Raw genomic sequence first — 42,030 nt, forward strand, 5'->3', positions numbered from 1 at the left:
AATGTCAAGCGTGTATTGACTGGAAAAGACCCTGTGACAGGGGATAAAGCCAATAGATTGTTAGCACTTGGAGGGCTTGCCCTTGATTTGGCAACCTATGCATTTCCAATTGCCAAATTAGGGAAAGTTGGCAAAGTAGCAACAGCCGCTAAAACGATTGACACAGTAGACGATGTTAGTGATGCGACTAGGGCTTATAGCGCCTCTAAGGGGCTGAAAACTGCGGATGCCATTGACGATGTGGGGGATGCAGGGCGATTGATAGATAAAATTGCTTCACAATCTGTTACTGCGGACGATATCATTTATAGTGATAAGTTTAAAAAAGGAGATTATGTAAATCAAGTATCTAGGCGTGGTTGGGATAATCAAATGATAGCTGATACGATTAATAACCCAGTCAAAACGACAAAAGGATATAATAGTTATACAAACAGTAGCGTGACAAATTATTACATTGATGATATTCATTATGTAGCGGTAGACGATAGCAATGGGAAAGTTATTCAAATTGCTGATTTAGGAGACAGTGGGTGGAGAGGACCTGAATAGACAAATGATAAAGAGACCTAAAGGAAAAATCAATGAGCTTATTTATTTGCATACGATTTATTGTGACTCTAAGTATCGCAGATATCCAGCATTAATCGGTTTATTTAATATACTTGAAGAGATTATTCAAGCAGGAGAAACAACAACTTATCTTTCTATTACTCCTTTTTATGCAAATGCGAAGTCAAATTCTCAAGAGGAATTTGACATAGCGCATTTGTATATAGAATGCCGTGATATTGTAACAGTAGAAGAACAGCAGAATTTTGCAAAAGCACAGATGTTTTGGCTTGAGCCAGATTCTGATTATAAATTATTAGAGCAATACGTCACTTTGGAAGATATGCAGAAAAGTCATTTCTTGCTAGAAAGTTCAGATGTTATAGGTTTTCGGAAAAGTATTCAAACTTACATGTCCTTTTTGATGGATAGAGGCATTCCACAAATGATGAAATGGCTATATGAGATACGTGAGTTGGATCCTGAAGACCTTCCATATGGTTATTTTCGCTTTGAAATCTCTTCTAGTTAGAGAATAAAATTTCCTATATGGCCATGGTAGAAACTCCTACCTGAACAACCAGACAGGTCATGACTACCAGTATCTGACCAACCAGTCAGGTTCTGTCACAGGCTTGACCAAAAGTGGTGAGGCAGTAGCGTCAACCAGCTACAATCTCTACGGTGCAACCAAGACCACGACAGATGAGACAGGTAATCCCTTTGCCTACAACGGTGAAGCAAGAGATGTCACAGGATTAGACTACTTACGGGCAAGGTATTATGATAGCAGAGCGGGCACCTTCCTGACAGAGGACAGCTATCAGGGAGAGCTCACTAATCCCCTCAGCCAGAATCGCTATGCCTATGTCCAGAATAACCCTGTCAACTACACCGACCCAAGTGGGCATAGCCTTGTCCTCACCACCATGGATGGAGGAAGAAAACCCGCTTCGAGTGCGTCTGCTTTCATAGCTGGCATAAAGAGGTTTGCCTCTATGATTGTGGCACCGATTAAGACAACTGCTCAGTTTGTTTCCGTTACTGTCCGAGCGGCTGTAGCCACTGTCCAGCATACGATGATGAAAGTTCAACCAAACCATTATACAGATGCGCAGAAAGCGAAGATTAGAAGTGACTATGCATCAGCTGTCGGAGCAAAAGCCGCTTTCCATATTCGTGAAGCAGGCAATCTCGCACTAAACTGGACGAAAGCCTTGGCAGACACGATGCGACATGTGTGTGATCCGAAGAGTACAAAAGGTAAAGATGATGGCAAGACGAAGAGACTGACTGATAGCGAGCTTCAAGACCTAGTCAACAAGGCGAATGCAGGAGATATGTCTGCGGTACATGCTCTAGCTAGGAACTTTAATATCAGTGATGGGGTTGGAACCTCTAAACGGACGAAAGCTCAGATAGCCGCTGATAATCAACAGGTTTGGGATACCACAGTTAAAGCTACTAAGATACTTGGTGGTGAAGTAACAGGTTGGTATAATATCAATCGTGTATGGACTGGAAAAGACCCTGTGACAGGGGATAAAGCCAATAGATGGGTAGCAGCTGGAGGATTAGCCCTTGATTTGGCAACCTATGCATTTCCAATTGCCAAATTCGGGAAAGTTGGCAAAGTTGGTAAAATAGGAAAAGTTGCAACAGCAGCTAAAACGATTGACACAGTAGACGATGTTAGTGATGCGACGAGGGCTTATAGCGCTTCTAAGGGTCTGAAAACCGCGGATGCCATTGATGATGTGGGGGATAGTGTAAAAGGATTAAGAGGCACTAAATCACTAGATGAATTACCTCAGAATGTGCAAGATGCCTATAAAGGGTATGATGGAGTTGGCTGGAAAGGAAATTATAAGGGGCAGACTCCTAAGACAGCAGCTGGAAGGAAATTTGACAATGAAGATTTATATCTTCCAGAATTAGACTCGTCAGGAAACAGAATTACCTATAAAGAGTATGATGTAAATAGCTATATTCCAGGCTCCACGGGACGTGACAGTCAGAGGCTGGTTAGGGGTAGTGACGGCAATGTTTATTATACTTGGAATCATTATGATAATTTTATAAAGGTAGAGTAATATGAATATTTTTAAAACAATTAGCATGGTTGAAAAAAAGGAAATTATTTTTAATATTCCGGAAAAAGCTTGTATACTTACCCTAAATGGCAAGTTGTTACAAGACAAAGATAGTGCTATAAACTATATATGTCAATCTTTCCAGATTGAGAGAAAAGTAACGAATTGGGCAGGTTTAAGAGATGTTTTAAGTGATTCTTATTGGATAAAAAATGATATTACTTATGTATTTTTTACTAATCAGCAATGTATTTTTAGTAGTAACTCAGATTTTAGACAGATCCTATTGTCTATCCTCAAAGATACAGTAAAATGGTGGGATAGAGATGTAGAAAAATATGTTGTTGAAGGTAAGAAAAAGTCATTTAATGTTTATTTGGTTGATTGATTATTAAAAGAAATTCCGTAGTGCTGTAGGCGCTGGAGCTAGTCAGCGAGGACTTTGAAAACGCTTGAAAGCTTTCCTCGTTTTCCGCCCTCATTCTCCTAGCTCCCCGCCCACCTATGGAGTTCCCCTCCATAGGTGTTTGTCACATCACCACGGCATTTTCTAGTTTGTCATCGTAAAGCCTGACAAGGAACGAGATAAAGGGTCAACTCTTAAGCCTATTAGCTATGGGGTTCGTTTAGGTGGTGTTGCCAGTTGGAATGGTACTTCTAGTACAAGTAACCAACCTCAATCTAACGCTTCTGTTGGGCCGAAATCGATGACCGAGGAAGAACTAGACGCATCTAGGAAAGCAACGCTACAACTTCTTAAGACGCTTGGTGGTGAACTCAGTGGTTGGTATAATGCCAAGCGTGTATGGACTGGAAAAGACCCTGTGACAGGGGATAAAGCCAATAGATTGTTAGCACTTGGAGGGCTTGCCCTTGATGTGGCAACCTATGCATTTCCAATTACCAAATTAGGGAAAGTTGGCAAAGTAGCGACAGTCACTAAAAAGATTGACACAGTAGACGATGTTAGTGATGCGACTAGGGCTTATAGCGCTTCTAAAGGTCTGAAAACCGCGGATGCCATTGATGATGTGGGGGATGCAGGGCGATTGATAGATAAAATTGCTTCACAATCTGTTACTGCGGACGATATTATTTATAGTGATAAGTTTAAAAAAGGAGGGTACGCGAATCAAGTTTCTAAGCGTGGTTGGAACAATCAAATGATAGCTGATACGATTAATAACCCAGTCAAAACGACAAAGGGATATAATAGTTATACTAATAGTAGCGTAACAAATTATTACATTGATGATATTCACTATGTAGCGGTAGATGATAGCAATGGGAAAGTTATTCAAATTTCAAAATTATCTGATTTAGACTGGAAGGGTCCTCAATAAAATATGATTAAGAAACCAATAGGAACTATCAATGAATTGATATATTTTCATACAACTTACTATAATTCAATGTATACAAGAAATCTTACTCTAACAAGTTTGTTTCATTTACTTGAGGAAATAATAAAAACAAATACAACAACTAAGTATATTTATGTCACTCCATTTTATATTAACGAAAAATTAGATTTTCAAGAGGAGTTTGACATGGCGCATTTGTATATAGAATGTCGTGATATTGTGACAGTAGAAGAACAGAAGAATTTTGCAAAAGCACAGATGTTTTGGCTTGAGCCAGATTCTGATTATAAATTATTAGAGCAATACATCACTTTTGAAGATATGCAGGCCAGCCATTTCTTGGTAGAGAAATCAGATGTTGTACTTTTTCAACGAGGTATTCAATCTTACATGTCTTTCTTAATGAATAGAGGGATTCCTCAGATGATGAAATGGTTACATCAATTCTATAAGCTAGATATAGAATCAATGCCATATGGTTATTTTTGCTTTGAGGTACTATCAGAATAAGCAGAGAAGAGGAAGGAAATGTTTATTTAGTTGATTGACTATTAAAGAAATTCCGTGGTGCTGTAGGCGCTTGAGCTAGTCAGCGAGAACTTTGAAAACGCTTGAAAGCTTTCCTCGTTTTCCGTCCTCTTTCTCCTAGCTCCCCGCCACCTATGGAGTTCCCCTCCATAGGTGTTTGTCACATCACCACGGCATTTTCTAGTTTGTCATCGTAAAGCCTGACAAGGCACGAGATAAAGGGTCAACTCCTAAACCTATTAGCTTTGGAGGTGGAGGAGTTGCCAGCTGGGATAGTACAGCTGGGCCAAGTTCCCGTTATCACTCAACTACTTCTGGTCAATCTACAAGAAAGAAAGGTAATGCCAGCCGTGTCAGTGACAGTAATTATGGAGTTCGTTTAGGTGGTGTTGCCAGTTGGAGTGGAACTTCTAGTACAAGTAACCAACCTCAGTCTAACGCTTCTGTTGGGCCGAAATTGATGACCGATGAAGAACTAGACGCATCTAGGAAAGCAACGCTACAACTTTTTAAGACGCTCGGTGGTGAACTCAGTGGTTGGTATAATGTCAAGCGTGTATTGACTGGAAAAGACCCTGTGACAGGGGATAAAGCCAATAGATTGTTAGCAGCTGGAGGATTAGCCCTTGATTTGGCTGGATATTTACTTCCAATTACCAAATTAGGGAAAGTTGGCAAAGTTGGCAAAGTAGCGACAGCCGCTAAAACGATTGACACAGTAGACGACGTTAGTGATGCGACGAGGGCTTATAGCGCTTCTAAGGCTCTGAAAGCTGCGGATGCCGTGGATGATGTTATTAATTTTGATATCGTAAAAAATAGTGCCTCTGCTATTAGGAATGCTGGTGGAGAAACTGTTGCAGGACATGCTTTACAGAAACATGCTGGAAGAAATCCACATATTTGGGGAAGAGTAAGCGGAAACTCTGCGAGTATTAATGCACAGGCTATGAAGCAAATTGATGATATTATTGAAGCACCAGGATCTTTTACTAAGATTACCAATAATAGAGGAATTCAATTTTATCAAAAACAGTTACCAGATAAGCGTGGAATTCGCTTAAACTTAGATGGTACTTTTAAGGGATTTATTGATCAATAATAGGGGGACAGCAATGGAAAGATTTGAAATTAGTGTGAAAGGTGTTGTAGCTAAAGATATAGAGAATATTTTAACATTAATGGATTTTAATGCTAAAAATATTATTTCCTGTCACTTTTTTATAGAAAATCGAGATATTTATCACTATGAAAGTATAGACTTTGGTCACTATTTTACTCAACCGGCTACATGCTATTTCCACTTGAAAAATATCTCAATTGGTCCACTCATAGAAGATGTGCTACTAATTATTTCAGGTAGTCTCTCCGCAGTGGAAATCACCTGTGATTTTCCCTATAGCTTGGAACAGTATCGGATAAGTAGTCAAAAAATATTGGAAAAATTACAAGCCTTTAAATCACAGGCGAATTCGGTAGTCTTTGGTTTTGAGCCATTAGACGCTGAGGATATTCTATTAGAGTTATGAAAGGTCAAGGAACGAACAGTCACCAATACACTAATCATTTATCTGGTTGGCTTGGAGATATTACCCTAGGAAATATAAGCCTCAATAATCCAGATTATAAAGCTGACCTAGATGCGGTGAATATTGTAGCATTGATGAAGCAAAATAATAGTGATTATGCGACCGCGAGTACCCAGTATTATGATGGTATTGCAGCAGGAAGATATAATCGAGCTGATCTATTTGTCAAAAACAATGGCGGTTTATCGAATATTAAGCAGACGATTTATGGTACAGTTGGGATTAAAGCTAATAGTGACGGAGATGCGCTTATCCAGTTACGCACGAAGAATCCAGTAGCCTATAACTTTATTGGGCATCTGGTACGACATAAGTCAGACTATAGTGAATAGAAAGGTGACTAGATGAAAAAGAAAACGATGAGAAGGCTGCTTTATATAGTTGCCATTCCGCTTCTGCTTATTCTCTCGTATAAAGTATATATGCACGTAGAGTACGATAAGCAATATAAATCATTAGATAATGTCTTTAAAGAAATGAATTATGCGGAGGTCTATCCGGATGGACTTGTAAAGCTGCCTAGTTTAGGAAAAGTCTTAGGAAGTTATCAAGGCTTGCGCATAGAGGATACTTGGGCAGGATTCAGAATTTCAAATCCCTTATTGGAAAGTCAAGAATACACAAAACTAAATGTCTATAGAGAGGGAATTATGTTATTGGAATATAGACGACAACTATCTGATAACAGTTACCTTTTTATTAGTTGGTATTATACTGAGAATAGTATCCAAGAGATAGTTAGCATCGCTTTTTCTGATATATCAGATACTTATGTTAAACAAGTCATGAAACATGAAGAAATCGTATTTCAAGAAAAAGGGGTCACTAATAAAGAAGATGTTTATAGGAGACGTGCCACTATTTATACTGGGCAGCCAAGTCTAAATAGTAAGTCAGAGATTTTATCTTACCTTAAACCTTATGGAATTAGTGAGGAGTGGCTAAAGAAAAAGTCGGATTTTGTATTGAATGACGTCTTGTTAAAACCTTGGTTTGAAAAAGGCAGCCAACGATATTCTTTTGACAACCTAGGAAATGTTAAGATAGAACGGTTGGATACATTCAAATAGTATTCCGTGGTGCTGTAAGCGCTTGAGCTAGTCAGCGAGGACTTTGAAAACGCTAAAGATTATTACTCGTTTTCCGTCCTCTTTCTCCTAGCTCCCCACCCACCTATGGAGCTACTCTCCATAGGTGTTTTTCACATCACCACGGTATGCTCTAAATACGATACGCTTGGTCAGGTTTAGACCATGATGGTTCCAGACAAGGACGGTAAGGGAACTCTCCAACCTGACCTACACTTATGATCATGACCTGAAAGCTCGGGAGACCTACTCTTATGGACATGGTAGAAACTCGTATCTGAACAATCAGACAAATGAAACCTATTTTTAAACGAAGATTGAGGTCGATGAAAAGATTACGGATGAGGTCTTCCATCCCCGAAGCGACTCGAAAACGATTGATGGTTCGGTAGCTGACCACCAACTGACCTGTTAGATACTGCATGGCGATATTTTCAATCATTATTTTTTCGGTTTTTCATCAAGATAAAATTCCTTGTGTGTAGGCAAATAGCAGAGCAGCTAAAAGCATTTTAGGGTGATAAGACGGGCGACCAAAGTCATGATAGAAGGCGTGGAAGTGACTATCCTCCAAGGTATTCACGACTTTTTCGATAGTAAAGACAATGGTTTTGTGGCAAAATACAAGCAAGTTCTAGTGGTAAAGTCGTTTAATTGATTGCGGACTATTTTGTCCCAGACTCTTTCACGAGCCTAGAAATAGGAAAGCGAGTACAGGTCCAGTGGACTGTTTTGGTGAAAACTTTTCAATCATTCTTGAAAATCTTTATGAAATATGAGAGAATAGGAAAAATCATGTTGTATGGGGTGGAAGATGAGAGACGACATCAAAATCAATGATCGTGCCTTGGCGCTTGAAGACCAGTTAATTGAGACCTTGGAAAGCATTTTTGATCCAGAAATTGAACTCGATATTTACAATCTAGGTTTGATTTATGAAATCAATCTGGACGAACATGGCTTTTGCAAGGTGGTCATGACCTTTACGGATGCAGGTTGTTCTTGTTCGGAGACCTTGCCAGAGGAGCTGATTGATGCCCTAAAGAAAATTGACGGCATTGAAAATGCAGGGATTGAAGTGGTCTGGTCCCCTGTTTGGAAGATGACACGCATCAGCCGCATTGGGCGCATCACCCTAGGTATCAGTCCAAAATAGGCAGAAAGAGTCTAGGACAAAAGATTTTGATTTTTGAGATTCTTTATCATCAAATCTTCAAATTGATAATTTAGATACAAAAAGCGAACAAAATAGAATTCTGAGGGGGAGAAAACTAGTTTTGTTCGCTTTTTTATATTTAGGCTTGGACTTTTGTCCCAACCTCGTGTATGTTTCTAGAAAACCCAGTCAATTGACTGGGTTGTTCTTTATTTCCTTAGTTTTTCCCTGTTTCTTCTGGTTTCCAGAAGTCTGTCACGGCTCCTTTAGACGCAGAAGATACGATATGGGCGTATTTTCCAAGCACTCCTCGTGAATAGAGTGGTGGGAGTGTGGTTTCCGCCTTGCGGCGCTCGATTTCTTCATCGGATACTGCCATGGTAATTTCCTTGGTGTCTTGGTCAACGGTTACCATGTCACCTGTGCGGAGATAGGCGATAGGACCTCCGACCTGCGCTTCAGGAGCAACGTGTCCGACAACGAGACCGTAGGTACCACCTGAGAAACGACCGTCCGTGATGAGGGCCACCTTGTCCCCTTGGCCTTTACCGACAATCATAGAGGAGAGCGAGAGCATTTCTGGCATACCAGGGCCACCTTTTGGACCAACGAAACGGACAACGACTACATCACCGTCTACGATTTCATCAGACAATACGGCTTCGATTGCTTCTTCCTCAGAATCAAATACCTTAGCAGGACCAACATGGCGACGCACTTTCACTCCTGAAACTTTGGCAACGGCTCCGTCAGGGGCTAAGTTTCCTTTCAAGATGATGAGCGGTCCATCAGCGCGTTTTGGATTGTCAAGAGGCATGATGACTTTCTGACCAGGTGTCAAATCGTCAAAGACTTCCAAGTTTTCAGCAACGGTCTTCCCTGTACAAGTGATACGATCGCCGTGTAGGAAACCGTGTTTGAGCAAGTATTTCATGACTGCTGGGACACCGCCGACTTCATAGAGGTCTTGAAAAACGTATTTTCCAGACGGTTTCAAGTCAGCCAAGTGTGGCACTCGTTCTTGGAAATCATTGAAATCTTCCAAGGTCAACTCAACGTTTGCAGCGTGAGCAATGGCAAGTAGGTGGAGGGTCGCATTGGTAGAACCTCCTAACGCCATTGTGACAGTAATAGCATCTTCAAAGGCTTCGCGGGTCATAATGTCAGAGGGTTTCAATCCCATTTTCAGCATGTTGACAACTGCGCGACCAGCTTCTTCAATGTCGGCTTTCTTTTCTGGTGATTCAGCAGGGTGTGAAGAAGAACCCGGCAAGCTCATGCCCATTACTTCAATGGCGGTCGCCATGGTATTGGCTGTATACATTCCCCCACAGCCGCCGGGACCTGGACAGGCATTGCATTCCAAGGCTTTGACCTCTTCAGCAGTCATATCGCCGTGGTTCCATTTCCCGATTCCCTCAAAGACGGAGACGAGATCAATGTCTTTTCCATTGAGATTTCCCGGAGCGATGGTTCCACCATAAGCAAAAATCGCTGGAATATCCATGTTGGCAATGGCAATCATGGAGCCTGGCATGTTTTTGTCACAGCCTCCAATCGCGACAAAAGCGTCAACGTTGTGACCGCCCATAGCTGCTTCGATAGAGTCTGCAATAATGTCACGAGAGGTCAATGAGAAGCGCATTCCGGGTGTTCCCATAGCAATTCCGTCCGCAACAGTAATGGTTCCGTATTGAACAGGCCAAGCACCTGCCTCTTGAATTCCTGTCTTAGCTAGTTTTCCAAAGTCGTGCAAGTGCATATTACAAGGTGTATTTTCAGCCCATGTTGAAATGACACCGACAATCGGATTTTCAAAACTCTCATCAGTCATCCCTGTAGCCCGTAACATAGCACGATTGGGGGATTTGACCATTGAATCATAGACAGCGCTACGATGTTTAAGCTGGTTAAGAGTATCTTTTTCTGGCATAGCAAGTCTCTCCTTTGTCTCTTCTTTCTTCCATTATAGCATATATTTGTGTGAGAAAAAGCCGTTTGATTAAAAAATTAGTAATTTCTGAAAATTCTATCAATTGAATGCTGTAAAAATCCCCTCAATCTCTTATGGACAGCGAGGGAGAATGGATGATGGTGGCTCAGACTGGAGCTTTTGTCTTTGAAAGAAACAGGCTCAGGATGGTCAGGAGCAACAAGCAACCACCGATGTACCAGTAGGGCAAATCCAGAGTGGTTGACCGACCAGATAGATTGATGATTCCTCTGAGGAGAAAGCCCGCTGTCAATACTGCTACTCCAGAATTCCACAGGTTAAAGCTGAGTCTTGAAAGTTGCGGGAAAAGATAGAATGCTAGTAGCAGTAAGCTACCGCCGATTAGGGGGACAGCAAAGAGGTAGTGCATGAAAAAGGACACTTCGCCGTAACTGAGGCTCTCATAGATTCGACTAAAGAGAAAGAGGAAAAGGATCAAACTGAGATAGGTTAGGCTTATTTTTTTGATGCGTTTTACAGATGAATTAGTAACCGATGTAGACAATGTCGCTCACCGCCCTTTCTGAAATCGTTCCACGAGTTGTGGGTTTGTTGATGACTTGCCCGTTGAAATAGAGGGTAGACGAGCCACCACCGTCTAAATTATAGGCAGTATTGGCACCGTAGGATTGTAGGACTTGCGCCAATTGGTAGAGAGTGAGTCCTTGGCTCTCAGAGGTTCGTCCGTCAGAAACTACGATGATATAGTGATTTTCATCGATGATTCCAATCGCGCTGCGAGGATTGGAAGCCATAGCTTGACCGACTTCGGTATCTTGGCCGACTGTAATCTGACCATTTTCAATCAAGCTAGGACCGAAGGTAAGGAGGTTGACAACTCCCTCATCGATCAATGCTTGAGCGCTGATGTCATGTTCGTAAATGATCTTAAAGGAACCGTCCGCATAGATGGCTAAATCGCCATTTTCGGCATCGTCACGCACCGTATCTCGATAGAGGACACCATTTTTGATGACATAGCCCGTAGAATTAGCACCGTAGTAATCGCCGTTAACAGCAAGGATAGCATTGTTGGCGCTAGCAGTAGTAGAGGTTTTAGCGGTGATATTGGTGCCAAAGGTGTTCTGAGCGAGGGCTGTTTTGAGGTAGTGAGGCGAGCTCACTTGAATATCTGCGACATAGACAGTTGTGTCATTGCTTCGAATAGTTTCAACCTCAACCTTGATATTGTCGTCTGTATAGCTGGTTTCAGTAGTTGTAGCCTGAGCAGCAGCCCTTACTTCAGTCTGAGGCATGCTTTGGCTGGTTGCTTGAACAGTTGCAATTGCTTCAGATAAGACGAAGGTCTTGAGCATGGAATAGGAAAATCCGCTTGTCAGCAGGATACTAAAGAGCCCAGCGTAGACAAATGGTTTTTTAAAAAAGTTCATGGGTGATGGGTTTCCTTTCACGAAAGATAAGATGGTGTTGAATGAACCAAGAGATGAAAAAGAGGAGAACGCCAACGACCAACTTGACCAGATAAAGATGGATACCAAGCAGTTGGTAAAAGAGATAGAGCAAGGTTGTATCTGCTAGAAAAAGCCCTAAGGCAAGTGTGAAATAGCCTGCTCCAGTTTTTCTCACGCTGCCGGTATGTTGAAAGACGAAGCGTCTGTTGAGGGAGAAATTGCAGGTGGTGCTGGCTAAGCGTGCCAATGTGTTGGCTAGTAATAGCTGTAGACCAGTCTGGAGAAAAGTCAGCAGCCCTAGTGCCAAAATATAGACGAGATAGTCCACCAGGAATCCGCCAAACGATGTCAACGCAAAGGCAAAGAGATTGCGGTAAATCAAGAGACTGTCTCGAACAGGACGAAAATGCGAGCTGGCGTTGTCGTCTAGATAAATGGTCTGAATGGGAATTTCAGTAATCGGAACATGTTGGCTCAATTCGCTCAGCATGTTCATTTCATACTCATAGCGATTGCCCGAAATAGAAAGTAGGCGAGGCAACAGCGAATGATGAAAGGCCCGCAGTCCTGTCTGAGTATCACCCACTTTTACTCCTGTCTGCAAGTGGAATAAAAAGCGGGTCAATCGATTGCCGAATCGGCTCCGAAAGGGAGTATCCTTGCTAAACTGGCGGCTTCCCAAAATCAGATGTCCTGGTAGATTCATGCTTGCATGGGCAACGCGGTCAATGTCTGTAAGAGCGTGTTGACCATCGGCATCAGCTGTTACAATCGTTGTGGCTTCTCCTAGCGATAAAATATAGTCAAATCCTGTTCTTAGCGCCTGTCCTTTTCCTTGGTTGTGGGAATGGTGGAGGACTGTAGCGTAGTTTGTTGCAGCTTCGATGATGGATTGCGCCGTTCCTGTGCTACCGTCATCAACCACCACAACTTGACAAGTTAGTCGCTCTTTGATTTCCTTGAGGAGAGTGAGAAGTCTACCGTCAGGTTGGTAAGCTGGAATCAAAATCGTATACATAGAATGTCTCCTTCGTTTTGATTGAACTACTATATCGAGTAAATCTAAAAGGAAACTAAAAAAGGTAAAATGTATAAAGCTACTTTAGGAAAGTTTAAGAAAACGGGTAAAGTTGGGAATTTTCTGAAAATTCTATTGACTTTATGATACATTGTGATATGATAGTAGATAAGTACATTTATCTAGTATTTCCAACAGAAAGATGATACGATAGTAGCTATATCTGACGATAGACGAGAGGAGGAAGAGAGTTGAATCAAATTCCATTAGAGGAAGTACGTTCGGGTTCCTATCTAATATTAGATACCCTAAAAAGGTTAGGTGTCGATATCATTTTTGGTTATCCAGGCGGGGCGGTCTTGCCTCTCTACGATGAGATTTATCGTTTTAAAGGTATTCAGCACGTGTTGGCCCGCCACGAACAAGGAGCTACCCACGAAGCAGAAGGCTATGCCAAGTCAACTGGGAAAATCGGCGTTGCGCTAGTGACCAGTGGTCCCGGTGCGACCAATGCCATTACAGGGATTGCGGATGCTATGGGCGACAGCGTACCGATGCTGGTCTTTACAGGTCAGGTCGCAACGCGTGGAATCGGAAAAGATGCCTTTCAAGAGGCAGATATTATTGGGGTTACCATGCCGATTACCAAGTACAATTACCAGATACGGGATGCAGCAGATATTCCCCGTGTCATTACAGAGGCAGTTCATATTGCCACAACAGGTCGTCCAGGACCGGTTGTCATCGATATTCCGAAGGACATTCAGGAAGCAATGGTGGAGTTTTACTATGATGACACGGTGCATTTGCCGAGTTATCAGCCAACCGTTACTCCGAATGGATTGCAGGTGAAAAAGATTTTGCAGCACCTTTCGCTTTCTAAAAAGCCTGTCATTCTAGCAGGGGGCGGGGTCAATTATGCAGATGCTAATAAAGAATTAGTAGCCTTTGCAGAACGCTATCGGATTCCGGTTGTTTCGACTCTTCTCGGTTTAGGAACCATGCCCATTCAACACGACTTATCACTCGGAATGGGTGGTATGCACGGGTCTTATGCTTCCAACATGGCCTTGACAGATGCGGATTATATTATCAATATCGGCGCTCGATTTGACGACCGCTTGACAGGAAATCCAAGCACCTTTGCTCTTCATGCAACGGTTGCGCATATTGATATAGATCCAGCTGAGATTGGCAAGGTCGTAAAAACTCAAATTCCAGTTGTGGGCGATGCCAAGGCAACTCTTGAAGCCTTACTGGCTTTAGAAAGGGTTGAAACCGACCATGAAGAATGGACCAGTCATGTTCTGGATAACAAGCGCCGTGCACCCTTTGGTTACGATGAAGATGACAACTATATCAAGCCTCAGAAGGTCATTGAACTGATTGGTGAGATGACAAATGGCGATGCCATTGTGGTCACCGATGTGGGCCAACACCAGATGTGGGCAGCCCAGTTCTATCCTTACAAACACGCTAGACAGCTGATTACGTCTGGCGGCATGGGAACCATGGGATTTGGGATTCCAGCGGCCATCGGTGCCAAATTAGCCAATCCTCATCGGGAGGTTGTCCTCTTTGTAGGGGACGGTGGTTTTCAAATGACCAATCAGGAACTGGCTATTTTAAATGGCTACGGTGTCCCAATCAAGGTGGTGCTCTTAAACAATCACTCCCTTGGCATGGTGCGGCAGTGGCAGGAGTCTTTCTATGATGAGCGCCGCAGCCAGTCTGTCTTTGATGCAGAGCCGAATTTTAAGCTCCTAGCAGAGGCTTATGGGATTGGCTATGCAGGTTGCACCAATCCAGCTAGGCTGGCAGAGGAGTTGGAAGTGATAAAAGAAAACAGACCACTCTTGATTGAAGTTCATATTTCCAATAAAGAGCATGTGCAGCCCATGGTTCCAGCAGGTAAGAGCAATGCAGAGATGTTGGGGGTGAAGTTCCATGCGTAGAATGTTAACAGCCAAATTGAGAAATTCCTCCGGGGTCTTGAACCGCTTTACAGGGGTCTTATCCCGCAGACAGATTAACATTGAATCTATCTCGGTAGGTCCAACTGAAATTGCTGAAATCTCAAGAGTCACCGTCATCATCGATGTTAAGACGATGGACGAGGTGGAGCAGATTATCAAGCAGCTCAACCGGTTGATTGACGTTGTTCGTGTGCGAGATATTACAGATATTCCCCACTTGGAGCGCGAGGTACTTCTGGTTAAAATCGTAGCACCACCCGCTAAGCGGGCCGAGATTTTAGCGATTATTCAGCCCTTCCGATCCAGCGTCGTCGATGTCGCCCCTCACTCGATTACCATTCAGATGACGGGCGATGGGGATAAGATTGACGCCCTATTACGGGTTATTCAACCCTACGGTATCAAAAATATTGCTCGTACAGGAGCGACAGGATTTAGCAGAGACTAATCCTCCTCAGGTATCAAAATGCTGCTTGGCTAACTAGCTTCATTTTGATTTTCATTAAGTAATAAGAAAAAAATAGAAAAGAGAGAAAAGATGACAGTAAAAATACAATATGAAAAAGATGTAACAGTAGCAGCACTCGACGGTAAAAAAATCGCTGTGATTGGTTATGGTTCACAAGGACATGCCCATGCACAAAACCTACGTGATACAGGTCACGATGTCATCATCGGTGTGCGTGCTGGTAAGTCATTTGACAAGGCAAAAGAGGACGGATTTGAGACATTTGAGGTGGCGGAAGCTGCTAAGCAAGCAGATGTCATCATGATTCTAGCGCCTGATGAAATCCAAGCAGACCTCTATGCAACAGAAGTCGCTCCAAACTTGGAAGCGGGGAATGCCCTTGGTTTTGCTCACGGTTTCAATATTCATTTTGGTTTTATCAAGGTTCCTGCGGATGTGGATGTATTCATGTGTGCGCCAAAAGGTCCGGGGCACTTGGTTCGCCGTACCTTTGAAGACGGCTTTGGAGTACCAGCCCTTTATGCAGTATATCAAGATGCGACTGGTAATGCCAAGCACATCGCAATGGATTGGGCGAAAGGGGTTGGCTCAGCGCGTGTCGGTCTCCTTGAGACAACCTTTAAAGAAGAAACAGAAGAAGATTTGTTCGGCGAACAAGCCGTTCTCTGCGGTGGTTTGACAGCCCTTATGGAAGCAGGCTTTGAAGTCTTGACAGAGGCAGGCTATGCACCAGAACTTGCTTATTTTGAAGTGCTTCATGAAATGAAATTGATTGTAGACTTGATTTACGAAGGTGGCTTTAAGAAAATGCGTCAGTCTATCTCTAACACTGCTGAGTTCGGAGATTACGTATCAGGTCTTCGTGTGATTACTGATCAAGTCAAGGAAAATATGAAAGCTGTTTTGGCAGACATTCAATCTGGTAAATTTGCCAATGACTTTGTGGAAGACTACAGAGCAGGTCGTCCACGCATGGAAGAATACCGTAAGGCAGCTGCCAACCTCGAAATTGAAAAGGTGGGAGCAGAGCTTCGCAAAGCCATGCCATTTGTTGGTAAAAACGATGACGATGCTTTTAAAATCTATAACTAAGAATGTTCAGATAGTAGGCGAAAACAAGCTATCTAGCAAGTGATATAAAGGAAGTGAGGAAAGTTGGTTGTACAAGCTAGATTTTTCTCACTTTATTTTCATGTAAGCAGAAGGAGAAGTTATGTTAACAGCTAAGGACGTTGTCCGTGCTCATAAGGTGTTGAAGGACGTGGTGGTGTATACACCACTGGATTATGACCGCTATCTGTCGGAAAAGTATGGGGCAAAAATTTATCTCAAACGGGAAAATGCCCAGCGTGTACGCTCTTTTAAGATTCGTGGGGCCTATTATGCGATTTCCCAGTTGAGTGAAGAAGAAAGAAAGCGCGGAGTGGTCTGTGCCAGTGCAGGAAATCATGCCCAAGGTGTCGCCTTTACCTGTAATGAATTGAAAATACCTGCAACAATTTTTATGCCGATTACGACACCGCAACAAAAAATTGGACAGGTTCGTTTCTTTGGCGGCGATATGGTCGACATCAAGTTGGTGGGAGATACCTTTGATGCGTCTGCCAAAGCCGCTCAAGATTTTACTGAGCGTGAAAATCGCACCTTTATTGCTCCTTTTGATGATGTCCATGTTCAGGCGGGTCAAGGGACGGTTGCCTATGAGATCATGGAAGAAGCAGAGCGGGAGTCGATTGATTTTGATACGGTCTTGGTGCCAGTCGGTGGTGGCGGTTTAATTGCAGGGGTTGCGACCTATATCAAGGAGAAAAATCCTGCGATTGAAGTCATCGGTGTAGAGGCTGAGGGCGCTCGGAGCATGAAAGCTGCCTTTGAGGCAGGCGGGCCTGTCAAGTTAAAAGAAATTGACAAGTTTGCAGACGGAATTGCCGTGCAAAAAGTAGGGCAACTGGCCTATGAAGTAACACGCAGGCATGTGGAAAATCTTATCGGTGTGGATGAGGGCTTGATTTCTGAAACCTTGATTGACCTTTATTCTAAGCAAGGGATTGTCGCAGAACCAGCAGGAGCAGCTAGCATTGCAGCCCTTGAAGTCTTGAGCGAATATATCAAGGGTAAGACCGTTTGCTGTATCATCTCAGGGGGCAATAACGACATCAACCGCATGCCGGAAATGGAAGAGCGGGCGCTCATTTACGATGGTATCAAGCATTATTTTGTCGTGAACTTCCCGCAACGTCCTGGAGCCCTACGCGAGTTTGTAACCGATATTTTGGGACCAAATGATGATATTACTCGTTTTGAATATATCAAACGAGCCAGTAAAGGGACGGGACCTGTCTTGATTGGGGTGGCTCTCGGGGATAAACATGATTATGCTGGCCTGATTGAGCGCATGGAAAAGTTTGACCCCTCCTTTATCAATCTGCGAGGAAATGAAACCCTCTATAGTCTGCTGGTGTAAGCGTTAAACGATTTTTAAAAATCGAAACTGTTTTCACTTGTGTTTTCTTAAATAAAATAGTACAATATTCTCTAAAAGAAAAGGAGGGATACGTGATGATTAGTATTCTTAGTATCGTGTTTATTCTGGTTGTCTTGTTGGCGGTGGTGATTGTCCTTAGCTCGCTCTATGTAGTGCGTCAGCAATCGGTTGTCATCATTGAACGGTTCGGGAAATACCAGAAGCTGAGCATGAGTGGGATTCATCTCCGACTTCCATTTGGCATTGACCATATTGCAGCGCGGATTCAGTTGCGCCTGCTCCAAAGTGAGATTGTGGTGGAAACAAAGACCCAAGATAATGTATTTGTAACTATGAATGTTGCAACTCAGTACCGGGTAAATGAAAACAACGTGACAGATGCCTACTACAAACTTATGCGTCCAGAAGCGCAGATTAAGTCTTATATCGAAGACGCTCTTCGTTCATCTGTTCCAAAATTAACGCTGGATGAATTGTTTGAGAAAAAAGACGAAATCGCTCTTGAAGTTCAAAAACAAGTGGCAGAAGAAATGTCTACCTATGGTTACATCATCGTGAAAACCTTGATTACCAAGGTGGAACCTGATGCAGAAGTCAAGCAGTCGATGAACGAAATCAATGCGGCACAACGAAAACGTGCTGCTGCTCAAGAATTGGCAGAAGCAGACAAGATTAAGATTGTCACAGCTGCCGAAGCCGAAGCAGAAAAAGACCGCCTGCATGGTGTAGGGATTGCCCAACAGCGAAAAGCGATCGTGGATGGGTTGGCAGATTCGATTAAAGAATTGAAAGAATCCAATATCGGCTTGACCGAAGAACAAATTATGTCCATTCTGTTGACCAACCAATATTTGGATACGCTAAATAATTTTTCACATACCGGAAATAGCACAATCTTCTTGCCAGCAAGTCCTGAAGGCATGGAAGATATTCGTGCACAAATATTATCTGCTCTAAAAGCAAAATAATGCATATTTATTACGCATTTTACTTGACAAGAGAGAGAGGATATAATAAACTAATGAGTGATTAAAAAGAAAGGGGTTTCTCATGACTAGTTATGAAAAAGTGGCCGCAGTTGTCGGTTGGGTACGCGATAAGAAAATTACTGGATACCGTATCAGTAAAGAGACAAACGCACGTGAAATGTCAGTGATTGCTCTTGCACAAGGTCGTGCAAAAATTGACAACATTTCATTTGCTACTGCTTTGGGACTTATCGATTTTTATGACAAAAATCATAAAAAATTTGAGAACTAATTGAAGCGTGAAAAAGAGGAGATGATGTCCCCTCTTTTACTCTTGAAAAACACCAGCTAACAGACGTTAGCTGGTGTTTTTCGCCATTCATAGCTCCAAATGTATACGATATTTGGAGGTGAGAAATAGGGGCTGGAAATTCTTCTCATGTTACGCCTGCTTTACAGATACAGAAGAAATAATCCAGTGGATTGTTTCTTCAACGAGAGTACAGTCGCTTTTTTAATGCGTCCTCATATCTTGTGTAACTGAATTCGGGCTAAAAGCTCGGAAAAAAGATAGGCAGCTGTTCTGTCTTTAGCCAGTTACAGCTGAGAATCCCTTTAGGGATAGCCCTCCTTGTGTTCATCGAACACTACGTCAGGCTCCTATTTTTGCCGTAGCCGTTGCGAATTTTGTTCGCTTACGGATATGGATACCCTTGTGGTACAGTCGCTTTTTAACGCCCTCATATCTTAAGAAACTGAGTTCGAGCTAAGCACTGTGTGAAAAAGATAAATCTTCCTAGAGTTTAATAACTCTTCGTCAGATTTCCTATTTTCACTTTGTGCTTTTCACGCTCTCACATCTTAAGAAAGCGTTGGAGGAATTCTTTTGTACGTTCTTCTTGTGGCTGTTCAAAGATTTGTTGTGGGCTACCTTCTTCAGCGATCAGTCCCTTGTCCATAAAGATGACGCGGTCTGAAACGTCGCGGGCAAACTCCATTTCATGGGTCACGATAATCATGGTGAGACCTGACTTGGCTAGGTCTTGCATGGTTTTGAGTACCTCGCCTACCATCTCAGGGTCAAGGGCAGAAGTGGGCTCGTCAAAGAGAATCACTTCTGGATCGACAGAGAGAGCGCGGGCAATCGCTACCCGCTGTTTTTGCCCGCCTGAGAGCTGGCTTGATTTAGCAGGCCAGTATTGCTCTGTCATGCCGACCTTATTGAGATTTTCTTTGGCGATCTGCTCGGCTTCCGTGCGGCTCCGTTTCAAGACCGTGGTTTGAGCAACAATGGCATTTTCTAAGACATTCAGGTTATTGAAAAGGTTGAACGATTGGAAGACCATGCCCAATTTTTCACGGTAGGTTGTCAAATCATAGCCTTTTGCTAAGACATTTTCACCATGATAGAGGATTTCTCCCTCGCTCGGTGTTTCGAGGAGGTTGATGGAGCGTAGGAAGGTTGATTTTCCGGAACCAGAAGAGCCGATGATGGAGATGACCTCGCCTTTTTTAACGGTCAAGGAGATGTCTTTGAGGACCAGGTTTTGGCCAAAGGCTTTTTTCAAATGGTTGATTTCTAAAATCGTATTAGTCATGAAGCACCTCCGTTTGCATTTGGTTGGCACCAGTCGTGTAGGTGTCCGTATCAAAGCGTTTTTCAATCATGCGCAGGATACGAGTGACCGTAAAGGTCAAGATAAAGTAGATGATAGCAATAACCGTAAAGGTTTGGAAATATTGGTAGGTCTGAGTCGCTACGGTATTTCCTGAGAAGTAAAGCTCTACTACTGAAATCACATTCAATACGGATGTATCCTTAATGTTGATGACAAATTCATTACCAGTAGCAGGCAAGATGTTGCGGACAACTTGCGGTAAGATAATTTTTCGCATAGTTTGGTTGTGGGTAAATCCAAGAGCAGTAGCCGCTTCAAATTGCCCCTTATCGACAGCGAAAATTCCTCCGCGGACGATTTCGCTCATGTAGGCTCCCGTATTGATCGATACGATGAAAATCGCAGCCAAGGTTCGATCCAAATTCAAGCCAAAGGCTTGAGCTGTTCCGTAGTAGATAACCATGGATTGGACAATCATCGGCGTACCACGGAAGATTTCAATATAGATATTGATGAGAATGGCAAGTGCTTTTTGAAGGAAAGCAAGTCCCTTGTTGTTAGCCTTTGGAGCAGTACGGAAAACACCGATTAAGAGACCGATGGCAGTACCGATGATGGTTCCAAGGATAGAAATGAGCAGGGTCATACCAGTTCCACGTAAGAGTTGTTGCCAGTTATTGACTAGGATATTCCAGACTTGGATAGGAAAGAATGATTTGACTTCTTCGCTAGCCGCTTCAATGGGTTGATGTTCAATCATCTCATCCATGAGCGCGAGCTGGTCTTTTTCTGTAAAGGTTTCAAGCACCTGATTGACCTGGGCGATGCGCGCATCGTCCTTGCGCATGCCGACAGCAATTGTGACATCTTCTGCATTGGTTTCAAAAGCCTTGGTCAATTCCACCATGTGAAAGGCAGGGTTGGCTTCCTGAGCTGTGCGAGCCTCGGGGCGTTCTGACACATAGGCATCGATGATACCAGCTTCAAGGGCTTGGCGAATCTGGGAGAAATCTCCCATAGCTGTCTGTTTCTCAACGCCCTGCATTTGGTCGATCAAATCGTAGAGATAGACCCCTTGCTGAGCAGTGATTTTTGCTCCTGTAAATTCTTGAATCGAGCGAGCATCAGCCCACTTGCTATCAGAACGCACAACAAGCGTTGGAATAGAGGTGTAGTAGCTAGATGAAAAGGCAATTTCTTTCTTGCGCTCCTCTGTCGGGCTCATGCCAGCAATAATCATGTCGATTTTGCCAGAAGTTAGTGCAGGGACCAGTCCTTCCCATTTGGTCTTTACCACAAGGACTTTTTTGTCCATTTGTTCCGCAATCTTCTTTGCGACTTGAACATCGTACCCATTCGCAAATTGGTTGGTTCCTTCAATCGGCACAGCCCCGTTTTCACCTGTTTCCTGTGTCCAGTTGAACGGCGCATAAGCAGCTTCCATTCCGACACGAAGATATTCATCTGCTTGAACACCCGTGCTGATAGAGAACACAGCCATGAGCACTGCAAGCAGTATCAATAATCGTTTTTTCATAATCTCTCCTTTTCAAAAAGTAGTTATATTGTATAAAAAATTCAGACAGATTGCAAACTAATTGAAAAAAACTCCATTTTCATTCGGGTTTGTGGTATAATGAAGGGAAATGAAGAAGGAGTAAGCTATGTTTGTTGAGATTCTAAAAGCGATTTTCTTTGGCCTTGTAGAGGGAGTCACCGAATGGTTGCCGATATCGAGTACAGGCCACCTGATTTTGGTGCAGGAATTTGTGTCCTTTAAAAATGTCAGTGCTGATTTTACGTCCATGTTCAATGTTGTGATTCAGTTAGGCGCAATCTTAGCTGTCATGGTCATCTACTTCGACAGGCTCAACCCTTTTCAGCCGGGGAAATCAAGTCGCGAGATTCGCTTGACCTGGCAATTGTGGGCAAAAGTGGTGATTGCAGCTTTACCAGCAGCTATTTTGGGGCTTTTATTTGACGATTGGCTGGATGACCATTTGTATCACTTCATTGTTGTGGCCTTAATGTTGATTCTCTATGGTGTCGCTTTTATCTATGTTGAAAAATGGCAGAAGGCTCGTGAGCCACAAGTTGTCTCTTTGAGTAAGATGTCTTATCAAACGGCCCTCTACATTGGTCTCTTTCAAGTCCTTGCCCTCATTCCTGGAACTAGCCGTTCAGGTGCCACGATTCTGGGAGGGATTCTTCTTGGGACTAGCCGTGAGGTGGCGACCGAGTTTACTTTCTTTTTAGGGATTCCGATTATGTTTGGGGCAAGTCTGTTGAAAGTCCTAAAACTTCTTGTGAAAGGCTTGAGTGTAACGGCAGGTCAGTGGTTGTTGCTCCTTGTTGCCATGCTGACAGCCTTTGGCGTTTCTTTAGTTGTGATTCGTTTCTTGACCGATTACGTGAAAAAGCACGATTTCACCTTCTTTGGAAAATACCGTATTGCGCTAGGAACACTCTTGGTTCTCTACTATTTAGGAACTCTTATCTTTTAAGAATGGAACGCGGCCGAAGCTGCGTTTTTGTATTGTAGCAAAAACCCTCTACCTTTGGAGTGAAGAAATCTCTTTTCTTTTGTAAAAGAGGCTATTTTTTTGTATAATGAATGAAATGCAGGTTCTCAAATCATCGTTTGAGAGGGATGGAAGAGTATGAGGTAATGAGATGAAGATGAAACAAATTAGTGATTCGACCTTGAAAATCACGATTAAAATGGAAGATTTGGAAGAGCGCGGTATGGAAATCGCGGATTTTTTGGTGCCGCAGGAAAAGACAGAGGAATTTTTCTACACAGTGTTGGATGAATTAGATCTGCCAGTAACTTTTCGTGAAAGTGGCATGCTCAGTTTTCGGGTGACGCCAAAGCCAGACAAGGTGGATATTTTTGTCACCAAGTCAGATATTGATCAAAACTTAAACTTCGATGATTTTGCGGATATGGCAGATTTGGATGACATTTCGCACATGACACCGGATGAATTTTTGAAGACACTAGAGAAGACGATTCGGGAAAAGAGTGCAGGAGATGATAGGGCTGTCCAACATCTGGAGCAAGTAGAGGCCGAAGAGACAGAAGCAGAAGAAGTAGCTGTAGAAGACCGCCAGTATATTTACTATATTCTGGACTTTGCGAGTTTGCAAGAAGCAGTTCGATTTGTGTCCCTTCTTGATTTCACCATTGAAGAGTCTGAATTATATAAGATGAACGGTCGTTACTACATGACGGTTCTCATCAATATCGAAAATCGTTCGACGCGTTATCCAGACTACGTCTTGTCACGTATGTTAGAGCATGCAGATGACACGTCCATTTCGCGTGCGGTACTTCAAGAGCACGGAGTTCTGTTGCTTCCTGTGGGTGCGATTGAAGAGCTTGGGAAGGTGAGCTTAGTATGATTCCCTTTGCTTTGCAGTACATCATTGTCATTGTACTTACAATGATGGTTTCCGTTATTGCAACCCCCTTGGTCCGTTTTTTAGCGCTCCGGATTGGAGCGGTCGACAACCCCAATGCACGACGGATCAATAAGGTTCCCATGCCTACGGCGGGTGGGTTAGCGATTTTTGTTGCTTTCTTTTTAGCGACTATGTGTTTTTTGCCCTTCGTGGTCATCCACATATCGCCTCGAGGAACTTATTTTGAGTATATTTTGCCCTTAGTCTTTGCTAGCGGTATCATTATTCTTACAGGATTGATTGATGATATCAAGGAACTACGTCCTTTGCCAAAGATGGTGGGGATGCTTGTTGCGGCGGCCATTATTTGGTTTTTTACCGAGTTTCGTTTTGATAATTTCAAGATTCCTTTTGGCGGGCCAATGCTCCATTTTCCAGCTTGGTTATCCTTCTTTTTAACCATTCTTTGGATTGTGGCCATCACCAATGCGGTCAATCTGATTGACGGTCTGGATGGTCTGGTGTCGGGGGTGTCCATTATTTCTTTGACCACTATGGGAATTGTCTCCTACTTTTTCCTCCACGATAGCAATATCTACTTGACCTTAACGGTCTTTGTATTGGTGGCTGCGATTGTTGGATTTCTTCCCTATAACTACCATCCAGCCATTATCTACTTGGGCGATACAGGGGCCCTATTTATCGGCTTTATGATTGGGGTACTATCCCTTCAAGGGCTGAAAAATTCCACCGCAGTTGCCGTGGTGACGCCGATGATTATCCTAGGAGTACCGATTACTGATACCTTGGTTGCGATTATTCGTAGGACCTTATCAGGTCAGAAAATCTATGAAGCAGATCGCATGCACTTGCATCACCGTCTCTTGTCGCTTGGCTTGACACATCGTGGAACGGTACTTGTTATCTATGCGATCTCGTTTATCTTTTCTCTCACTTCGCTACTCTTAAATGTATCGAGCCGCTGGGGAGGTGTCCTCTTGATAGTCGCAATGCTATTTGGAGTAGAAATCCTCAGTGAGCTAATTGGGATTTTTGGAGAAAATAGAACGCCTATTCTCAATGTCTTGCGCTTTATTGGCAATAGTGATGCCAGACAGGAATACCTAGCCAAAAAGAGAGCCAAGAAAGAAGCAAAGCGGAAAAATAGAAGATAAGAATGATTCTCTAAACAAAGAAGGAGCCTATTTGGCTCTTTTTTGGTATAATATATCAGATAAAATGAATGGAGGTAGGTATGTCAGTACTAGAAATCAAAGATCTTCACGTAGAGATCGAAGGCAAAAAAATCTTAAAAGGAGTGAACTTGACCCTGAAAACAGGGGAAGTTGCAGCCATTATGGGGCCAAACGGAACAGGGAAGTCCACCCTTTCAGCAGCTATCATGGGAAATCCAAACTATGCAGTCACCCAAGGGGAAGTTTTATTTGATGGTGTCAATGTCTTGGAACTCGAAGTCGATGAGCGTGCTCGTATGGGGCTCTTTCTTGCTATGCAATACCCAAGTGAAATCCCAGGTATTACTAATGCCGAATTTTTACGCGCAGCTATGAATGCTGGAAAAGAAGACGATGATAAGATTTCTGTTCGTGATTTCATTACCAAACTCGATGAAAAAATGGAATTGCTGAACATGAAAGAGGAAATGGCAGAGCGCTACCTCAATGAAGGCTTTTCAGGTGGTGAGAAAAAACGAAACGAAATCTTGCAACTCTTGATGTTGGAGCCCACCTTTGCCCTCCTTGATGAGATTGACTCCGGTCTTGATATCGATGCTCTGAAAGTCGTATCAAAAGGGGTTAATGCTATGCGTGGGGAAGGCTTTGGGGCCATGATTATCACCCATTACCAACGTCTCTTGAACTACATTACACCAGATGTGGTCCACATCATGATGGAAGGCCGGGTGGTATTATCAGGTGGTCCAGAGCTTGCGATTCGTCTTGAAAAAGAAGGATATGCGAAAATTGCAGAAGAATTAGGCTTGACTTACGAAGAGGAAGTTTAAGGCGAAACGTGTTCAGAAAGGGGAAAACGATGACAAAAGAAGCCATTAAACTTTTTTCACAGGCGCATGCAGAGCCAGCTTGGTTGAGTGACCTTCGTCAAGTAGCTTTTGAAAAGATAGAAACACTAGGCTTACCAACGATTGAGCGGGTGAAATTCCATCGCTGGAATCTGGGAGACGGCACGATTGCCGAAAATGACCTTTCAGCCAATGTCCCTGACTTCACAGCCTTGGGAGACAATCCCAAGTTGGTTCAAGTCGGCACACAGACTGTCTTTGAGCAATTATCGCCAGAGTTGGCAGAAGCCGGTGTAGTCTTTACAGATTTCTACACAGCTTTGGAAGAAATTCCAGAGGTGGTAGAGCGGTACCTTACCAAGGCAGTTGCAGCGGATACGGACAAGTTGGCAGCCTACCACACAGCTTATTTCAACAGCGGTGCTGTCTTGTATGTTCCTGACAATGTGGAAATCAATGTTCCTGTTGAGGGGATTTTCTACCAAGATAGTGAAAGTAACGTTCCGTTTAATAAACATGTTCTTATCGTTACAGGAAAGAATGCCAAGTTAAACTACCTTGAGCGTTTTGAAAGTATCGGAGCAGGTAGCGAAAAAGCAAGTGCCAATATCACCGTAGAAGTGATTGCAGGGGCAGGTAGTCAGATTAAATTTGCAGCGATTGACCGCTTGGGGCAGCAGGTGACAACCTATATGAGCCGCCGTGGTTCCTTAGGTGCAAATGCCGGCATTGACTGGGCTATCGGTGTCATGAACGAGGGAAATGTCGTCGCTGATTTTGACAGCGACTTGTATGGGGATGGTAGTTACGCTGATATGAAGGTAGTCGCCCTATCAAGTGGCAAGCAGATTCAAGGAATTGATACCCGCGTGACCAACTATGGTCGTCATTCGATTGGCAATATCCTCCAACATGGGGTTATTTTGGAAAAAGGAACCCTGACCTTTAACGGGATTGGACATATCATCAAGGGAGCAAAGGGAGCAGATGCCCAGCAAGAAAGCCGTGTCTTGATGTTGTCAGATCAGGCACGAAGTGATGCCAATCCAATCCTTTTGATTGATGAAAATGATGTGACAGCAGGACACGCTGCCTCTATCGGTCAGGTGGATCCTGAAGACATGTACTATCTCATGAGTCGCGGCTTGGACAAGGCGACAGCAGAACGCTTGGTCGTACGTGGCTTTTTGGGAGCAGTGCTTACAGAAATTCCTGTTAAGGAAGCCCGTGATGAGATGATTGACGGGATTGAAGAAAAGTTAAATAAGAGGTAAGAAGCCATGCCAGTAGATAGCCATGCCATCAAACAAGAATTTCCGATTTTAGACCAGTTGATTCATGATGAGCCTTTGGTCTATCTCGATAATGCAGCAACTACTCAGAAACCTCAAGCCGTATTAGAAGAGATACTGGACTACTACCAGACAGACAATGCCAATGTTCACCGAGGTGTTCATAGCTTGGCAGAGCGAGCAACCAGTCGCTATGAAGCGGCGCGCGAACGCGTGAGGCAGTTTATCCACGCGAAGTCTACCAAAGAAGTGCTCTTTACAAGGGGGACGACAAGTAGCCTCAACTGGGTAGCCCGTTTTGCAGCTCAAATGTTGCGAACGGGTGACGAAGTTCTGATTTCCATTATGGAACATCATGCCAATATCATTCCTTGGCAACAGGTCTGTCAAGCGACAGGAGCCAAACTGGTCTATGTCTATCTGAAAGATGGATATTTGGACATGGAGGATCTGCAGTCCAAGTTATCGTCCAAGACCAAATTTGTCTCTATTACTCATGTGTCAAATGTCTTAGGTGTGGTCAATCCGATTAAGGAAATCACCCGACTTGCTCATCAAGTAGGAGCAATCATGGTGGTAGATGGAGCCCAATCAATCCCTCATATAGCGATTGATGTGCTAGATTTAGATGTGGATTTCTTTGCCTTTTCAGGCCATAAGATGTTGGGACCCACAGGAATCGGTGTTCTCTATGGCAAGGAGCAGTGGTTGTTGCAGATGGAGCCGGTGGAGTTTGGCGGTGAAATGATTGACTTTGTCTATGAGCAATCTGCTACTTGGAAAGACTTGCCTTGGAAGTTTGAGGCAGGGACGCCCAATATGGCAGGTGCCATTGGACTTGCCAAAGCTATTGATGTCTTGGAAGAAATCGGTATGGAGCATGTTGCGACTCACGAGCAAGAATTGATGTCCTATCTCTTTCCGAAATTACAGGTAATGAAAGGGATTGAGATTTATGGGCCACAGGAGCTAGCCCAGCGTTCAGGTGTGATTTCTTTTAATGTGAAAGGGCTACATCCTCATGATGTAGCAACGGCGCTTGATTATGAGGGGGTAGCTGTTCGGGCAGGACATCATTGTGCCCAGCCACTTCTTGCCTATTTGGGAGTGCAATCAACGGTTCGCGCTAGTTTCTACCTTTACAACACTAAGGAAGATTGTGACAAATTGCTGGAGGCACTGGAGAAAACAAAGGAGTTTTTCAATGGCACTTTCTAAACTAGAGAGTCTTTACATGGCTGTCGTGGCCGACCATTCGAAGCACCCTCATCATCAGGGAAGGATTGACGGGGCTCATCAGGTGGATTTGAACAATCCCACTTGTGGCGATGTGATAAACCTATCTTTGAAGTTCGATGACAGCGGAGAAATGATTCAAGACATTGCCTTTGTCAATGCAGGCTGTACCATTTCAACCGCTTCAGCCAGCATGATGACTGACCTTGTGCTTGGAAAGACCAAAGCAGAAGGTCTTGAATTAGCGCAAGTTTTTTCAGAAATGGTGCAAGGTCAGACGGATGCACGTCAGAAAGAATTAGGAGATGCAGCTTTTCTGGCAGGCGTTGCCAAATTCCCCCAGCGCGTGAAATGTGCGACATTAGCATGGAATGCCCTCAAAAGAGGATTAGAAGAATAGAAAATAAAATAGAAGATAGATCATAGAGGAGGAAAGAATGGCAGAAGAAAGAGTAGAGCCAAAACCGATTGACCTTGGTGAGTATAAATTTGGCTTTCATGATGATGTAGAGCCGATTATGTCGACAGGAAAAGGCTTGAATGAAGAAGTTATTCGTGCCTTATCGGCAGCTAAAAATGAACCAGAATGGATGTTAGAGTTCCGTCTCAAATCCTATGAGGCTTTCAAAAAAATGCCCCTTGAAACATGGGGAGCTGATCTTTCAGAGATTGATTTTGATGACTTAATTTACTACCAAAAAGCATCTGACAAACCAGCCCGTTCGTGGGACGATGTGCCAGAAAAAATCAAGGAAACCTTTGAGCGTATCGGGATTCCAGAGGCAGAGCGTGCCTATTTGGCAGGGGCAGCTGCCCAGTACGAATCAGAAGTGGTCTACCACAATATGAAAGAAGAGTTTGAAAAGTTGGGCATTATCTTTACCGACACAGACTCCGCTTTGAAAGAATATCCAGACCTTTTCAAACAGTATTTTGCCAAGCTCGTTCCACCGACTGATAATAAATTAGCTGCCCTAAATAGTGCTGTTTGGTCAGGGGGGACCTTTATCTATGTACCCAAAGGGGTCAAGTGTGACATTCCTCTACAGACCTACTTCCGCATTAACAACGAAAGCACCGGACAGTTTGAGCGAACCTTGATTATCGTGGATGAGGGAGCAAGTGTGCATTATGTGGAGGGCTGTACAGCACCGACCTATTCGAGCGATAGCTTGCATGCAGCGATTGTTGAAATCTTTGCCCTTGATGGTGCCTACATGCGGTATACAACGATTCAGAACTGGTCTGACAATGTCTACAACCTTGTGACCAAGCGCGCGCGCGCGATGAAGGATGCAACAGTGGAGTGGATCGACGGAAACTTGGGAGCCAAGACTACCATGAAATATCCGTCTGTTTACCTGGACGGTGAGGGAGCAAGGGGAACCATGCTGTCCATTGCCTTTGCCAATACCGGTCAACACCAAGATACAGGTGCCAAGATGATTCACAATGCACCGCATACTAGCTCCTCTATCGTCTCGAAATCCATTGCCATGGGTGGCGGAGCGGTTAACTACCGCGGTCAAGTCACCTTTGCCCGCAATTCCAAGAAATCAGTCAGCCACATCGAATGTGACACCATTATCATGGATGACATTTCAACATCAGATACCATTCCATTTAATGAAATCCACAACTCGCAGGTTGCCTTGGAACACGAGGCAAAAGTGTCGAAGATTTCAGAAGAGCAACTCTACTACCTCATGAGCCGTGGTCTATCAGAAGGCGAGGCCACAGAGATGATTGTCATGGGCTTTGTCGAGCCCTTCACCAAAGAACTCCCAATGGAATATGCCGTCGAACTCAACCGCTTGATAGCATACGAAATGGAGGGTTCTGTCGGTTAGATTCTTTAGGTTTGAAAAGCTATGAGGCTTTTCAAACCAAAGAATCTCCGACAGAAGTTGGAGATAGGGAAATGCGACAGCATTTCTACAATGATGAGGTTATAAATAAAAACCGAGCAAATCCATAAGCATAGGCTTATGGATTGCCGTCATATTACCGACAGAAGCTGGAGATAAAGAAATGCGACAGCATTTCTACAGCATAATCACCACTTGAGCAATCATTTTTCGGACCCAGCTGAAAAACTATGAGGCTTTTCAAACCACAGAATCTCCGACAGAAGTTGGAGATAGGGAAATGCGACAGCATTTCTACAGTTTAACCCTCGAAGAAGCCGCTATTTTCGGACTAAGCTGAAAAGCTATAAGGCTTTTCAAACCAAAGAATCACCAATAGAAGTTGGAAACGAGGAAAGACATGGCAGTATATAAAAAATCGCAGTTCAGAAATACTGCGATTTTTCATGTTCTTACAGGTTATGCTTTTTATAGTGGATTGAGAAAGGAGGAAGACAAGGCAAGGAGCTACACAGATAGAACGGACGTTCATCAAAGCGACTGAACGATTTTCTAACCTCTATTCAATTCACTATATTTTGCGAAAGGTAGGATCACCGTGCTCAATAGCTAGGGTATATTTGGCAAATATTTTTCCGAGTCCTTTTTTCTCCGTATTTCCTCAACAGGTAACATACTAGGCTTGTCAACAAAAATAGGTTGACAGTGATGAACTCAGGATAGCGGAATACTTCAAATTGAAAATGGAGGCAGATAATCCAAATGGTAAAGCAGATGGCTATAAGGATGCTATCTAGGAAAATATAGAGACATTTCAAGGTGAGACCAGCCTGTTGAGGACGCTTCAAAGATTCGGTCGTATGGGGTCTGAAATCTGGCAGATACAGTCTGCGATAGCTGAAACCGATCTCTTCTAAACGCAAGATAGCATAAAACCCAAATCGATGAAATCCTTGATAAATGGCCTCTCTTATCATCTTATATAAGAATATAGGAAGAAAGAGTGTTAGGATAGCAGGAAGGATTTCGTGCAAAATGAAAGTGACAATTGCACAGCAGGCAGCATTTACGCCCAAGAGTAGGATATAAGAATTAAAGTTTTTATTTTCGATCATAGTTTCTCATTCACATACCGCACAAAGTGATTCCACCAAGAAAATGGCCAAGTTGCAGGAGGTGTGTCCTGGGCAGCGATCAAGTCTATACTTGGCTGTTTGTTGTCGACATAGCCATGTCCAATCAGATCTGTATCATGCAAGGTTAGGCTTCCAAGGACAGTGCCCTTAGTGAGCGGTGCATCAAATACCTTATCGAGTCCCTTAGCCTTGGCTAGTGTTTCCTCTTTATAGCGTTTTCGCTTTGCAAACATGAGGTCTTGACTGGCTACGGCTGGAGCAGTCGCTTCTTTACCATTAAAGACGTTCACTTTACTATCGTGATACGGTTGACCAGCCTCTACGATAGGAGTCCAGACAAAATATTGATAGGCATAGTTCATCAGATTTATGGTCTCGATAAAACGTTTTTCAGGATATACATCACCCTCTTTGGTGTGTAAAATGACGGTGATGACTCGCATATTATTTTCAACACTAGTTGCGACCATAGAGGTTCCAGAAGCTGTCTTGAGACCGTCTACGCCATTTCGCTCATAGACTCCGCCTCTGAGCATCGGATTTGTGCCGTAGTAGGTCGTTCCATTTAACTGGAAATGAGACTGAGATGTCACACGCAGTACCTGCGGATAGTCGGCAATCAAACGGCGGGCGACGATGGCTACATCGAGAGCAGACAAGCGGTTTTCGGTGGCCTTCTGGTTTTCAGAAAGTTCCTTGTTTTCTAAGAGCTCCTGACTTAAGCCAGTTGCATTGACAATCGTCGCATCTGAAATCCCCCAAGAGGCTAATTTTTCCTTCATCAAATCCACAAAAGCCACTTCGCTGCCTGCTACCTGCTCTGCCAGTGCAATCGTTGCGCTGTTAGCAGAAGCAATTAAAGACGCGTCGATCAATTCCTGAACCGAATAGGAGCGTTTGTCCAATGGGATATTAGTCACAGGAGAGGTGACAGTCAGGTTATAGGCATAGTCTGAAATAGCAACAGGTGTGTCAAGGCTTAATTTTCCTTGGTCAATCGCCTCATATACCAGATAGATCGTCAGCAAATTAGAAATGGAGGCGATACTTGCTGGAGTAGTAGCACTTTGTTCGTATAGAATCTTGCCAGTCTGTGCTTCAATCGCAATAGCATGTTCTGCATCGGTACGATACTTGTCCGTAGCATGGACGGATACGGGTAGCGCTACTGCGACTAAAAGAGCAATCAGGGATAAATATATCAGTCGTTTCATATCTTTCATATACCTTTCGTTACCATTCATTTCTATTATATCATAAAAGCCCCGTACTCCTTAAATCTATCACAAGTACAACATTCAACTTGCACATATTTTCTAAACCAATAACAAATAACATCAGATTTTATTACGTTATTTTATTAGAAAAATGATATTTTATCACTTTTAAGGAGACGACAGGTATTCTTGTGGTGCAAAAAAATCCAATATTTATGCGTATTATTCAGTTTTAATACAAAAAAATGAATAAATTTTTAAAAAGATGTTTTTTTATAAAAACAGCGGTTTCAATCTTTACAATTGTCTGAATATTTGCTATAATCAGAATATGTTATAAAAATTAACATAAAAGGAGAAAATACGATGAAAACGAAAAAATGGCTTGTAACAGCTGGTGTTCTCGTGAGCACAGGAGTGCTCCTTACAGCTTGTGGTGGAGGTAGTTCAACTGCTTCTGAAGAAAGTGTCTATTCCTATGTCTACGCGACAGATCCAGATACCTTGGACTATACAGTGACCAACCGTGCCTCAACTTCTGAAGTGACCAGTAACTTGGTTGATGGTTTGTTTGAAAACGACCAATATGGCAATTTGGTACCATCCCTAGCTGAAGATTGGACTGTTTCAAAAGATGGTTTGACCTATACCTACAAACTCCGTAAAGACGCTAAATGGTTCACCTCTGAAGGTGAAGAATATGCGGATGTCAAAGCTCAAGACTTTGTCACAGGTTTGAAACATGCCATTGATTCAAAATCAGAAGCTCTTTACATCGTTGAAGACTCTATCAAAGGCTTGAAAGACTATGCTGAAGGGAAAACAAATGATTTCAGCAGCGTTGGTGTAAAAGCTATTGACGACTATACAGTAGAGTACACTTTGAACGCCCCTGAGTCATATTGGAACTCAAAAACAACCATGGGCATCCTCTTCCCAGTTAATGAAGAGTTCTTGAAGTCAAAAGGTAGCGACTTTGGAGCTGCAAAAGCAGATAGTATCCTTTCAAACGGACCATACCTCTTGAAGTCATGGGTTGCGAAGTCTTCTATGGAATATGCAAAAAATCCAAACTACTATGACAAAGACAATGTACATATCGACACTGTCAAACTAGCTTTCTTTGATGGCTCAGACCTAGAGTCTTTAGCTCGTAACTTCAAAGACGGTGCCTATACAGGAGCTGCCCTCTATCCAACTACAACTAGCTACCCTGCTATTGAAGAAGAATTCAAGGATAATATCATTGTATCCCAGCAAGATGCAACGACCTACTTTATGAATTTCAACTTGGATCGTAAGTCTTACAAGTACACTTCGAAGAAAGATGATGCCCAAAAGACAGCAACTAACGAAGCAATTTTAAACAAAAACTTCCGTCAAGCCATCAAGTTTGCCCTTGATAAGGCAGGAATGAATGCGCAAATGAACGGGGAGAAATTGGCTAATACCACCCTTCGTAATACCCTTGTACCACCAAGCTTTGTATCAATCGGAGATAAGACGTATGGTGATGTTGTTACTGAGAAACTAGTGACTTACGGTACAGAGTGGGCAGACATCAACTTGGCTGATGCGACAAATGCGTACTACAATCCAACAAAAGCCAAAGAAAAAATCGCGAAGGCTAAGTCTGAGTTGGAAGCAAAAGGTGTGAAATTCCCAATTCATATAGATCTGTTGGTTATTGAAACAGATAAAAATGATGTAGCTAGAAAGAGTTCTATCAAACAGTCTATCGAAGCCTCTCTTGGAGTAGAAAACGTTGTGATTGATCTTCAAAACAAATCTGAAGATGATGTTAATAACGCGACTTACTTTGCGACAACAGCCGCTCAAAAAGATTATGACTTTGCGATTTCAGGATGGGGTCCAGACTTCCAAGATCCATCTACTTACCTAGATATCCTAAATACGGACAATGGTGGTATGCTTCAAAATATCGGTTTAGAACCAGGGGAAGCAAATCCTAAAATTCAAGCAGTAGGTCTCGATACATATACCGAGATGCTAAAAGAAGCCAATAAAGAGCAGGATGTCAAAGTGCGTTATGAAAAATATGCAGAAGCAGATGCCTGGTTGCAAGATAGCGCCTTGATTATCCCAACTATTTCTAAAGGTGGACGTCCACAGCTTACTAAAGTTGTTCCATTCTCATCACCAACTTCTGATGTCGGAACTAAGGGTGACGCTACAATCTTCAAATACAAAAAAGTTCAAAAAGACATTGTAACTACAAAAGACTATGAAGCGGCACGTGAGAAATGGCTCAAAGAAAAAGCTGAATCCAACGCGAAATACCAAGAAGACTTGGCAAAACATGTAAAATAATCAGTAAGGGCTAAGCTGTAAGCTTAGCCCATTTTCTATCTTCAAGCTTCATTTATCCATTCAATCAAACGTTGTAATCAAAAAAATATTCAGAAAATTTGTTGTACTTTAAGTTTTTTTTATGATATAATGTAAGAACCAAGAAAAAATTAATGGAGAGTTACCATGAATAAAAAGAGATTGTTGATGTTGGCAGGAGTGAGCTTGCTAAGCGTTGGGGTGCTAGCTGGTTGCTCAGGTGGTTCTAGTTCTTCAGCTGGAAATGAAAGCGTATACGGATACGTTTACAGTGCTGACCCAGAAAGCTTGGACTATTTGACTACCTCCAAGGCTTCTACACTTGATATTGTGACAAACGGTGTAGACGGATTGCTTGAAAACGATCAGTACGGCAACCTTGTTCCATCTTTGGCTGAAGATTGGAAAGTCTCTAAAGATGGTTTGACTTATACCTACACGCTTCGCAAAGGTGTTAAGTGGTATACATCTGACGGCGAAGAGTATGCTGAGGTGAAAGCGCAAGATTTTGTGGCTGGATTGAAACATGCTGCCGATAAAAAATCAGAATCACTTTACTTGATTCAAGACTCTATTAAAGGATTGGATGCGTATGTTAAGGGTGAATCAACAGACTTTGCAAGTGTTGGAATCAAAGCTGTTGACGACTACACAGTTCAGTACACTCTAAACAGTCCAGAACCATATTGGAACTCTAAAACAACTAACGGAATTTTGTTCCCTGTAAACGAAGAATTTTTGACATCAAAAGGCGACAAATTTGCGCAGCCAACAGATCCAAGTTCTATCCTTTACAACGGTCCTTTCCTTTTGAAATCTCTCGTTTCAAAATCATCTGTTGAATTTGCTAAAAATGAAAATTATTGGGATAAAGACAATGTTCACCTCGATAGCGTAAAATTGTCTTACTATGATGGACAGGACGTCGACTCACTAGCTCGTAACTTCACTGAGGGAGCTTACTCTGTAGCTCGTCTCTTCCCTTCAAGTCCAAACTACGCTAAGGTTGCTGAAGACTTTAAAGATAATATCTTCGTGACACAACCTGGTGTAGGAAGTGGTGCAATCGGTGTCAATATCGACCGTCAAACTTACGAACACACATCTAAAAAGACAGATGAAGAGAAAAATTCGACTAAGAAAGCTCTTCTTAATAAAGATTTCCGTCAAGCAGTAAACTTTGCTTTTGACCGCAAGGCCTATTCTTCTCAAGTGAATGGTGAAGATGGCGCAGAGTATGCGGTACGTAATCTCTTTGTTCCATCTGATTTTGTATCTGTAGGAGAAAAGACTTTCGGTGATGTAGTAGAAGAAAAAATAATTTCTTACGGCGATGAATGGAAAGATGTGAAATTAGCTGATTCTGTTAACGGTATCTACAATCCAGAAAAAGCCAAAGCAGAGTTTGAAAAAGCTAAAAAAGCATTGGAAGCTGAAGGAGTTACTTTCCCTATTCATTTGGACACCCCAGTTGTAGAAACATCTAAGAACTATGTATCTCGGATGCAATCATTCAAACAATCTGTTGAAAGTGTCTTAGGTTCAGAAAATGTAGTGATTGATTTGCAAATGATGTCAGAAGACGATGCATACAACATTACCTACTATGCTGCGAACGCCAAAGCAGAGGATTGGGATATTTCAGGTTTGGTAGGATGGAATCCAGATTATAGCGATCCTTCAACTTACTTGGATATCTTGGAATCAACAAATCCTGACCAAACGAAGACCTACTTCGGTTTCGAAGGAGCTGATAACGCAAATGCCAAAGCAGTTGGCTTTGATACATATAACAAATTGACGGGCGACGCTAATAAAGAAGTTTCCGACATTGCAGCTCGCTACGAAAAATATGCAGAAGCTCAAGCTTGGATGGCAGATAGTTCTCTCTTAATGCCAACAATGGCAAGCTCTGGAGCAGCTCCATTCCTATCAAGAGTTGAGCCATTCAGCGGTGCATCTGCGACAAGTGGTAACAAGAGTTCTTCCTCATACTACAAGTACCTCAAAGTTGGTAAAGATGTCGTTACCAAAAAACAATACGAAGAAGCCCGCAAGAAATGGCTTGAAGAAAAAGCAGAGTCAAATGCTAAAGCACAAAAAGACCTTGAAAGTCACGTAGAATAAAAAAACTCACAAGAACTTTCTCCTAATCCGAGAAGGTTCTTTTGAAATTGAAGGAAATAATTTATGAAAAAATATATATTCATGCGTATTTTGCGTTCGATCGTGTCAATCTTCTTAGTGACGGCACTAACCTATACCATTATTTATACCTTGGTACCTAGACGATTGATTTTTAAGCAAGATCCGAACTATAACAAGATAGCAACGACCGATGATAAGCGCGATAATTATGAAAATACCATTTATGAACGAATGGGCTATATTGATTATTACGATACCAAGGAATTACAAGAAAAAGCTAGTAAAGAGTTCCCGTCTGTAACGGTTGAACCGACCGAAGATAATAAAAAAATGTACGAAGAGTATGTGAACAAATTAGGTCGTGGCTGGAAACTTGGTCAATTTACGGAAAGCAAGCAATTTTATGCGACGCGCGAAGTCCCACCTTTTGAACGTGTGTTAGATTTTTATGCAAACCTCATTCAGATCGATCACCCAAATGTGATACAGGATGAAACGAACCCTGATTTACAACGGTACATTCGTGTTGAAAATGATCCAGCGATTGGCTGGTCAGTAGTTGGTTCAGGAACGAAGCATAAATATCTTCTGTACTTTAACAACCAATTCCCTTACATTCATCAGAATTTTGTAACACTTAATTTAGGAAATTCATATCCAACCTATTCTAATATCCCTGTCTTGCAAGTTATCACGCAAGGTCAAGGGCAAACCAAGGCAGCGGAAGTACAATTTCCAACAGGGAAAAAGACCTCTTCTGTAAATATCTATTCCCGTACCTATAAATCACCAAGCCAGGCAGACTCTCGTGAAGTTGCAAACTATGGCAAGGATGACCCATATACTGCAACGGAAAACAATTATCAATACCCATCTATGATTGTCAGCTCTGCGATTGCTGGGTTGATTGGGCTTGCGATTTCGTATGCTGTAGCCATTCCTTTGGGGTCTTACATGGCTCGCTTTAAAAATACTTGGTTTGATAGTATTTCAACAGGCGTTTTGACTTTCTTGATGGCTCTTCCAACAATTGCTTTAGTGTATATTGTTCGGTTGATTGGCTCTCAAATGGGTTTACCTGACTCCTTCCCGATTTTAGGTGCAGGAAACTGGAAATCCTATGCCTTACCGTCAATTGTTTTAGGACTTTTATATATTCCGGGTCAGGCTATCTGGATTCGCCGTTATATGATTGACTTGCAATCACAAGACTTCGTGCGTTTTGCAAGAGCAAAAGGACTTTCAGAGAAAGAAATTTCCAACAAGCATATCTTTAAAAATGCCATGGTTCCCTTGGTTAACGGTATTCCAGGAGCCATTATTGGGGTTATCGGGGGAGCTACCTTGACTGAAACAATCTTTGCATATCCAGGTATGGGTAAAATGCTCATTGACTCTGTTAAGGCGGCCAATAACTCAATGGTAGTTGGTCTTGTCTTCATCTTTACATCAGTATCTATCTTTGCTTTGCTACTCGGTGACTTACTCATGGTAATGATTGATCCACGTATTAAATTAACATCAAAAGGAGGTAAATAATGGCTACGATTGATAAAACGAAATTTGAATTCGTTAAGCGCAATGATTTTGCCTCCGAAGCGATTGATGCGCCAGCCTATTCTTATTGGAAATCGGTTTTACGTCAATTTATGAAGAAAAAATCGACTATTCTGATGTTGGGAATTCTGGCGGCCATCGTTGTGATTAGCTTTGTTTACCCGCTCTTCTCAGATTTTGATTACAACGACGTCAGCAAGGTGAATGATTTTAGCGCGCGTTATATCAAGCCAAATGCTGAGCATTGGTTTGGAACAGATAGTAACGGTAAATCTTTGTTTGATGGTGTCTGGTTTGGCGCTAGAAATTCAATCTTGATTTCGGTTATTGCGACCTTTATCAATATGGTAATTGGGGTCATTGTTGGTGGAATCTGGGGTGTTTCCAAGTCTGTTGACCGAATCATGCTTGAAGTTTATAATGTTCTCTCAAACATTCCGTCACTCTTGATTATTATTGTCTTGACCTATTCTATCGGGGCAGGATTTTGGAATTTGATTTTCGCAATGACCGTGACTGGTTGGATTGGGATTGCCTATTCTATTCGTGTGCAAATTTTGCGTTATCGAGACTTGGAGTATAACCTTGCAAGTCAGACCTTGGGGACTCCGACCACGAAAATCGTGACGAAAAATATCTTGCCACAGTTGATTTCGGTCATTGTGACCTATTCAACTCAGTTGTTACCAGGGTTCATTTCTACGGAAGCATTCCTATCCTTCTTTGGATTGGGATTGCCAGTTACGGTGCCTAGTTTAGGACGCTTGATTTCAGATTATTCACAAAATGTAACAACCAATGCATATTTGTTCTGGATTCCATTGACAACCTTGATTTTGGTTTCTCTCTCACTTTTCATTGTTGGTCAAAATTTAGCGGATGCTAGTGATCCACGTACACATAGATAGGAGTAAATATGACAATTCAAAAAAATGTAATATTGACTGCTCGCGATATTGTCGTGGAATTTGACGTTCGTGACAGAGTGTTAACCGCTATTCGTGGTGTCTCCCTTGAGTTGATTGAAGGGGAGGTCTTGGCCCTTGTAGGAGAGTCAGGATCTGGGAAGTCTGTATTGACAAAGACTTTTACAGGAATGCTTGAAGAAAATGGCCGTGTAGCAAGCGGAAGCATTGACTACCGTGGCCAAGATTTAACAGCTTTAAAAGCGAACAAGGACTGGGCTGAAATCCGTGGTGGTAAAATTGCGACGATTTTCCAAGACCCAATGACAAGCTTGGATCCAATCAAAACTATCGGTAGCCAAATTGTCGAAGTCATTGTTAAGCACCAAGGGAAAAATCCAAAAGAAGCCAAGGAATTAGCTGTTGACTATATGGAAAAAGTTGGGATTCCTGAGGCGAAGAAGCGTTTTAACGAGTATCCTTTCCAGTATTCAGGTGGAATGCGTCAACGGATTGTTATCGCGATTGCTCTTGCCTGTCGCCCAGATATCTTAATCTGTGATGAGCCGACAACAGCCCTTGATGTGACGATTCAAGCACAGATTATTGACTTGTTGAAATCCTTGCAGAAAGAATACCATTTTACAACCATCTTTATCACCCATGACCTTGGTGTAGTCGCAAGTATTGCAGATAAAGTTGCAGTGATGTATGCGGGTGAAGTAGTAGAGTATGGAACGGTAGAAGAAATTTTCTACGATCCTCGTCATCCTTATACATGGAGCCTGCTCTCCAGCCTTCCGCAGTTGGCAGATGAAAAAGGAGAATTGTATTCAATTCCTGGAACACCACCGTCGCTTTACACACCTGTAAAAGGTGATGCGTTTGCTCTTCGTTCTGATTATGCGATGCAGATTGATTTCGAAGAACATCCGCCTGTTTTCAAGGTATCAGATACACACTGGGCTAAGACATGGTTGCTCCATGAGGATGCTCCTAGAGTTTATAAGCCATCTGTGATTGAAGATTTGCATGATAAGATTCGCTCAAAGGTTAGCTTTGCCAGCATAGATTTAGAGGAGGAAGGAAATGACTGAAAAATTAGTAGAAGTTAAAGATTTGGAAATTTCCTTCGGCGAAGGAAGTAAGAAGTTTGTAGCTGTAAAAAACGCAAATTTCTTCATCAATAAGGGAGAAACCTTCTCGCTTGTAGGAGAATCAGGTTCTGGTAAGACAACGATTGGCCGTGCGATTATCGGCTTGAATGATACCAGTGGTGGTGACATCCTTTATGAGGGTAAAAAAATCAATGGTAAGAAATCAAAAGAAGAATCCGCTGAATTGATTCGGAAAATCCAAATGATTTTCCAAGACCCAGCAGCGAGTTTGAACGAACGTGCGACGATTGACTACATCATCTCAGAAGGTCTCTATAACTTTAAGCTCTTTAAAGATGAAGAAGAACGTCAGGCGAAAGTCAAGGAAATTATCACAGAAGTTGGGCTTTTGGCAGAGCACTTGACACGGTATCCGCACGAATTTTCAGGTGGACAGCGTCAACGGATTGGGATTGCCCGTGCCTTGGTCATGAAACCAGATTTTGTTATTGCGGATGAGCCTATTTCAGCCTTAGACGTATCTGTCCGAGCTCAGGTTTTGAATCTTTTGAAAAAATTCCAAAGAGAACTTGGGTTAACCTATCTGTTTATCGCTCATGATTTATCTGTTGTTCGTTTCATTTCGGATCGTATTGCGGTTATTTACAAAGGGGTTATTGTCGAGGTTGCTGAAACAGAAGAGTTGTTTAACAATCCTATTCACCCGTATACCCAATCACTTTTATCAGCAGTGCCGATTCCAGATCCACTTTTAGAACGACAAAAAGTGTTGAAAGTATACAATCCAGATCAGCACGATTACAGTGTTGACAAGCCGACGATGGTAGAGATTCGTCCAGGACATTTCGTATGGGCAAATCAAGCTGAGATTGCTCGCTACAAAAAGGAATTGTAAAAACGGATATCACCTCATATTTAGGGAGCGCAGATTGCCTAGCCTAAATATGGGTTTTTTATTTGATGCTTTGTCCACTATAGTGGGTAACTTATAACGAAACACGAGAGGAGACGAAAATCGTCTTCTCTTTTTTGATGTTCAAAGCGAGGGAAATGCGTTTTGTAAAGCGGTCAAAGTTTCTGTAGCCAAAAGCATTTCGCTTGATGTCTTTAATGAACTTGTTGGTAGCTTCAAGATCGGCGTTAGAATAAGGAAGTTCAATGGCATTGGTGATATGTTTTGGTCAACTACAAGTCCCCCTAGTGAATGTATCAGGGATGGTTAACTTCAACTTGAATTTTACGAAAGTAAAAAAGCAAAGTAAAAATTTTTAAATTTTTTTGCAAAAAACGAGAAAAAGTAGTTGACATGAAAAAGAAGAGGTGATATACTAATATAGTTGTCGCTTGAGAGATCGGCATTACAAGACCTTTGAAAATTAAAGAAGACGAACCAAACGTGCAGGGTGGTTTATGGCAACATAAACCGTCAATGAACAAAAAAAGAT

General features: G+C 42.6%; 38 protein-coding genes and 2 pseudogenes. 31 read left to right on the plus strand and 9 right to left on the minus strand.

Annotated elements, in window-relative coordinates:
- The 10 genes from E4T82_RS09875 to E4T82_RS09920 form a co-directional block, all read left to right on the plus strand.
- Nucleotides 1-552, plus strand: a 552-nt coding sequence (locus tag E4T82_RS09875; protein ID WP_209304581.1) for a colicin E5-related ribonuclease, incomplete at its 5' end; no start/stop codon positions are given.
- Nucleotides 530-1,084 (plus strand): hypothetical protein, encoded by a 555-nt coding sequence (locus E4T82_RS09880; RefSeq protein WP_135182659.1) that lies wholly within the window; start codon nucleotides 530-532, stop codon nucleotides 1,082-1,084. The genes E4T82_RS09875 and E4T82_RS09880, both read left to right, overlap by 23 nt.
- A gap of 103 nt (nucleotides 1,085-1,187) precedes the next feature.
- Nucleotides 1,188-2,645 carry an RHS repeat-associated core domain-containing protein gene (locus tag E4T82_RS09885; RefSeq protein WP_135182660.1) on the plus strand — a complete coding sequence of 486 codons (1,458 nt, stop codon included), beginning with the start codon at nucleotides 1,188-1,190 and terminating at the stop codon, nucleotides 2,643-2,645.
- Between the two features lies 1 nt (nucleotide 2,646).
- Nucleotides 2,647-3,033 carry a barstar family protein gene (locus E4T82_RS09890; RefSeq protein ID WP_135182661.1) on the plus strand — a complete coding sequence of 129 codons (387 nt, stop codon included), beginning with the start codon at nucleotides 2,647-2,649 and terminating at the stop codon, nucleotides 3,031-3,033.
- A 319-nt stretch (nucleotides 3,034-3,352) separates the two neighbouring features.
- Nucleotides 3,353-3,988 carry a colicin E5-related ribonuclease gene (locus tag E4T82_RS09895; RefSeq protein WP_135182662.1) on the plus strand — a complete coding sequence of 212 codons (636 nt, stop codon included), beginning with the start codon at nucleotides 3,353-3,355 and terminating at the stop codon, nucleotides 3,986-3,988.
- Between the two features lie 3 nt (nucleotides 3,989-3,991).
- Nucleotides 3,992-4,519 carry a hypothetical protein gene (locus E4T82_RS09900; RefSeq protein ID WP_135182663.1) on the plus strand — a complete coding sequence of 176 codons (528 nt, stop codon included), beginning with the start codon at nucleotides 3,992-3,994 and terminating at the stop codon, nucleotides 4,517-4,519.
- A 478-nt stretch (nucleotides 4,520-4,997) separates the two neighbouring features.
- Nucleotides 4,998-5,639: a pre-toxin TG domain-containing protein gene (locus E4T82_RS09905; RefSeq protein ID WP_135182664.1), complete on the plus strand. Its 642-nt coding sequence runs from the start codon at nucleotides 4,998-5,000 to the stop codon at nucleotides 5,637-5,639.
- 13 nt (nucleotides 5,640-5,652) lie between these two features.
- Complete coding sequence (locus E4T82_RS09910) at nucleotides 5,653-6,066, plus strand: hypothetical protein (protein WP_135182665.1); 414 nt, start codon at nucleotides 5,653-5,655, stop codon at nucleotides 6,064-6,066.
- Entirely contained in the window at nucleotides 6,063-6,458 is a 396-nt protein-coding gene (locus tag E4T82_RS09915) for a hypothetical protein (RefSeq protein ID WP_135182666.1), read from the plus strand. The genes E4T82_RS09910 and E4T82_RS09915 overlap by 4 nt, the downstream gene beginning before the upstream one ends.
- A gap of 12 nt (nucleotides 6,459-6,470) precedes the next feature.
- The gene (locus tag E4T82_RS09920; protein WP_135182667.1) at nucleotides 6,471-7,196 is read left to right on the plus strand and encodes a TipC family immunity protein; all 726 of its coding nucleotides are present in this window, start codon (nucleotides 6,471-6,473) and stop codon (nucleotides 7,194-7,196) included.
- 319 nt (nucleotides 7,197-7,515) lie between these two features.
- Here the strand turns inward: E4T82_RS09920 and E4T82_RS13220 are convergent.
- A pseudogene (locus tag E4T82_RS13220) lies at nucleotides 7,516-7,837 on the minus strand (transposase); the annotation flags it as partial.
- A gap of 191 nt (nucleotides 7,838-8,028) precedes the next feature.
- On the opposite strand from E4T82_RS13220, the gene E4T82_RS09930 reads away from it, so the two are divergent.
- Nucleotides 8,029-8,370, plus strand: a complete 342-nt coding sequence (locus E4T82_RS09930; protein ID WP_135182668.1) for a metal-sulfur cluster assembly factor — start codon at nucleotides 8,029-8,031, stop codon at nucleotides 8,368-8,370.
- A gap of 217 nt (nucleotides 8,371-8,587) precedes the next feature.
- Here E4T82_RS09930 and ilvD read toward each other — a convergent pair whose 3' ends face one another.
- The 4 genes from ilvD to E4T82_RS09950 form a co-directional block, all read right to left on the minus strand.
- Nucleotides 8,588-10,303, minus strand: a complete 1,716-nt coding sequence (gene ilvD, locus E4T82_RS09935; protein WP_135182669.1) for a dihydroxy-acid dehydratase — start codon at nucleotides 10,301-10,303, stop codon at nucleotides 8,588-8,590.
- 166 nt (nucleotides 10,304-10,469) lie between these two features.
- On the minus strand, nucleotides 10,470-10,868 hold the full coding sequence (locus E4T82_RS09940) for a hypothetical protein (RefSeq protein WP_135182670.1): 399 nt from the start codon (nucleotides 10,866-10,868) through the stop codon (nucleotides 10,470-10,472).
- Nucleotides 10,849-11,754 (minus strand): phosphodiester glycosidase family protein, encoded by a 906-nt coding sequence (locus tag E4T82_RS09945; RefSeq protein ID WP_135182671.1) that lies wholly within the window; start codon nucleotides 11,752-11,754, stop codon nucleotides 10,849-10,851. The genes E4T82_RS09940 and E4T82_RS09945 overlap by 20 nt, the downstream gene beginning before the upstream one ends.
- Complete coding sequence (locus tag E4T82_RS09950; RefSeq protein WP_135182672.1) at nucleotides 11,741-12,793, minus strand: bifunctional glycosyltransferase family 2/GtrA family protein; 1,053 nt, start codon at nucleotides 12,791-12,793, stop codon at nucleotides 11,741-11,743. Before E4T82_RS09950 ends, E4T82_RS09945 begins: the two co-directional genes overlap by 14 nt.
- A gap of 251 nt (nucleotides 12,794-13,044) precedes the next feature.
- Between E4T82_RS09950 and E4T82_RS09955 the strand changes: the two genes are divergently transcribed.
- The 6 genes from E4T82_RS09955 to E4T82_RS09980 all read left to right on the plus strand — a co-directional run bounded on the left by E4T82_RS09955 (nucleotide 13,045) and on the right by E4T82_RS09980 (nucleotide 18,983).
- A complete protein-coding gene (locus tag E4T82_RS09955) occupies nucleotides 13,045-14,748 on the plus strand; it encodes an acetolactate synthase large subunit (RefSeq protein ID WP_135182673.1) in 1,704 nt (567 codons plus the stop codon).
- Nucleotides 14,741-15,217, plus strand: coding sequence for an acetolactate synthase small subunit (gene ilvN / locus E4T82_RS09960; protein ID WP_135182674.1), 477 nt, complete (start codon nucleotides 14,741-14,743; stop codon nucleotides 15,215-15,217). Before E4T82_RS09955 ends, ilvN begins: the two co-directional genes overlap by 8 nt.
- Before the next feature lie 90 nt (nucleotides 15,218-15,307).
- Nucleotides 15,308-16,330: a ketol-acid reductoisomerase gene (gene ilvC, locus E4T82_RS09965; RefSeq protein WP_135182675.1), complete on the plus strand. Its 1,023-nt coding sequence runs from the start codon at nucleotides 15,308-15,310 to the stop codon at nucleotides 16,328-16,330.
- Between the two features lie 121 nt (nucleotides 16,331-16,451).
- Complete coding sequence (gene ilvA / locus E4T82_RS09970) at nucleotides 16,452-17,702, plus strand: threonine ammonia-lyase IlvA (RefSeq protein WP_135182676.1); 1,251 nt, start codon at nucleotides 16,452-16,454, stop codon at nucleotides 17,700-17,702.
- A 95-nt stretch (nucleotides 17,703-17,797) separates the two neighbouring features.
- Entirely contained in the window at nucleotides 17,798-18,691 is an 894-nt protein-coding gene (locus E4T82_RS09975) for an SPFH domain-containing protein (protein WP_135182677.1), read from the plus strand.
- An 82-nt stretch (nucleotides 18,692-18,773) separates the two neighbouring features.
- Entirely contained in the window at nucleotides 18,774-18,983 is a 210-nt protein-coding gene (locus tag E4T82_RS09980) for a hypothetical protein (RefSeq protein ID WP_075098784.1), read from the plus strand.
- A gap of 562 nt (nucleotides 18,984-19,545) precedes the next feature.
- On the opposite strand, the gene E4T82_RS09985 is transcribed toward E4T82_RS09980, so the two are convergent.
- Together E4T82_RS09985 and E4T82_RS09990 are read right to left on the minus strand one after the other, a co-directional pair.
- On the minus strand, nucleotides 19,546-20,289 hold the full coding sequence (locus E4T82_RS09985; protein ID WP_135182678.1) for an amino acid ABC transporter ATP-binding protein: 744 nt from the start codon (nucleotides 20,287-20,289) through the stop codon (nucleotides 19,546-19,548).
- Complete coding sequence (locus tag E4T82_RS09990; RefSeq protein ID WP_135182679.1) at nucleotides 20,282-21,847, minus strand: ABC transporter substrate-binding protein/permease; 1,566 nt, start codon at nucleotides 21,845-21,847, stop codon at nucleotides 20,282-20,284. The genes E4T82_RS09985 and E4T82_RS09990 overlap by 8 nt, the downstream gene beginning before the upstream one ends.
- A 127-nt stretch (nucleotides 21,848-21,974) precedes the next feature.
- Between E4T82_RS09990 and E4T82_RS09995 the strand changes: the two genes are divergently transcribed.
- The 8 genes from E4T82_RS09995 to sufB all read left to right on the plus strand — a co-directional run bounded on the left by E4T82_RS09995 (nucleotide 21,975) and on the right by sufB (nucleotide 30,137).
- Nucleotides 21,975-22,814, plus strand: coding sequence for an undecaprenyl-diphosphate phosphatase (locus E4T82_RS09995; RefSeq protein ID WP_135182680.1), 840 nt, complete (start codon nucleotides 21,975-21,977; stop codon nucleotides 22,812-22,814).
- A gap of 169 nt (nucleotides 22,815-22,983) precedes the next feature.
- Nucleotides 22,984-23,715 (plus strand): adaptor protein MecA, encoded by a 732-nt coding sequence (mecA, locus tag E4T82_RS10000; protein WP_135182681.1) that lies wholly within the window; start codon nucleotides 22,984-22,986, stop codon nucleotides 23,713-23,715.
- Nucleotides 23,712-24,890, plus strand: coding sequence for a glycosyltransferase family 4 protein (locus E4T82_RS10005; protein ID WP_135182682.1), 1,179 nt, complete (start codon nucleotides 23,712-23,714; stop codon nucleotides 24,888-24,890). The genes mecA and E4T82_RS10005 overlap by 4 nt, the downstream gene beginning before the upstream one ends.
- An 80-nt stretch (nucleotides 24,891-24,970) precedes the next feature.
- A complete protein-coding gene (sufC, locus tag E4T82_RS10010) occupies nucleotides 24,971-25,741 on the plus strand; it encodes a Fe-S cluster assembly ATPase SufC (RefSeq protein WP_135182683.1) in 771 nt (256 codons plus the stop codon).
- Nucleotides 25,742-25,770: 29 nt separating this feature from the next.
- Complete coding sequence (gene sufD / locus E4T82_RS10015; protein WP_135182684.1) at nucleotides 25,771-27,033, plus strand: Fe-S cluster assembly protein SufD; 1,263 nt, start codon at nucleotides 25,771-25,773, stop codon at nucleotides 27,031-27,033.
- 6 nt (nucleotides 27,034-27,039) lie between these two features.
- On the plus strand, nucleotides 27,040-28,269 hold the full coding sequence (locus tag E4T82_RS10020; RefSeq protein ID WP_135182685.1) for a cysteine desulfurase: 1,230 nt from the start codon (nucleotides 27,040-27,042) through the stop codon (nucleotides 28,267-28,269).
- The gene (sufU, locus tag E4T82_RS10025) at nucleotides 28,256-28,687 is read left to right on the plus strand and encodes a Fe-S cluster assembly sulfur transfer protein SufU (RefSeq protein ID WP_135182686.1); all 432 of its coding nucleotides are present in this window, start codon (nucleotides 28,256-28,258) and stop codon (nucleotides 28,685-28,687) included. Before E4T82_RS10020 ends, sufU begins: the two co-directional genes overlap by 14 nt.
- Before the next feature lie 37 nt (nucleotides 28,688-28,724).
- Nucleotides 28,725-30,137 carry a Fe-S cluster assembly protein SufB gene (gene sufB / locus E4T82_RS10030; protein ID WP_135182687.1) on the plus strand — a complete coding sequence of 471 codons (1,413 nt, stop codon included), beginning with the start codon at nucleotides 28,725-28,727 and terminating at the stop codon, nucleotides 30,135-30,137.
- Between the two features lie 1,129 nt (nucleotides 30,138-31,266).
- On the opposite strand, the gene E4T82_RS10035 is transcribed toward sufB, so the two are convergent.
- Nucleotides 31,267-32,505, minus strand: a complete 1,239-nt coding sequence (locus tag E4T82_RS10035; protein WP_135182688.1) for a serine hydrolase — start codon at nucleotides 32,503-32,505, stop codon at nucleotides 31,267-31,269.
- Between the two features lie 369 nt (nucleotides 32,506-32,874).
- Here E4T82_RS10035 and E4T82_RS10040 point away from each other — a divergent pair, with 369 nt between their 5' ends.
- The 6 genes from E4T82_RS10040 (at nucleotide 32,875) to E4T82_RS10065 (ending at nucleotide 41,480) form a co-directional block, all read left to right on the plus strand.
- The gene (locus E4T82_RS10040) at nucleotides 32,875-34,839 is read left to right on the plus strand and encodes a peptide ABC transporter substrate-binding protein (protein ID WP_135182689.1); all 1,965 of its coding nucleotides are present in this window, start codon (nucleotides 32,875-32,877) and stop codon (nucleotides 34,837-34,839) included.
- 165 nt (nucleotides 34,840-35,004) lie between these two features.
- On the plus strand, nucleotides 35,005-36,984 hold the full coding sequence (locus E4T82_RS10045; protein WP_135182690.1) for a peptide ABC transporter substrate-binding protein: 1,980 nt from the start codon (nucleotides 35,005-35,007) through the stop codon (nucleotides 36,982-36,984).
- A 63-nt stretch (nucleotides 36,985-37,047) separates the two neighbouring features.
- Nucleotides 37,048-38,544, plus strand: a complete 1,497-nt coding sequence (locus tag E4T82_RS10050) for an ABC transporter permease (RefSeq protein ID WP_135182691.1) — start codon at nucleotides 37,048-37,050, stop codon at nucleotides 38,542-38,544.
- Nucleotides 38,544-39,470 (plus strand): oligopeptide ABC transporter permease OppC, encoded by a 927-nt coding sequence (gene oppC, locus E4T82_RS10055; RefSeq protein WP_135182692.1) that lies wholly within the window; start codon nucleotides 38,544-38,546, stop codon nucleotides 39,468-39,470. Before E4T82_RS10050 ends, oppC begins: the two co-directional genes overlap by 1 nt.
- A gap of 8 nt (nucleotides 39,471-39,478) precedes the next feature.
- On the plus strand, nucleotides 39,479-40,564 hold the full coding sequence (locus E4T82_RS10060) for an ABC transporter ATP-binding protein (protein WP_135182693.1): 1,086 nt from the start codon (nucleotides 39,479-39,481) through the stop codon (nucleotides 40,562-40,564).
- On the plus strand, nucleotides 40,557-41,480 hold the full coding sequence (locus tag E4T82_RS10065) for an ATP-binding cassette domain-containing protein (protein ID WP_135182694.1): 924 nt from the start codon (nucleotides 40,557-40,559) through the stop codon (nucleotides 41,478-41,480). Before E4T82_RS10060 ends, E4T82_RS10065 begins: the two co-directional genes overlap by 8 nt.
- 91 nt (nucleotides 41,481-41,571) lie before the next feature.
- On the opposite strand, the pseudogene E4T82_RS10070 reads toward E4T82_RS10065, so the two are convergent.
- Nucleotides 41,572-41,760: pseudogene (locus tag E4T82_RS10070) on the minus strand (transposase); the annotation flags it as partial.
- Nucleotides 41,761-42,030: the final 270 nt, after the last annotated feature.

The organism is Streptococcus cuniculi (assembly GCF_004570575.1).
In the GTDB taxonomy this organism is placed as follows: Bacteria; Bacillota; Bacilli; order Lactobacillales; family Streptococcaceae; genus Streptococcus; species Streptococcus cuniculi_A.

Excerpts from the sequence above, each read along its gene's own strand:
- E4T82_RS09890 (WP_135182661.1), top strand. The coding sequence starts at position 2,647 with ATGAATATTTTTAAAACAATTAGCATGGTTGAAAAAAAGGAAATTATT.
- E4T82_RS09895 (WP_135182662.1), top strand. The coding sequence starts at position 3,353 with ATGACCGAGGAAGAACTAGACGCATCTAGGAAAGCAACGCTACAACTT.
- E4T82_RS09900 (WP_135182663.1), top strand. The coding sequence starts at position 3,992 with ATGATTAAGAAACCAATAGGAACTATCAATGAATTGATATATTTTCAT.
- E4T82_RS09905 (WP_135182664.1), top strand. The coding sequence starts at position 4,998 with ATGACCGATGAAGAACTAGACGCATCTAGGAAAGCAACGCTACAACTT.
- E4T82_RS09910 (WP_135182665.1), top strand. The coding sequence starts at position 5,653 with ATGGAAAGATTTGAAATTAGTGTGAAAGGTGTTGTAGCTAAAGATATA.
- E4T82_RS09915 (WP_135182666.1), top strand. The coding sequence starts at position 6,063 with ATGAAAGGTCAAGGAACGAACAGTCACCAATACACTAATCATTTATCT.
- E4T82_RS09920 (WP_135182667.1), top strand. The coding sequence starts at position 6,471 with ATGAAAAAGAAAACGATGAGAAGGCTGCTTTATATAGTTGCCATTCCG.
- E4T82_RS09930 (WP_135182668.1), top strand. The coding sequence starts at position 8,029 with ATGAGAGACGACATCAAAATCAATGATCGTGCCTTGGCGCTTGAAGAC.
- ilvD (WP_135182669.1), bottom strand. The coding sequence starts at position 10,303 with ATGCCAGAAAAAGATACTCTTAACCAGCTTAAACATCGTAGCGCTGTC.
- E4T82_RS09945 (WP_135182671.1), bottom strand. The coding sequence starts at position 11,754 with ATGAACTTTTTTAAAAAACCATTTGTCTACGCTGGGCTCTTTAGTATC.
- E4T82_RS09950 (WP_135182672.1), bottom strand. The coding sequence starts at position 12,793 with ATGTATACGATTTTGATTCCAGCTTACCAACCTGACGGTAGACTTCTC.
- ilvN (WP_135182674.1), top strand. The coding sequence starts at position 14,741 with ATGCGTAGAATGTTAACAGCCAAATTGAGAAATTCCTCCGGGGTCTTG.
- ilvC (WP_135182675.1), top strand. The coding sequence starts at position 15,308 with ATGACAGTAAAAATACAATATGAAAAAGATGTAACAGTAGCAGCACTC.
- ilvA (WP_135182676.1), top strand. The coding sequence starts at position 16,452 with ATGTTAACAGCTAAGGACGTTGTCCGTGCTCATAAGGTGTTGAAGGAC.
- E4T82_RS09975 (WP_135182677.1), top strand. The coding sequence starts at position 17,798 with ATGATTAGTATTCTTAGTATCGTGTTTATTCTGGTTGTCTTGTTGGCG.
- E4T82_RS09980 (WP_075098784.1), top strand. The coding sequence starts at position 18,774 with ATGACTAGTTATGAAAAAGTGGCCGCAGTTGTCGGTTGGGTACGCGAT.
- E4T82_RS09985 (WP_135182678.1), bottom strand. The coding sequence starts at position 20,289 with ATGACTAATACGATTTTAGAAATCAACCATTTGAAAAAAGCCTTTGGC.
- E4T82_RS09990 (WP_135182679.1), bottom strand. The coding sequence starts at position 21,847 with ATGAAAAAACGATTATTGATACTGCTTGCAGTGCTCATGGCTGTGTTC.
- E4T82_RS09995 (WP_135182680.1), top strand. The coding sequence starts at position 21,975 with ATGTTTGTTGAGATTCTAAAAGCGATTTTCTTTGGCCTTGTAGAGGGA.
- mecA (WP_135182681.1), top strand. The coding sequence starts at position 22,984 with ATGAAGATGAAACAAATTAGTGATTCGACCTTGAAAATCACGATTAAA.
- E4T82_RS10005 (WP_135182682.1), top strand. The coding sequence starts at position 23,712 with ATGATTCCCTTTGCTTTGCAGTACATCATTGTCATTGTACTTACAATG.
- sufC (WP_135182683.1), top strand. The coding sequence starts at position 24,971 with ATGTCAGTACTAGAAATCAAAGATCTTCACGTAGAGATCGAAGGCAAA.
- sufD (WP_135182684.1), top strand. The coding sequence starts at position 25,771 with ATGACAAAAGAAGCCATTAAACTTTTTTCACAGGCGCATGCAGAGCCA.
- E4T82_RS10020 (WP_135182685.1), top strand. The coding sequence starts at position 27,040 with ATGCCAGTAGATAGCCATGCCATCAAACAAGAATTTCCGATTTTAGAC.
- sufU (WP_135182686.1), top strand. The coding sequence starts at position 28,256 with ATGGCACTTTCTAAACTAGAGAGTCTTTACATGGCTGTCGTGGCCGAC.
- sufB (WP_135182687.1), top strand. The coding sequence starts at position 28,725 with ATGGCAGAAGAAAGAGTAGAGCCAAAACCGATTGACCTTGGTGAGTAT.
- E4T82_RS10035 (WP_135182688.1), bottom strand. The coding sequence starts at position 32,505 with ATGAAACGACTGATATATTTATCCCTGATTGCTCTTTTAGTCGCAGTA.
- E4T82_RS10040 (WP_135182689.1), top strand. The coding sequence starts at position 32,875 with ATGAAAACGAAAAAATGGCTTGTAACAGCTGGTGTTCTCGTGAGCACA.
- E4T82_RS10045 (WP_135182690.1), top strand. The coding sequence starts at position 35,005 with ATGAATAAAAAGAGATTGTTGATGTTGGCAGGAGTGAGCTTGCTAAGC.
- E4T82_RS10050 (WP_135182691.1), top strand. The coding sequence starts at position 37,048 with ATGAAAAAATATATATTCATGCGTATTTTGCGTTCGATCGTGTCAATC.
- oppC (WP_135182692.1), top strand. The coding sequence starts at position 38,544 with ATGGCTACGATTGATAAAACGAAATTTGAATTCGTTAAGCGCAATGAT.
- E4T82_RS10060 (WP_135182693.1), top strand. The coding sequence starts at position 39,479 with ATGACAATTCAAAAAAATGTAATATTGACTGCTCGCGATATTGTCGTG.
- E4T82_RS10065 (WP_135182694.1), top strand. The coding sequence starts at position 40,557 with ATGACTGAAAAATTAGTAGAAGTTAAAGATTTGGAAATTTCCTTCGGC.